Origin of the sequence: Cyclobacterium qasimii M12-11B (assembly GCF_000427295.1) — a bacterium.
Classification (GTDB): domain Bacteria; phylum Bacteroidota; class Bacteroidia; order Cytophagales; family Cyclobacteriaceae; genus Cyclobacterium; species Cyclobacterium qasimii.
On sequence record NZ_ATNM01000202.1, the window covers coordinates 1 to 57,671 of the forward strand.

The 57,671-nt window shown below is 39.2% G+C and carries 55 protein-coding genes, 1 tRNA gene, 3 pseudogenes and 1 riboswitch (1 of these 60 running past the window's edge); of the genes and pseudogenes, 29 read left to right on the forward strand and 30 right to left on the reverse strand.

The genetic code is table 11. The annotated features are described in order from the left end of the window. Positions 1–149: 149 nt before the first annotated feature. From ADICYQ_RS25235 to ADICYQ_RS25295, 12 genes and pseudogenes are all read right to left on the reverse strand, one after another. Complete coding sequence (locus tag ADICYQ_RS25235; protein WP_020892461.1) at positions 150–581, reverse strand: hypothetical protein; 432 nt, start codon at positions 579–581, stop codon at positions 150–152. Between the two features lie 210 nt (positions 582–791). Next, a complete protein-coding gene (locus tag ADICYQ_RS27935; protein ID WP_040418189.1) occupies positions 792–1,088 on the reverse strand; it encodes a hypothetical protein in 297 nt (98 codons plus the stop codon). A 72-nt stretch (positions 1,089–1,160) separates the two neighbouring features. Next, positions 1,161–1,409 carry a hypothetical protein gene (locus ADICYQ_RS25245; RefSeq protein WP_020892463.1) on the reverse strand — a complete coding sequence of 83 codons (249 nt, stop codon included), beginning with the start codon at positions 1,407–1,409 and terminating at the stop codon, positions 1,161–1,163. Beyond that, the gene (locus ADICYQ_RS29195; protein WP_235114922.1) at positions 1,406–1,852 is read right to left on the reverse strand and encodes a hypothetical protein; all 447 of its coding nucleotides are present in this window, start codon (positions 1,850–1,852) and stop codon (positions 1,406–1,408) included. Before ADICYQ_RS29195 ends, ADICYQ_RS25245 begins: the two co-directional genes overlap by 4 nt. A 207-nt stretch (positions 1,853–2,059) precedes the next feature. Further along, a tRNA-Ser gene (locus ADICYQ_RS25260) sits at positions 2,060–2,146 on the reverse strand. A 160-nt stretch (positions 2,147–2,306) separates the two neighbouring features. Next, a pseudogene (locus tag ADICYQ_RS25265) lies at positions 2,307–3,384 on the reverse strand (asparaginase). After that, positions 3,374–4,156 carry a TatD family hydrolase gene (locus ADICYQ_RS25270; RefSeq protein ID WP_020892468.1) on the reverse strand — a complete coding sequence of 261 codons (783 nt, stop codon included), beginning with the start codon at positions 4,154–4,156 and terminating at the stop codon, positions 3,374–3,376. The pseudogene ADICYQ_RS25265 and the gene ADICYQ_RS25270 overlap by 11 nt, the downstream one beginning before the upstream one ends. Beyond that, complete coding sequence (locus ADICYQ_RS25275; RefSeq protein ID WP_020892469.1) at positions 4,153–5,253, reverse strand: glycosyltransferase; 1,101 nt, start codon at positions 5,251–5,253, stop codon at positions 4,153–4,155. Before ADICYQ_RS25275 ends, ADICYQ_RS25270 begins: the two co-directional genes overlap by 4 nt. Positions 5,254–5,256: 3 nt before the next feature. Beyond that, positions 5,257–5,883, reverse strand: a complete 627-nt coding sequence (locus ADICYQ_RS25280; protein WP_020892470.1) for a polysaccharide deacetylase family protein — start codon at positions 5,881–5,883, stop codon at positions 5,257–5,259. A 1-nt stretch (position 5,884) separates the two neighbouring features. Continuing rightward, positions 5,885–7,102, reverse strand: coding sequence for a PP2C family protein-serine/threonine phosphatase (locus ADICYQ_RS25285; protein ID WP_020892471.1), 1,218 nt, complete (start codon positions 7,100–7,102; stop codon positions 5,885–5,887). A 1-nt stretch (position 7,103) separates the two neighbouring features. Beyond that, positions 7,104–7,355, reverse strand: a complete 252-nt coding sequence (locus tag ADICYQ_RS25290; RefSeq protein WP_020892472.1) for a hypothetical protein — start codon at positions 7,353–7,355, stop codon at positions 7,104–7,106. Positions 7,356–7,398: 43 nt separating this feature from the next. Beyond that, a complete protein-coding gene (locus ADICYQ_RS25295; protein WP_020892473.1) occupies positions 7,399–8,529 on the reverse strand; it encodes a glycosyltransferase in 1,131 nt (376 codons plus the stop codon). Positions 8,530–8,566: 37 nt separating this feature from the next. Between ADICYQ_RS25295 and ruvC the strand changes: the two genes are divergently transcribed. The 4 genes from ruvC to ADICYQ_RS26465 all read left to right on the forward strand — a co-directional run bounded on the left by ruvC (position 8,567) and on the right by ADICYQ_RS26465 (position 11,642). After that, on the forward strand, positions 8,567–9,142 hold the full coding sequence (gene ruvC / locus ADICYQ_RS25300) for a crossover junction endodeoxyribonuclease RuvC (protein WP_020892474.1): 576 nt from the start codon (positions 8,567–8,569) through the stop codon (positions 9,140–9,142). A gap of 69 nt (positions 9,143–9,211) precedes the next feature. Next, positions 9,212–9,628 carry a nucleotidyltransferase substrate binding protein gene (locus ADICYQ_RS25305; protein WP_020892475.1) on the forward strand — a complete coding sequence of 139 codons (417 nt, stop codon included), beginning with the start codon at positions 9,212–9,214 and terminating at the stop codon, positions 9,626–9,628. Positions 9,629–9,767: 139 nt separating this feature from the next. After that, positions 9,768–11,045: an LVIVD repeat-containing protein gene (locus ADICYQ_RS25310; RefSeq protein WP_040418193.1), complete on the forward strand. Its 1,278-nt coding sequence runs from the start codon at positions 9,768–9,770 to the stop codon at positions 11,043–11,045. 60 nt (positions 11,046–11,105) lie between these two features. Continuing rightward, positions 11,106–11,642 carry a hypothetical protein gene (locus tag ADICYQ_RS26465; RefSeq protein ID WP_020892477.1) on the forward strand — a complete coding sequence of 179 codons (537 nt, stop codon included), beginning with the start codon at positions 11,106–11,108 and terminating at the stop codon, positions 11,640–11,642. A 495-nt stretch (positions 11,643–12,137) separates the two neighbouring features. Here the strand turns inward: ADICYQ_RS26465 and ADICYQ_RS25320 are convergent, their stop codons facing one another. Beyond that, positions 12,138–13,181: a YncE family protein gene (locus ADICYQ_RS25320; protein WP_020892479.1), complete on the reverse strand. Its 1,044-nt coding sequence runs from the start codon at positions 13,179–13,181 to the stop codon at positions 12,138–12,140. Next, on the reverse strand, positions 13,178–15,064 hold the full coding sequence (locus ADICYQ_RS25325; RefSeq protein WP_020892480.1) for a TonB-dependent receptor: 1,887 nt from the start codon (positions 15,062–15,064) through the stop codon (positions 13,178–13,180). Before ADICYQ_RS25325 ends, ADICYQ_RS25320 begins: the two co-directional genes overlap by 4 nt. A gap of 188 nt (positions 15,065–15,252) precedes the next feature. After that, positions 15,253–15,465, reverse strand: a riboswitch (cobalamin riboswitch). Between the two features lie 115 nt (positions 15,466–15,580). On the opposite strand from ADICYQ_RS25325, the gene ADICYQ_RS25335 reads away from it, so the two are divergent. The 4 genes from ADICYQ_RS25335 (at position 15,581) to ADICYQ_RS25350 (ending at position 19,884) form a co-directional block, all read left to right on the forward strand. Further along, positions 15,581–16,714 (forward strand): ABC transporter substrate-binding protein, encoded by a 1,134-nt coding sequence (locus ADICYQ_RS25335; protein ID WP_020892482.1) that lies wholly within the window; start codon positions 15,581–15,583, stop codon positions 16,712–16,714. 4 nt (positions 16,715–16,718) lie between these two features. After that, a complete protein-coding gene (locus ADICYQ_RS25340) occupies positions 16,719–17,741 on the forward strand; it encodes an iron chelate uptake ABC transporter family permease subunit (RefSeq protein ID WP_040418195.1) in 1,023 nt (340 codons plus the stop codon). 11 nt (positions 17,742–17,752) lie between these two features. After that, positions 17,753–18,769, forward strand: coding sequence for an ABC transporter ATP-binding protein (locus tag ADICYQ_RS25345; RefSeq protein WP_020892484.1), 1,017 nt, complete (start codon positions 17,753–17,755; stop codon positions 18,767–18,769). A gap of 203 nt (positions 18,770–18,972) precedes the next feature. Then, positions 18,973–19,884 (forward strand): c-type cytochrome, encoded by a 912-nt coding sequence (locus tag ADICYQ_RS25350; RefSeq protein ID WP_316929345.1) that lies wholly within the window; start codon positions 18,973–18,975, stop codon positions 19,882–19,884. Here the strand turns inward: ADICYQ_RS25350 and ADICYQ_RS25355 are convergent. Then, a complete protein-coding gene (locus ADICYQ_RS25355; protein ID WP_020892486.1) occupies positions 19,879–20,664 on the reverse strand; it encodes an SDR family oxidoreductase in 786 nt (261 codons plus the stop codon). The genes ADICYQ_RS25350 and ADICYQ_RS25355 overlap by 6 nt on opposite strands. A gap of 176 nt (positions 20,665–20,840) precedes the next feature. Here ADICYQ_RS25355 and ADICYQ_RS25360 point away from each other — a divergent pair, with 176 nt between their 5' ends. The 3 genes from ADICYQ_RS25360 (at position 20,841) to ADICYQ_RS25370 (ending at position 22,710) form a co-directional block, all read left to right on the forward strand. Further along, positions 20,841–21,275: a MarR family winged helix-turn-helix transcriptional regulator gene (locus ADICYQ_RS25360; protein ID WP_040418199.1), complete on the forward strand. Its 435-nt coding sequence runs from the start codon at positions 20,841–20,843 to the stop codon at positions 21,273–21,275. Between the two features lie 94 nt (positions 21,276–21,369). Continuing rightward, positions 21,370–22,374, forward strand: a complete 1,005-nt coding sequence (locus ADICYQ_RS25365; RefSeq protein ID WP_020892488.1) for an NAD(P)/FAD-dependent oxidoreductase — start codon at positions 21,370–21,372, stop codon at positions 22,372–22,374. A 15-nt stretch (positions 22,375–22,389) separates the two neighbouring features. Further along, the gene (locus ADICYQ_RS25370) at positions 22,390–22,710 is read left to right on the forward strand and encodes a 2Fe-2S iron-sulfur cluster-binding protein (protein WP_040418201.1); all 321 of its coding nucleotides are present in this window, start codon (positions 22,390–22,392) and stop codon (positions 22,708–22,710) included. A gap of 59 nt (positions 22,711–22,769) precedes the next feature. Here the strand turns inward: ADICYQ_RS25370 and ADICYQ_RS26470 are convergent, their stop codons facing one another. The 4 genes from ADICYQ_RS26470 to ADICYQ_RS25390 all read right to left on the reverse strand — a co-directional run bounded on the left by ADICYQ_RS26470 (position 22,770) and on the right by ADICYQ_RS25390 (position 30,574). Continuing rightward, complete coding sequence (locus tag ADICYQ_RS26470; RefSeq protein ID WP_161625631.1) at positions 22,770–25,403, reverse strand: histidine kinase N-terminal 7TM domain-containing protein; 2,634 nt, start codon at positions 25,401–25,403, stop codon at positions 22,770–22,772. 490 nt (positions 25,404–25,893) lie between these two features. Continuing rightward, positions 25,894–27,927, reverse strand: coding sequence for an LruC domain-containing protein (locus tag ADICYQ_RS25380; RefSeq protein WP_020892491.1), 2,034 nt, complete (start codon positions 27,925–27,927; stop codon positions 25,894–25,896). A gap of 185 nt (positions 27,928–28,112) precedes the next feature. Next, positions 28,113–29,219 carry a glycerate kinase gene (locus ADICYQ_RS25385; protein ID WP_020892492.1) on the reverse strand — a complete coding sequence of 369 codons (1,107 nt, stop codon included), beginning with the start codon at positions 29,217–29,219 and terminating at the stop codon, positions 28,113–28,115. Continuing rightward, positions 29,216–30,574, reverse strand: coding sequence for an alanine/glycine:cation symporter family protein (locus ADICYQ_RS25390; RefSeq protein ID WP_040418202.1), 1,359 nt, complete (start codon positions 30,572–30,574; stop codon positions 29,216–29,218). Before ADICYQ_RS25390 ends, ADICYQ_RS25385 begins: the two co-directional genes overlap by 4 nt. 339 nt (positions 30,575–30,913) lie before the next feature. On the opposite strand from ADICYQ_RS25390, the gene proB reads away from it, so the two are divergent. The 9 genes from proB to ADICYQ_RS25425 all read left to right on the forward strand — a co-directional run bounded on the left by proB (position 30,914) and on the right by ADICYQ_RS25425 (position 42,637). Then, entirely contained in the window at positions 30,914–31,999 is a 1,086-nt protein-coding gene (gene proB / locus ADICYQ_RS25395) for a glutamate 5-kinase (protein WP_020892494.1), read from the forward strand. A gap of 27 nt (positions 32,000–32,026) precedes the next feature. Then, a complete protein-coding gene (locus ADICYQ_RS25400) occupies positions 32,027–33,277 on the forward strand; it encodes a glutamate-5-semialdehyde dehydrogenase (protein ID WP_020892495.1) in 1,251 nt (416 codons plus the stop codon). Between the two features lie 552 nt (positions 33,278–33,829). Further along, a complete protein-coding gene (locus ADICYQ_RS25405) occupies positions 33,830–34,312 on the forward strand; it encodes a methyltransferase domain-containing protein (RefSeq protein ID WP_235114924.1) in 483 nt (160 codons plus the stop codon). Between the two features lie 2 nt (positions 34,313–34,314). Beyond that, positions 34,315–34,494: a hypothetical protein gene (locus tag ADICYQ_RS29200; RefSeq protein ID WP_235114926.1), complete on the forward strand. Its 180-nt coding sequence runs from the start codon at positions 34,315–34,317 to the stop codon at positions 34,492–34,494. A gap of 295 nt (positions 34,495–34,789) precedes the next feature. Then, the gene (locus ADICYQ_RS25410) at positions 34,790–35,458 is read left to right on the forward strand and encodes a response regulator transcription factor (protein ID WP_020892499.1); all 669 of its coding nucleotides are present in this window, start codon (positions 34,790–34,792) and stop codon (positions 35,456–35,458) included. Next, complete coding sequence (locus tag ADICYQ_RS26475; RefSeq protein ID WP_020892500.1) at positions 35,455–35,988, forward strand: hypothetical protein; 534 nt, start codon at positions 35,455–35,457, stop codon at positions 35,986–35,988. The genes ADICYQ_RS25410 and ADICYQ_RS26475 overlap by 4 nt, the downstream gene beginning before the upstream one ends. Positions 35,989–35,990: 2 nt before the next feature. Beyond that, a complete protein-coding gene (locus tag ADICYQ_RS26480) occupies positions 35,991–36,845 on the forward strand; it encodes a sensor histidine kinase (RefSeq protein WP_161625632.1) in 855 nt (284 codons plus the stop codon). Positions 36,846–37,136: 291 nt separating this feature from the next. After that, complete coding sequence (locus ADICYQ_RS25420; RefSeq protein WP_020892502.1) at positions 37,137–41,471, forward strand: CusA/CzcA family heavy metal efflux RND transporter; 4,335 nt, start codon at positions 37,137–37,139, stop codon at positions 41,469–41,471. 14 nt (positions 41,472–41,485) lie between these two features. Then, positions 41,486–42,637: an efflux RND transporter periplasmic adaptor subunit gene (locus ADICYQ_RS25425; RefSeq protein ID WP_040418204.1), complete on the forward strand. Its 1,152-nt coding sequence runs from the start codon at positions 41,486–41,488 to the stop codon at positions 42,635–42,637. Between the two features lie 272 nt (positions 42,638–42,909). Here the strand turns inward: ADICYQ_RS25425 and ADICYQ_RS25430 are convergent, their stop codons facing one another. Then, entirely contained in the window at positions 42,910–43,482 is a 573-nt protein-coding gene (locus tag ADICYQ_RS25430) for a TlpA family protein disulfide reductase (RefSeq protein ID WP_020892504.1), read from the reverse strand. A gap of 122 nt (positions 43,483–43,604) precedes the next feature. Between ADICYQ_RS25430 and ADICYQ_RS25435 the strand changes: the two genes are divergently transcribed. Continuing rightward, the gene (locus tag ADICYQ_RS25435) at positions 43,605–44,150 is read left to right on the forward strand and encodes a hypothetical protein (RefSeq protein WP_040418206.1); all 546 of its coding nucleotides are present in this window, start codon (positions 43,605–43,607) and stop codon (positions 44,148–44,150) included. Here the strand turns inward: ADICYQ_RS25435 and ADICYQ_RS25440 are convergent. From ADICYQ_RS25440 to lpdA, 7 genes and pseudogenes are all read right to left on the reverse strand, one after another. Continuing rightward, positions 44,053–45,316, reverse strand: a pseudogene (locus ADICYQ_RS25440) (replication-associated recombination protein A). The gene ADICYQ_RS25435 and the pseudogene ADICYQ_RS25440 overlap by 98 nt on opposite strands. Positions 45,317–45,360: 44 nt before the next feature. Further along, the gene (locus ADICYQ_RS25445; protein WP_020892507.1) at positions 45,361–46,392 is read right to left on the reverse strand and encodes a threonine aldolase family protein; all 1,032 of its coding nucleotides are present in this window, start codon (positions 46,390–46,392) and stop codon (positions 45,361–45,363) included. Continuing rightward, positions 46,385–46,840: a DUF2721 domain-containing protein gene (locus tag ADICYQ_RS25450; protein ID WP_020892508.1), complete on the reverse strand. Its 456-nt coding sequence runs from the start codon at positions 46,838–46,840 to the stop codon at positions 46,385–46,387. Before ADICYQ_RS25450 ends, ADICYQ_RS25445 begins: the two co-directional genes overlap by 8 nt. Before the next feature lie 243 nt (positions 46,841–47,083). Beyond that, positions 47,084–47,659 (reverse strand): anti-sigma factor, encoded by a 576-nt coding sequence (locus ADICYQ_RS25455; RefSeq protein ID WP_020892509.1) that lies wholly within the window; start codon positions 47,657–47,659, stop codon positions 47,084–47,086. Further along, positions 47,644–47,922 (reverse strand): hypothetical protein, encoded by a 279-nt coding sequence (locus tag ADICYQ_RS29910; protein WP_316929344.1) that lies wholly within the window; start codon positions 47,920–47,922, stop codon positions 47,644–47,646. Before ADICYQ_RS29910 ends, ADICYQ_RS25455 begins: the two co-directional genes overlap by 16 nt. Next, positions 47,922–48,455: an RNA polymerase sigma factor gene (locus tag ADICYQ_RS25460; RefSeq protein WP_020892511.1), complete on the reverse strand. Its 534-nt coding sequence runs from the start codon at positions 48,453–48,455 to the stop codon at positions 47,922–47,924. The genes ADICYQ_RS29910 and ADICYQ_RS25460 overlap by 1 nt, the downstream gene beginning before the upstream one ends. A 56-nt stretch (positions 48,456–48,511) precedes the next feature. After that, positions 48,512–49,908: pseudogene (gene lpdA / locus ADICYQ_RS25465) on the reverse strand (dihydrolipoyl dehydrogenase). Between the two features lie 218 nt (positions 49,909–50,126). Here lpdA and fabG point away from each other — a divergent pair. The 4 genes from fabG (at position 50,127) to ADICYQ_RS30535 (ending at position 52,479) form a co-directional block, all read left to right on the forward strand. Then, complete coding sequence (gene fabG, locus ADICYQ_RS25470; RefSeq protein WP_020892514.1) at positions 50,127–50,873, forward strand: 3-oxoacyl-[acyl-carrier-protein] reductase; 747 nt, start codon at positions 50,127–50,129, stop codon at positions 50,871–50,873. Between the two features lie 308 nt (positions 50,874–51,181). Next, entirely contained in the window at positions 51,182–51,541 is a 360-nt protein-coding gene (locus ADICYQ_RS25475; RefSeq protein ID WP_040418208.1) for an iron chaperone, read from the forward strand. A 105-nt stretch (positions 51,542–51,646) separates the two neighbouring features. After that, complete coding sequence (locus tag ADICYQ_RS25480) at positions 51,647–52,291, forward strand: sulfurtransferase (RefSeq protein WP_020892516.1); 645 nt, start codon at positions 51,647–51,649, stop codon at positions 52,289–52,291. 47 nt (positions 52,292–52,338) lie between these two features. Then, positions 52,339–52,479: a hypothetical protein gene (locus ADICYQ_RS30535; protein WP_369073261.1), complete on the forward strand. Its 141-nt coding sequence runs from the start codon at positions 52,339–52,341 to the stop codon at positions 52,477–52,479. 2 nt (positions 52,480–52,481) lie between these two features. Here the strand turns inward: ADICYQ_RS30535 and ADICYQ_RS25485 are convergent, their stop codons facing one another. After that, on the reverse strand, positions 52,482–53,834 hold the full coding sequence (locus ADICYQ_RS25485; RefSeq protein WP_020892517.1) for an outer membrane beta-barrel protein: 1,353 nt from the start codon (positions 53,832–53,834) through the stop codon (positions 52,482–52,484). After that, positions 53,824–54,396, reverse strand: a complete 573-nt coding sequence (locus ADICYQ_RS25490) for an RNA polymerase sigma factor (protein WP_040418210.1) — start codon at positions 54,394–54,396, stop codon at positions 53,824–53,826. The genes ADICYQ_RS25485 and ADICYQ_RS25490 overlap by 11 nt, the downstream gene beginning before the upstream one ends. A 429-nt stretch (positions 54,397–54,825) precedes the next feature. Between ADICYQ_RS25490 and ADICYQ_RS25495 the strand changes: the two genes are divergently transcribed. From ADICYQ_RS25495 to ADICYQ_RS31400, 4 genes are all read left to right on the forward strand, one after another. Continuing rightward, positions 54,826–55,035: a hypothetical protein gene (locus ADICYQ_RS25495; protein WP_020892519.1), complete on the forward strand. Its 210-nt coding sequence runs from the start codon at positions 54,826–54,828 to the stop codon at positions 55,033–55,035. Continuing rightward, positions 54,989–55,450 (forward strand): hypothetical protein, encoded by a 462-nt coding sequence (locus ADICYQ_RS25500; protein WP_020892520.1) that lies wholly within the window; start codon positions 54,989–54,991, stop codon positions 55,448–55,450. Before ADICYQ_RS25495 ends, ADICYQ_RS25500 begins: the two co-directional genes overlap by 47 nt. Positions 55,451–55,746: 296 nt before the next feature. Next, positions 55,747–56,598, forward strand: coding sequence for a serine hydrolase (locus ADICYQ_RS25505; protein ID WP_020892521.1), 852 nt, complete (start codon positions 55,747–55,749; stop codon positions 56,596–56,598). A 72-nt stretch (positions 56,599–56,670) separates the two neighbouring features. Continuing rightward, positions 56,671–56,994, forward strand: coding sequence for a four-helix bundle copper-binding protein (locus ADICYQ_RS31400; RefSeq protein WP_081652443.1), 324 nt, complete (start codon positions 56,671–56,673; stop codon positions 56,992–56,994). Positions 56,995–57,251: 257 nt separating this feature from the next. On the opposite strand, the gene ADICYQ_RS25510 is transcribed toward ADICYQ_RS31400, so the two are convergent. After that, positions 57,252–57,671, reverse strand: partial view of a GRP family sugar transporter gene (locus tag ADICYQ_RS25510; RefSeq protein ID WP_020892522.1) — the 3' end only. The gene runs 579 nt beyond the window's last position; 420 of the gene's 999 nt are visible here — the last part of the coding sequence; the start codon falls outside the window, past its right edge; it ends in the stop codon at positions 57,252–57,254.

The following is a 57,671-nucleotide window of genomic DNA, read 5'->3' on the forward strand; positions in this document are numbered from 1 at the left end:
TTAATCCAAATAAATCTGCAAGGTATCATTTTTACTTTCTTCAAACATTGATTTGACTTCAATATAGACGAATTTAGATTGTAATGAAATTTCTTTATTTTAGCATTTAAAAGATTGCTTCCCCAAAAAATTAGTTTTTGCAATTTCCCTTAGTTTTTTTTAATTTCAATATTCGCTTCAGATGCAATCAAGTTCATTAACCTATCTTTATGATTAAATTTTGAAAGATTAGGTAACCATTCCTGATGTTCTTCCTCTAATTCCTTAATTTCTACAATTTTCCTTCCGCTTTCGATTTCTCCTTTAAAATCAAAAGATGGATTACTTCCATTTAGATTTCCAGCATATATTAGATAATTATTCTTGAAATAAGGTTGTTTACAACAATCAAAGGATTTATGGTCTAATTTATCTGTCGGATTGACTCCTTGTAATAATTGAGTAAGCATAAAAACATATTCAGACTCAGCAGAAGTAAGGTTATCTTTTTTAGTAGCTTTAGATAGTAAATCTTCAATTACTAACTTTTCTTCTTCACTATTAGACTCTAAATTATCGAGGTATTTTTTTGTGTACTTCATTATTTTTACGATATGCGATAATTGAATAAAGTTATTACTCTTTTTTAATTTAACCAAATCAATTATTGTATCCTTTAAATATAATTAATTTAGCCACATATCCTAAATCACCCCCCTCTAAGTTTCGTCAAATCATTACTTTGAACTGGGTGTTGTTTACAACTACACCCAAATATTCATAACTGATCGTAATTGTAAAATAGATCAAAATCACCAATAAACTACTTCGAGAAAACCTTCTATTCCAGCATAACTCCTTGCACTGGAACACAGATAATCCTCAGAATTTACCACTACTCCCACCCAATCCGAAAGTTTGCACTCTTTCATGCGCACCGCTCCATTAGATAGGAAGGTGTAGAAGCAATCTACACCTAGTCGGCGACCTTCTTTTCTAACGTAATCTACCTGAGATGGAATTACAAATTCCAAAAATAAAAAGGTGTAGATGCAATCTACACCTAGTGGGGGGTAGTTTGAAACTACGCTTAATGGAACGGTTTCCACTTTAGTTTAAAATAGGTTATCCTTTCATATTTTCTGGTGCCTGTCTTGTATCAAAAAAATCCATTATGTATATCATATACCTTCTACAAGGTATATGATTTTAAAATAACCTTCTACCAACCTTCTATGTCCTTTCCCCAGATGCTCCAAGTATTCCTCATATTGGCCTGTATGCGGATCTGTAATCAGACTGTCTACCCTATTCAGTAAATGTTTTCTAATCGCAACTACTTTTTCTAAAGGAACTGTTTGGACTATTAACAAAAAGTTTATGGATTCCTCTAGGCTTTCTAAAGATTGCTCAGTATAAACTATCCTCATTGATCTAACCTGCTATCCAGCTTCTTCTCGAACTCTTCCCTAGTATAAACTTTACCTGCTTTAATATCTTCTTCAGCTTTTAAAGCTCTTGACGTTAGTTTTTCCCTGAGGATAGGATTTAAACTGGACTTAACAAGCAAGGTCTTTATCTCCTCTAAAACATGAAGGTCATTTTCTTGCTCAATCAGCGCCCTTAATTCCTTTTTTATGTCTATTTTTCCCATGGTATCCATAAAGTTAACGATTTTTGAATTAAATTTAGTTTGCTTAATACTAACATTTTCAATGAATAAATGCTCGATTGAGACGGATGCATCCCAGTTACAGTATAATAAAATCATTACTTTGAACAGGCTGTTGTTTGAAAGTACAACCAAATATCCTAACCTGATCGTATTTGGGAAACAGAGCAAAATTACAAAAATCCACTTTGAAAAGTTCATTTAATTTAGCGTAATCTTTTGCCATGAAATACAGGTAATTTTCAGACTTTTCAACTATTCCCATCCGAAAGTTTGCCCACCGCTCCATTAGATAGGAAGGTGTAGATGCAATCTACACCTAGTGGGGCCAATCCTGCATTAAAAAACAAACCTATTGGGCACCCCTAAAAAAGAAAAGCCAACTTTATTGCTAAAGTTGGCTTTTTGAAGAGAGGAAGGGATTCGAACCCTCGATACTCTCGCAAGTATACGCGCTTTCCAAGCGCGCTCCTTAAACCGCTCGGACACCTCTCTATGGAATTATTTCATTTCATTGAGGCGACAAAGAAAATTATAAAAATCAGTTCTTGCAAGTTATTTGACGCTTTATTCTAGAAAAAGAACAGGCTTTTTTTACAATAATTCTTCCATCACCGCTATTAGATTGATGGTCAACCTATTGCTAATTTCTTCATTATTGGTTCAAAACGGACATTTCTCCAGCCAAAGGCATCATTAACTTTCGCTTGATTTCAGTTTCGTCAGATTCGTTCGCTAAAAGGAACATCATTTTTGTAACAGCAGCCTCCGTAGTGATGTCTGCACCACTTAACACCCCCACTCTTTTGAGGTCCATACTGGTTTGGTACCTTCCTTGTATTACCCTACCTCCATTGCATTGGGAAACATTTAAAATCAGAATTCCTCTATCAACTGCCGCTTCCATGGCTTTGATAAACCAACTTTCGCTAGGACTGTTTCCAGAACCATAGGTTTCCAGCACCACCCCTTTTTAAGCCTTTCATATTAAGGCAATGCTCGATTACCTGGGCTGTAATGCCTGGGAATAATTTTAGAACCATCACGCTATTGTCTAACTTGTTAAGGCAGCGAAGTTTCTTACCTTCCTCGTAGGGCCTGATGCTTGCATAGTTATAATCTATGACAATGCCTGATTCTGCAAGCGGAGGATAATTTTCTGATTCAAAGGCATCGAAGTGGACACTTTGCACTTTTTTGGCTCGGTTGCCCCGAAGGAGTAGGTGGTTAAAGAAGATACAAACCTCAGGAACGATAGGTTTTCCATTCGCTTTAGAAATGGCTATTTCCAATGAAGTCATTAAATTTTCCCGTGCATCAGAACGCATCGCACTAATCGGAAGTTGAGCACCGGTGAAAATCACAGGCTTATTTAGGCCTTTAAGCATATAGCTAAGCATGGAGGCGCTGTAGGCCATGGTGTCCGTCCCGTGCAACACCACAAAGCCATCGTAAGTATCATAATTTTCGTAAATGATATAAGACATATCCACCCAATGGTTCAGGTTGATATTGGAGGAATCGATGGGCTCCGGAAAAGAGATCACCGTAATACTAATGTTCAGGTTATTCAGATTGGGAATCTTTTCAAGGATTTTACCAAAATTAAATGGCACCAATGCACCATCATCGTCATAAGCCATACCCAAAGTACCTCCTGTATAAATAATCAATACAGAATGTTCGATCTCCTTTTTCGCTGCTGTGTTAAGCCTTACAATCTTATAATTCATTAGGCAGCAATTTGAACACTTTTAATGCATTCCTGTTTGTTATTTTTGACACTTCTGAAATACTGATTCCAGTGAATTCCGCCATTTTTTCTGCAATATAAGGGATGTACTCAGGCGAATTTCTTTTGCCCCTGAATGGCACAGGTGCCAGGAATGGACTATCGGTCTCCAACACAAGATGCTCAGGCCCCAACTCCTCTAAAACAGCTCCTACGCCACTATTTTTATAAGTAAGTGTCCCTCCTATACCCAAATAAAATCCCAAATCTATAATTTCCTTAGCTTGTTCCACTGTTCCAGAAAAACAATGAAAAATACCGGTCAGGTTTTTATCATTTAATGGCGCCAGGAATTCAAGGGTTTCATTCAACGACTCCCTGCAATGTAAAATCAAAGGCAGCTGCTTCTCCTTTGCCCATTTAACATGGACTTTTAAGGAAGCCTTTTGCTCTTCCAGGTGCGTTTTGTCCCAGTGCAAATCTATGCCCGTCTCTCCTACTCCATAAAAGGTATGCTTATCCCACCACTTTTCCATCTCGAAAAGTGTCTTTTCAAAATCTTTGTCCACATCACAAGGATGCAAACCCAACATTGGATAGCAAACTCCTGGGAATTTTTGCTCAAGTGCCAGCATCCCCTCAATGGATTCCAGGTCTATATTGGGCATAAATATTTTATCAATTCCTGCCTCAAAAGACCGTTTAACTACCTCCTCAGCATCTTCACTAAATTTCTTACTGTATATATGTGCGTGTGTTTCAATAAATTTCATGAGTAATTTCGGTTTTTCCAGGTAAGCTTAACAGGGTAAAAGTAAAAAATTACTGTTGCCCAACTTACCCACCAATTGTATATTTCAAAGTAAATTAAATCAAAAAAACTGATTTTGGTCATTGTTTTACTGGCAAATGTGCTAATAAATACGGACTGAAAGATAGTTTTAATCAGCCAAAAAACCATGGTCCACAAGGGTATAAAATACAATCCAAGTATTAACCCGGCATAAAAAGCAACCTGAAGCCCTAGCAACAACTGCCATATCAAGGGCAATAGAAATGCTCCACGCATCCAACGCTTTCTTTGCTGCAGTAAATTCCAGACTGTTTTTTCAGGCTTGGTTTTCACCAAGGACTCCTCGCTTACAATATGGATAGGCCGATAGCCTTTTTCATAAAGAGCTATAGACATGGCAAGGTCCTCTGTTACGTTCTTTGCTACTTTGCCAAATCCTCCTGAATCTAGATAAGCTGTACTTCCCATTGCCATGTTATTGCCCATGGCTGTAAGTGAGTAACCTGCATCTGATACGACCTTAACTTTCCCCAAGGTCAACCACCAATCCAAAGCCTGCATTCTGGCAAAAAAACCATCCCCAGTGACAGTGGTAATGCCCGTCACAAGTCCATAATCTTCTCTATATGCCTTCGAAAAGGACTTACACCACGTGGGGGGAACAATACAATCAGCATCTGTAAAAACCAATAGCCCCGATTTTACCTGGGTAGCCATTTCTGCAAGCGCCAGGGCCTTTCCATTTTGTCCTTTTTCAGGTCTTTTTGAAAGTGGCACCAAAGTTCGGTTGTCAGCTTTGGTAGCCCATTGCTTTAAAATGGCAGCGGTTTCATCTTCGCTATCATCATCAGTGACCAAAAACCTGATTTTTCCTGATGGATAATCTATATTTTCAAGAGCTTTGAGGCAATCAGGTAGGTTATTGGCTTCATTGCGGCATGGTAGCAAAACTGTAACGAAAGGCAATTCGTGTTTATCGCTGTTATAATTTTTAAACCTAAACCGAATTAGAAAGGACAAGGTAGCATACAGCAGGGAAACCAGAATCACGATAAAAAGTGCTGCTTGACCTACCATAACCTACAACAATGCTGTTTGAAACCCTTGGCTAGACAAATAATCCAGGTACTTAGGTAAAATTTCCTGAAGATTTTTTTTCGATTTTTGCTGGTCATGAAACAGCACAATCGACCCATTTTTCGTGTACTTCTTGACTTTTTCCAACGCTACACCAGAATTCAGTCCCTTTTTAAAATCCCAGGAGATCACATCCCAAAGGACAATCTCATACTCCTGCAACAAATGTCGGGCATATCGCTTGTTAATGCTTCCATAAGGAGGGCGGAAAGTTTTGGTTTCAATACCCGTCTTCTCCAATATCGTTTTCCGGCATTGTTCCACATCTTCCAGGTATAGGGAGAGTGGCGTTTTACCTGCCTTTAGGTGATGGTAAGTGTGGTTTCCTATGCCATGCCCTTTTTGAGCAATCTCATTCGCCAAATCGGGATTTTTGGACACATTGTCCCCCACCATAAAAAATGTAGCCTTCATATTGTAATCCTCCAGAAGTCTCAATACATAGTCAGAAACTGAAGGCACCGGACCATCGTCAAAGGTCAGGTAAACTGTTTTTTGCTTGCGGTCTTTGTGCCAGGTATAGGAACCAAAAAGATTTTGAATTATACCTGGGACTTTATAGAATAACATATCAATTGAATTGAAGGCTGAGTAGCGTAATGTCATCCCTAACAGGAATTCCATCCGAAAACTTTGCCAAATCACTTAGAAAGCCTTTGTGAAAACGCTCAGGATCAAAGGAAGGATGTGCGGCGATGTAGGCTAGAAATCTTTCTTCACCAAATTCCTCTTCATTTGGATTCAGTGCTTCCGTCAACCCATCGGTATATAGATGAAGCGTAAAATGAGCTAAATTTTCTCTTTCACCCTGCTCCATAAATGGCAACGTTTCAAAAGCACCCAATATGGTGGTACCTGCCTCCAGTAACTCAGGAGAATTGCTTGCGCTGGTGCACAATACTGGGGGATTATGCCCTGCATTGACATATGTTAGCTTCTTTTTACTGTAGGAATAATGTCCTAGAAAAAAGGTGATAAACCTTTCTCCTTTTGTGGTATCAAAAGTGGAAAAATTCAGTTGCTCAACAATCGTTTTTAAATCGGTACCGCTACGAAGAAGGGTTCGAAGGGCCGCTTGAAAATTGGACATCAGCAATGATGCCGGCATCCCTTTCCCAGAAACATCTCCTACACAGAAATAAACATCATCTTCAGACCTTTCAATCAAGTCGTAGTAATCCCCGCCTACAGAACTATGTGGGATATAAGTCACTTGGGCCCTAAGCTTTTCATGATCGGGAAGTGTCGCTGGAAATAACATGCGCTGCACATTACTGGCAATCTCCATTTCCTTTCGAAAGCTTTCTTGCTCCAGTTGCTTCCTGGCAAAACGCTTGTTCTCCAGTGCCACCACCAAAATATTGGTCAATGCTTGGGTAAAGTCCAAATCCAATCCAGCATCCCCATCCTTTGTGCTCATAAAGAGAATGGCAAGCATTTTATCTTTATGGTAAACGGGCACATAAATATTTACCTCTGTGAAGGAATATTCTTCAGAAAGAGAAAGGCTAAGTTTTCCCAACTCCTTGTTTTCCTGGACATCGGCTTTTTGAATTTTCTCAGGTAGTTTTTCCTTAACCTGATGAGAAATCCTTCTTAGGAAAAACTGCTCTTGCTGGTTATAAACATAGAGTACCAGTGATTTAATATTCAAATGAATCAGGCAGGTAAATTTAAAAATATTTAAAAGTACATTTTCATCTTTGTTCTCGTTGATGGCTTGTGTTATTTCCAGCAATGCCTTTAATTCCAGTTCTTTTCTCTGGTATTTAATTGTCTCTGCAGTCATTTTATAGGGTATTGTGGGTGAGCAGACCCTCTTTGGTCGCCAGGTAATAATAAGTCTTTCCTTTTTCCGTCAAAGGTAGCGCATCAAAAATTTCATTTTCCGGTGCCGCATAACATCTTATCCACCCTTTCTCCAATAGTTGCGATAAATTCATCAGCAACTTGTCGTCTTCCCATTCCAAACTGGATTTCAGGTATTGATAGGATTGAAGAAAATACAATTCATCCAAAAGATCAAATTCATCATTAGTCATTGTTGCCTCTCCGTTAAGTCTAATTACAAAATTAAGGGATTCATTAGCTTTTCCTTCCTTTCCAGGTATAATTTCCAAAAATCGCAAAAGGAAGGGTGCATAAGACGAGTAAGGGATAGATCCATCCTGATAAAAACCAGCTAAGATTAGAAAATCCTAATCCAAAATGGCTCAGAACTTTTCCCAAGACTACTTTTTCAAATTTCATCCTCAAAGCCCAAAAGAGCAACATGCCCAGGGTAAATTCCCAGGAAAGAAAAGCCAAAGGAAGACTTGCCAATAATAGGGTGCAGAAAACAGCAAGCAATACTGCTGAAAGCCAATGTCCACGCTCTTTATGAGCATTCCATTTACTGGCCCACCTTGAACGCTGACGAATCCAATCAAGCGGACTTTTCCATGCATGCGTATTTACCAGAGAAAGGGGTGACACAAGGTAATCTATGGCAGATGCTCCAAATCTAGCACGCATCTTTTTAAGCAAGAATTCATCATCCCCTGAAGGAATATGGGTATTCCCATCATACCCACCTACCTCTATAAAGGCTTCTTTTCGAAAAGCTAAATTGGCTCCACTACACATTAACGGGTTGGCTTCTGCGAATGAAACCTGTGTCATTAATATAAGACTGGCCCATTCTATTTGCTGAAAATCACTAAAAATGTCATCGCCAGAGGTAGTCATCACCGGGCCTGCCACCAATTGGATGGTAGGGTCCTGAAATGGAGCGATTATTTGGGACAACCAAGCTTTATTGACCTTAACATCAGCGTCAGTTGTCACAATAATAGCTGATTTGCTGGCTTGAATTCCTGTACTTAGCGCTGCTTTCTTACCAATACCCTTGTTCTTGATTAATTGCCAGTTGTCTAGTTTGTGATTTTCTATAAACTGCCCCACCATCTCCTCGCCATTGTCCTCACTGTGGTCATCGATAAAGCATACATTTGCCAATGAAGGCAGGATTTCGATAAAGTGGGGAAGCAATAGTCTTAGGTTTTCTTCCTCATTTCGGAATGGTATCATTAAAGTACAGGAACTTAGGAGACTTTGGCTAAGTCCCAACTTAGGTAATGGTTCTTTGGTCTTATTGTCCCAAATGCTTGTCAAATACCTTAAGCTCCAAAAATAAGTTAAGGCAAATAAAAAATAGAGCATTCCTAGGACAAGCATTTAATGGGCATTTGAGGATTTGTGGTAAATTGCACCGATGAGTAAAATTGTAAAAAATCCAGTCAAAGAAAAAATAATTTTGGGTATTGACCCTGGAACCTCAGTAATGGGTTATGGCCTTATATTAGTCAAAGGAAGTAAATACAGTATAATCGAGTTTGGCGTTATTCACCTGAAAAAGTACAGTGACCATGCCATGAAACTCAAGAAAATATTTGAAAAAATAACTTATATTATTGAAACACATCAGCCGGATTCCATGGCTTTAGAAGCCCCATTTTTTGGGCAGAACGTCCAGTCCATGCTCAAACTAGGAAGGGCTCAGGGAGTAGCCATGGCGGCAGCCTTGGCAAAGGAAGTGTCTATAACAGAATATTCTCCGAAGAAAATAAAACAGTCGGTAACAGGAAATGGTAATGCTTCTAAAGAGCAAGTAGCTGAAATGCTTAAATCTTTATTGAATTTTGACGAGATTCCAAAATTATTAGATGCAACAGATGCATTGGCTGTGGCCTTGTGCCATCATTTTCACGATGGCAGGATTCAGACCAAAGGGAGAAGTGGTGGCTGGAAATCTTTTTTAACTGAAAACCCTGACCGGATAAAAAAATAATTTTTCGCCATTAAATTAGAATTCTAGTCCATAATTGATAAATTAGTAAAGAACTAAACCCTAATAGCCATGAAAAAAACGGTATTGGAATGCGAACACTGTTTTACCGATTTCATCAACCAATTGAATGAATTGCGGGATTTGATTCAAGAAGGAAAAAGTCACGGGATGAATGATGCCATACGCGCCAAATTGATCGTTAGTTTTGAAAAGTCACATGATGCTGCTTTAGAAACCATCGCCTCGTATTTCAAAACGCAGGGCAAAGCACCTTTTTCTGGTTCTAGAGACATTACCGTAGAGGCTTTTCATGCTGATCTGATAGATGATGGACAAGGCTGGCTAGACATGATCATTCACAGAATAAAACACAACCCCCTTTATCCCGGTGATTATTTGGGATCACTTGCTGAAAACATTGTTAAAAAATACTTAGGCTTTTTGGAAGGTTTTGAAAGAAATATGGAGGAAAAACTAGAGGGCTAAGAGGTATAAGCAACTGCCTTAACCTTTTTTTAATTTATTTTCAGAAAGTTGTAGCATTACAACAATTAATTGCGTCTTGGCTGAGAAAAGTAATACAAACGATTCCTTTTTTATCTATTTACCCTTTTCCCAATAAGCCATGAAAAAACAATTACACCCTCACTTTACCATCGGGATGCAGCTAATGCTCTCCTTTATGCTGGTATTGGTACTTCCTTCCTGTGAAGACCAAATAGAAACGACTTATACCTATCAAACACAGGTACCTGTGTTTATAGAAGTAAATGCTTTCAGAGAAGCTGATATTGTAATTGAACCAGGCATACCACTGGATCAACCTGGTAAAATTTACATCTATGGTGATTACCTTTTTATCTCGGAACCCGGGAAAGGCATTCATTTATTGAACAATGCGGACCCTTCGAACCCTCAAAACCTAAATTTCATCAATATCCCAGGAACTGGTGACATGGCCATCAATGAAAGCATCTTGTATGCCGACAATTATATTGACCTATTGGCCTTTGACATTTCGAATCCTGAAAATATCCAACTTGTAAAAAGAGAAAAGGACGTTTTCCCAAATATCTATTCCAATGAGGAAACAGGCACCATAATGACCTATAAAGATACCGTCATTACCTCCACTGAGTCCAATATGCGCTGGAACAGCTGGGGAAGACCTACTTTTAGAACCGACATGATGACACTTGAATCCGCCGCTTACTCCAAATCTGATGGAGGGCAGAGCTATGGCCAAGGTGGATCCATGGCAAGGTTTACCCTTTTAGGTGGGCACCTCTATACGGTGGACAACTATAACATGAGAATTTTCAATGTAGAAAACCCCATGGATCCGAAATACCTTAGCGATATAAGTTTGGGTTGGGGGATAGAAACAATCTTTCCTTTTAAAGGAAATCTTTTTATTGGTTCTATGTCGGGTATGCACATTTATGATGCCAGCAACCCCGCGGCACCGAGGGAAATGGCTGTCTATTCACACATAACTTCTTGCGATCCTGTGGTGGTCAATGATGATTATGCTTTCGTGACCTTGAGAAGTGCTGCTCTTTGCCGTAATGGAGCCAATGAGTTGCATGTGCTGGACATTAAGGACCTTAATTCTCCTACGCTTTTGAAAGCTTACCCAATGGACAATCCCCATGGACTGGGACTTTCTGGAGATTATTTGTATTTGGCAGAAGGAGAACAAGGGTTAAAGAGTTTCAATGTTTCAAATGTCATGGAGATCAGTAACAATCAAATTGAGCACCTAAAAAACCATGTGTTTCTCGACATTATTCCTGGACCCAAATCATTAATAGTCATCGGTCCTGATGGGGTTTGCCAATTTGACTACTCCGATCCGGAGAAACTTAAAGAACTTAGCTGTATCAATGTATCCAATGGATAAATGAAAAATCTGTATTTATTTTTCCTAACAACATTCATTTTTTCCTGCCCCCTGATCAACATGGGGCAGGATTTACCCTTTGTAAACCATACCGAATTAGGACTGTTGACAGGCTCCGATAACTTTGGTCCCCGTAACAATTTCACCTTTCAAACTTTCAATGGGGTTCAACTCACACGCCGACATGCAGTCGGTTTTGTTACAGGTCTGGACCAATATGCAAACTATTCTGTCCTTCCTTTGGCTTTAGGTTGGAGAGGAGTTCTAAATCCTCAAAACAAATGGCAGTTGTATGGTGGTGGGGAATTAGGATATGGTTCTGCCGTTTTTGAAAGCGTAGAAGTAAATGAGTGGGAACAACACAATTGGCGCAAAGGGGGCATGATGGGACAAGGAACTATTGGCTTCAGATACAAAACCAAAAAGACCAATTTCTGGACGGCAAGTGTCTCATTGAAGCGGCAGATCAGTTATTTTTACAATGGCAATCCCTCCAGGTTGTCCCCAAACCGAAGCCGACCCGAAGACTGGAACTATTTTGAAGAAGACAAAGTCACCTTCAATAACCTTGTCTACAGGATTGGGTATTCGTTTTAAAAAGTTATTTCTTTAGTATTCAATATTTGTTTTATAAGGGTTGATTTATCGTTTACTTATTTTTAACATGGTCAATCTTGGGACCGGATCCTAAGCGGGAAGGTATTACGAGTACGGTAACCTATGGCTTCGGCTCCGCTCAACCGCCGGGCTTCGACCTTTTAGTCGCTGAGCTTCGACAACTTTCAGCCACCGGGCTTCAGATTCGTTGAATCACCGGTAAATTCGCAATGCCAATCTAACTCAAATAGATTAACAGCTATTCGAGAAAATCCCAGACCTGAAGGGTCTGAATAATAATAACCGTGGGTGCCAAACCCACGGCTAGGAGAAACCCTCCTATTCGCAACCCCAGATGGGGTTGAACAGCTTCTCCCTATCAACCGACATAAAAAAATAGCGAAACCACTATTCAATCTAATGATTAAGTGATTTCGCTATACATTATAGTAGATGGTTTAACTTAGCTTATACAGCTAAACCAATCAAAAACAATCAAGGGAAATAAAAGCCACTTGGTCCTCTGCCTACTGCTACATCGTCGATTAGTTCTCCTTGAGCATTGATACGCATCACTGTACCATTTCCCTGCCAGCCATTGTGCTCTCCTATATACAAGGTTTGCGTGTCGTCATCAAAACCCAAACCATAGAAATTACTACCAGAATAAAAATGCTCATCTACCACTGAACCTGAAGTTAGGGACAGTTTCACTACCACATCTTCTGTAGCCTGATTGCTAATGACAAACAATTCACCACTGTTATTGATGGTGAAATTACCATTGTAAAGGCTATTGCTCACAGGAAATTCTAGGGTCTCCACAACTTCAAAAGTAGCTGAGTTTAGTTTGTGCAGGTAGATTTTATCATAGTCGTTGGCATAGAGATAATGGCTTCCCTGGTATTCGAAAAAGAAAAACGGTGTTCCTTCCACGTCTACTGTTTTCTCCACTTCATCCGCTCCAACTTCTATCACAGCAATGGTTCCCAGTTGACAGGCTACTAATATTCTGTCCCCAACAAAAGCAAGCCCTTCAGGTCTTGACGGTGTAGGGATTTTATAGGCAATATCTCCTCCTGTTATATCTTCAACTACAGCCACAAAGGATTCGGTATTGCTCCAAAATGCATCATATGGCCCCCAATCGCTAATATACAATTTACCATCAGCCCTGACCATGCTCCGGCTATTTACCAGCTCATTATTGACAGCACCTACGGAAATAAAATCCGCTGATTGAACCACTTCTACTTTTCCGGTATTGGCTACCAGGTAAGTATAGTCATCATAGCTAATCAAATCCTGAAGTAGCCCTGCAAATGGTCTGGAATTAATACTTTCAAAAACATTGGCTTCCGCCTCTGCCGTGTTCTTATCAAAATGGTAAACTTCACCATCATTGGCACCAAATGCCCCTTCATTGATTATCAGCACACCATTTTCATAGGCCCCCTGAGGAATTTCAACCGGATCCGTCCCGCAGGATACCAAAAGGGCAAACAAAAACAACTTACAGGCTAACTGCATTTTTTTCATAACACTACATTTAAATTAAATTGAAAATTTCTTCCGGGCATGGACCTCAGGCGAACCACCTGATAATCCACATTGAAAATATTATTTGTATGGAATCCCAGATTCCCCTTTAGTTTCCCTTTCAACTCAAAGGCATAGGTAAGCCCTGTATCCCACAAGCTGTAGGGAGATAAAAGGGTTTGGTTATCCGTGGTGACATACCTTTCACTGGTCCATTGCTGCTGGATGTAAAGCTTGTAGGGGCCATTTTGCAAGCTTCCTTGTGTACGTATCTTATGCTTTGGAACATAGGGAAGTTGTTTTCCCTGACTAAGCGAATTTCCTTGATCGCCAGATTGATTGACAGCGCTATTTAAGGAGTAGTCCACATTCATTCCCCAGCGATTGCTACCTTGCTTAAATACCCCTTTAAAAAAATACTCCAGCCCCTGATTGACCACTGAACGTACATTCTCAGCCTGCCAATAGCTGCCTCTTGGCAACCATAATATCCAATCATCTACATCCATATGAAAATAGGTAAACCTGTTTTCAATACTAAATGCAGCTATTTTGGTCTTATTGGTAAGTCCAATCTCTTTACTAAGGCTTTTCTCAGGCATCAAATTCAGGTTGCCACCCGGCACCCAGAACCTGTCGTTTAAAGTAGGGATTTTAAAGCTTCTCGACAGGTTACTTATTAATTGCCAATTCCAAAGAGCTGAATTAAAGAAAGCCCATTCCACACCCAATGAAGGTGTAAAAGGAGCTGCTTCTCCTTCATGAATCAGCTGCCTGAGTTGCATGGAAATCCCCAGATTTTGTATTGGTTTAAAATTCGTAGCCTGGTACAATTCTAACCGTTGTTCCTGACTGTCGTAGGTGGCCAGTTGCCCTTTGATATGAGAATAGCGGATACCGGCCAGGGTCTGCCATTTTTGAGAGAAAGAGTAATCCAATGCGGTACCTAGCAAAAACAAGCGCGTTTGGTTTCTGTCTGTATTAAAAACCATCACATCACTGGATATCCCGGTTTTAGCAGTCCAGGTAAATTTTTCACCATTATAAGTGTAATCTATTACAGACCTGACACTCTTGTCTTCCTGTACATCGCTTACAGCTGAGCCCAACAAAGGTTGTATTTGCCTGTCATTGGAATTGATCCATAGGTTGGCTTTTAAGGACTGTTTCGGGCTTATCTTAATGGAAAAATCCTGTACCAAACCAATTTGTGAAACCCTGGCATGTTCCTGGCGTTTTTCGGGGGTACCGGGGCTTGCCCAATCCTTATAGGTGAAATTATTTGCTGTAAAATTTCTATAAACATTGGTTCGAAATGCAAATTTTTCAGCTCCCTGACGGAAGCTTACCTGCTGGTGCCAGCGACCAAAACTCCCCAAAAGTGTACCAATTTTCAATTCATTGCCAGCATTGAACTCCAGATCAGAAGACAAATGAACAGATCCACCTATGGCATCAGTACCATATAAAGCACCTGAACTCCCATAATGAATATTCACGGCATCAAATCCTCCCAAAGGGAATATCGAATAATCAGCCTGCCCCAATGAAGGGCTATTCACAGGCAATCCATTCCAAAATAAGGCATTGTGTCCGGCTGAGGTGCCACGCATGCTCAGGGAAGCTAACATTCCGGCGCCGTACTGTCTTAAAAACAAGCCTGTCTCTTGTTGTAAAACCTCCCCCAATGAATATCCAGACAATTGGTCTAGCCTGTCCGCATCCAGGGTTCTTACGTATTGGCCAAAAGAATATTTTCTTAAAGCAGCGGCGTGAACTTCCACTTGGGAAAGCACCAAAGTGTCTTGTCGAAAGGCCCTTGAGGAATCAAGTTCGCTCTGCCAACCCGCTATAAAGAAAACCAAACAAGCAAATAATGACATCCTCTTTCTGTTGATTAGGTATCCACGTTTTCACACAATTCGGAAAAAGAAGAGAATGGAACATTAACTGGCGAGTATGCCTTAAAGACAACCTTTGACAGGCATCTGTATTGCGTACCAAAATTCAATAAATGAAAATATTGAAAACAGCTAACACTTTTTTCTCAGCCTTTCTCCCGAAAGCCATGAACGATAAGATTTTAATGGCAGGTCTCCTGACTTCCCAAGGTAAATCCGCCTTCTCACCCCAAAAGGGACAATGGCAAAGGATGGATTTCCATTTTCTTTATTGTTATAAAGATTGGGTTACAGTTGCGGGGACAGTTCCGGTTTCACACCGAATTCCCTATTATTCCCGAGAGCCTGGTTAAGGATCGGGAACCATAAATCGAAACAAACTTACGGTAAAAACTCTATTCAAAAAACTTTTGAAAAAATTAAGCTGTTGGAAATGGAAGCTGCAATGGTTTACTTTGGGTCGAAAATCAAATCCTGTTTATTCTTTTTTATTAAAAAATGGCTGTTATTCGTCTGTTTATTTTTGTTTTGCTATTTCTTCCAGCCTGCCAGCAAGCCAGTCAGGAAGGCAATTTGGATGCTCTGGAAGAAGTCCCGTTAATGTACGCAAAAGGCTTTGCACTCTTCCGCGGCAATAATTTTTATGTTCTTGAAATTATTCAATCTCCAGATACAAAACAGCGGTTTTTGATTTATGACCCAGAGGAGGAAGTGTCAATGCCTGATTTATCATTCGACGGTAAGGTCCCAATGGGAAGCCATAAAGTAATTTTGTCTGCCACTCCTCAAGTTGCTCACTTGGATTACCTACAGGCCGAAGACCACCTCATGGCCTTTCCTGACCTGGACTTGATAACCAGCGAATCAGTAAGGCGAAGAATAGATGAAAATAGGATCATTGACCTGGGAAAAGGCCCGATGACAAACATGGAAAAAATAATTGACCTCCAACCGGACTGGGTCATGATATCGGGATTTGGAGAACCTTTTAAATTGGCGGATAGATTAGGTGCAGCAAGTATTCCAGTGATCATCAATCAGGAATTTCTGGAAAAACATCCTCTTGGCAGGGCCGAATGGATTAAGGTAACGGGAGTTTTGTTGGGAAAGGAAAAAGAAGCGATGGAAGTTTATTCGGAAATTGTCACCAACTACAATGCCTCTAGTGAGCTAATGGCTAAAGTCGCTGAAGATAAAAAGCCAAGTGTACTCTCTGGCTCCTTGTACAAAGACATCTGGTATGCTCCCGGGAAAGACAGTTGGGCAGCAAAAATTATTGCTGATGCCGGTGGCCATTACCTGTTTGATAAGGAAGGGGATACTGGAAGTCTTACCTTGAATTATGAATTTGTTTTGGATCAGGCCGGTCAAGCAGATTATTGGATAGGCGCTGCCAATTATGTCTCACTAGGAAGCATGGTGGAGCAAAACCCAAAATACGGCGCCTTTAAAGCATATAAAGAAAAACAGATTTACACATATACTTTAGGGATGGGAGCAACTGGTGGATTGAGGTATTTTGAAGAGGGCTACCTGCGACCTGACCTAGTATTACTGGACATGATTAAAATCCTTCACCCAGAAGAAGCCAGAGAGCACAAATTCAGGTATTTCGAGAAATTAGAAGATTAAATCAATGAGTCACCGTCTAAAATTCACATGCGCTCTGATTTTGGTACTGGTCTTATGGCTGCTAAACATCAGCCTTGGATCCATCTCAATTCCTATTGGGGCATTGCTAGAGCGGATAGCAGGGGTACCATTCCCTAGAGAGAGTTGGGAAATAATCGTGGTGGATTACCGTATCCCAAAATCCATTACCGCAATTTTAGCCGGAATAGCGCTTTCCGTCAGCGGTTTACAGATGCAAACATTTTTCAGAAACCCACTTGCGGGACCTTTTGTGCTCGGCATCAGCTCGGGAGCAGGTTTGGGAGTTGCCTTACTTGCCATGGCTGGAACGGCATTTGGCTGGCAACTGTTTGCCGGCACAACCAGTTATTGGTCGGTAATCCTCGCTTCCAGTGCAGGGGCAATTGGCGTATTGGTATTGATGGGTTTGGCGGCCTGGAAAGTCAAGGACAGCATGACTTTATTGATCGTAGGACTTATGTTTGGCAGTGCTGCTTCCGCTATTGTGACCCTATTGTCTTTTTTCAGCGCTGCTGAAGAATTAAAGATGTTTACCCTATGGTCCATGGGGAACCTTGGTAATACGGGATGGAGCGAATTGGGACTACTCTCCGGAGCCATACTTATTGGCGTAACGATGGTAATATTTTCAGTGAAATCGTACAATGCCATGCTTTTGGGAGAAGCTTATGCCAAAAGCATGGGGATAAATTTCCAAAAATTGCGATGGATTATGATTGTCAGCACCGGTATATTGACAGGAGGTATAACCGCTTTCTGTGGACCAATTGCCTTTATTGGTATTGCTGTTCCCCACTTGGCCAGATTACTATTTAAGACCAATGACCACAGGGTCTTGTTTCCTGCAACCGCTATCTTAGGGATATTGGTTTTATTGGCCTGCGACACATTAAGTCAGTTGCCAGGCTATGCTTCCAGCCTACCGATCAACGCAGTTACCACTGCATTTGGGGCACCCTTAATCATCTGGTTGATCATGAAAAGGAATTTTAGTGAGGCATTTTAATTATTTACGCAATGGAAATCCATCAAAATAACCCCAGACATGCAAAGCCCTGCATCCATGCCAAAGACCTGGTGCTTGGATATACAGTTGGGAAACAAATTAGCCCCATCGCTTCAGGGATCTCATTTGAATTATTCCATGGTGAATTGACTTGCCTGATGGGGCCTAATGGTGTGGGGAAATCCACCTTGCTAAAAGCCATCATGAGCCAAAACCTGCCAATCAATGGGGAAATCTGGTTTGGTGATACAAGCGCTAGCCAAATGAGTGATTTGGTCCGTGCTCAGAATATAGCCGTAGTATTGACAGAGAAAATCCGTTCAGGATTAATGACTGTTCGGGAATTGGTAGCCTTGGGCCGAACCCCTCACACAGGACTTTGGGGCCATTTAAGTGTTGCTGACAATGCCTATGTAAATCAAGTATTGGAATTAACGCATCTTAGTGCCATTGCAGAAAAGAAGCTGTCCCAATTAAGTGATGGACAACGACAAACTGCCATGATCGCACGAGCCTTGGCCCAGGACAGCAACATTATGGTATTGGACGAACCTACCGCTCACCTGGACCTCACCAATCGCTTTGAAATAATGTATTTGCTAAAAAAATTAGCGAAGGAGGCGGGGAAAGCCATTCTGGTCGTTACTCATGACCTTGAAGTAGCCATGGAAACTGCCGATCAGCTTTGGATTATGGCCAACAAGGAGCCACTTGTTTCCGGAAGCCCTGAGGATTTAATGCTGGAGGGTCACCTTCAAAAATTATTGCCCGGCGAAAAATGGGAAATCGATTCAAGAAATGGGAAAATAAGGTTGAAAACCCCAAGCAATTTACCTGAGATATCAGGGCCAGAACATTTGATTTACTGGGTTAGAAATGCACTAAGGAAAAATATTGAAATCCCTATGCCAGATAAAATAGAAGTCTCAGAAAATCCGTTTGAGATATCTGTTTATAGCGGGCAAAATCATTTTACTTTTTCAAGGACATCAGAAATGATTAGATTTTTAAAAAATAAAACTGCCTAATAAATAATTAATTTATTTCGAAATTTAATACAAATAAATTTTATTAAATTGATAACCAATTCATTACAAGCTATAATTTTACACTTAAAAATTACGTCAATTTAAAATTCTCCTAACCCTTAATTCCACCAGGTATGAATCGCTATTTAAAGTTTGGCCTCTTTATTTTTTCATTCCTCATAATATTAATAATTGGTTCTTTGGTGTATCTACAGATGATATTGCCGAATGTTGGCAATCCACCTGAGAACATGAAGCTATCCACCACCTCTGAAACACTGAATCGGGGTAAATATCTCGCCAACCATGTGATGGTTTGTATTGACTGTCATTCCCAAAGGGATTTCAGCTTATTTAGTGGCCCTCCAATTCCCGGAACCGAAGGTTCAGGAGGCGAGTTATTTGACCATTCATTAGGCTTCCCAGGAACATTTATTTCCCCTAACATTACCCCTACCTTCTTAAAAAGCTATACCGATGGTGAACTCTTCAGGTTGATTACTACCGGAGTCAAAAAGGATGGAAATCCCATCTTTCCCATTATGCCTTATGCGAATTATGGAAAAATGGACAAAGAAGACCTACTTTCAGTCATCAGCTATATTCGAACTTTGGCCCCCATTGAAAAGAAACAGCCCGCATCTGTGGCTGATTTTCCATTTAGCTTAATCATGAGGACCATGCCACAAAGGGCCGAATTATCTACAAGACCTCCGGCTACGGATGCAATTGCCTACGGTAAATACCTGGTAAATGCTTCCGCATGTAATGATTGTCATACCCAATTTGAAAATGGTGAATATACCGGTGAACACCTTGCAGGTGGCAGGGTTTTTAATATGCCAGATGGCAACATACTCACAAGTTCCAACCTCACGCCGCATAAAACCGGCTTAGGAAATTGGACTAAGGACCAATTTATCGAAAGGTTTAAACAATTTGAAGACAGGAACAAGCTCAATAAAATTCAAGCTGGAGAAATGCAAACCATTATGCCATGGAACATGTATGCCGGGATGACGGTAGAAGACCTGGGCGCTATTTACACCTACCTGCAATCCTTGAAACCTGTAGAAAACCAAGTCAACAAATTCTTAAAAGCAGAAAGCTTATAAGCAGTTTAAAGCCCCACCGTCAATAGGAATACTTGCACCATTGATATAACCAGCAAAAGGAGAGGCCAGAAAAGCCATCAGGTAACCGTATTCTTCCGGCTGACCAAACCTTTTTGCTGGTATGGCCTGTTTTTTCTGATTCAATAAACCCTCAAAATCTTCACCCGTTTCCTGCGATTGGCTTCTAATCAAGGATTCGATTCTTTCGGTTTCGAAGGAACCAGTAAGCACAGTATTCACTGTAATCCCAAAAGGTGCAGCTTCTTTAGACAAGGATTTGGCCCAGCTTACAACGGCGGTACGCATGGTGTTGGACAATATAAGATTGGCTAAAGGCTCCTTAACTGTAACTGAGGAAACATTAAGAATCCTACCGAATCCTCTTTCCTTCATCCCATCCAAAAGCAGATGGCTCAGGTGATGGTAGGTTTTGAAAAGCAGGTCAAAAGCTTGTTGGTAATCCTCAGTGGTTTTTTGAATGACAGAACCTGCTGCTGGCCCATTGGTATTGTTTACCAATATATCTACTTTTTTACCAGCGAAAAATTTGTCAGTGGCGGCTCTAAAAGACTCAAAATTCGCAAAGTCGACTTCCAGGTAGTTGTGCTGTTGGCCATCACTTACGTCCAAGGTGTTTTTAGCAGCTTCCAGCTTTTCTTTATTTCTGGCAAGAAGGGTGACGGAAGCGCCACATGCTGCCAATTGTTGGGCTGTAGCAAGTCCTAATCCTCTTGTTGCTCCTCCTACTACTGCTTGGTATCCTTTTAAGTCGATTTTCATGGTAATGACAATTGGTTGTTAATTTTTGATATTCAATTTAAAATTAAAAAAATCAATGCTCAAATCACCTTCATTTGAAGTAATTTATTCTTAATTCAACAAATCCTATCTTTTTTGTAGGGTTTGTTGGGATTGTATTTAAATTATTAATTATATTTGTCGTACTAATAATTGGCATGACATACGAGCAATTTAGCAAATATTCATTTTTGCTGGACCGAACCGCAAGGAAGGTCAAGCAATACGCACAGCAAAAGTTCAAGTTAAAGGAATTTGACATTACTGTGGACCAATGGCTGGTTTTGAAAAACTTAGATGAAAATGAAAGGCTGAGCCAGACAGAATTGGCCCATTTGGTTTTCAAAGATCACCCAACCTTGACAAGGATTGTTGACATTCTTTGCAAAAAGGGCTATTTAGAAAGGATTCAACATCCCGAAGACAGAAGGAGCTATCAGTTGCACCTTACTCAGGAAGGAAAAGACAAGGTAAAAGACCTCAAACCCCAAATAGCATCCATCAGGCAAAAGGCTTGGGAGAATCTGGATGAAAAAGATTTCGGTGAATTCAAACGAATTCTAAATACGATTTACAATAATCTAGCAGAATAAATCTAACAGTTACTTAATATTAGTTGTTATACTAATTATATTTGCACAAACTATTGACTTTTAAAGAGGTTAACACATAAAAATCGACTAAAAGATGATTACTACTGACATTTGCATTATTGGAGCAGGCCCAGTTGGCTTATTTGCTGTCTTTGAAGCAGGTTTATTAAAAATGCGCTGCCATTTGATAGACGCCTTGCCACAAGTAGGAGGACAACTTTCGGAGATCTATCCACAGAAGCCTATATATGATATACCAGGATACCCTGAGGTAAAAGCCCAGGAATTGGTAGACAATCTAATGGAGCAAATCAAGCCATTTAAGCCTACATTTTCTTTAGGAGAACGTGTTGACCATCTTAGCAAACAAACCGATGGGTCTTATATCCTTACCACAAGTGACAAGACTCAGGTACATGCTCAGGTAGTGATCATAGCTGGTGGATTGGGCTGTTTTGAGCCTCGTAAACCTGTATTGGAAAACCTGGCTGAATTTGAAGGCAAAGGAGTAACCTATATGGTGAAAAACCCAGAACAATTCAGGGACAAAAAAGTAATTTTAGCCGGAGGTGGTGATTCTGCTTTGGACTGGGCTATTTACCTTTCTGATATAGCAGAAAAAGTAACCTTGGTACACAGGAACGAAACTTTCAGAGGAGCGCCTGATTCTGCATCGAAAGTATTTAATTTGGCCAATGAAGGCAAAATAGACCTTATTTTATCTGCTAATCTTAAAAAATTGGGAGGAAATGGTCACTTAGATACTGTTTATTTAGAGGACAAAAGTAAATCTCAGTTTTCAATTGAAACAGATTACCTTATCCCCTTATTTGGCTTGAGTCCAAAATTAGGACCAATAGCGGATTGGGGCTTGACCATAGACAGAAATGCAATAGAGGTTGATACCCGAGATTATTCTACAGGAGTAGATAGAATTTTCGCCATTGGTGACATCAATACTTACCCAGGTAAATTGAAATTGATCCTTTGTGGATTCCATGAAGCTGCCATTATGATGCATTCTGCATTTAAATTTGTGTATCCTGATCAGAAATTAAGCTTTAAATACACTACTGTTAATGGTGTAAATTCATTTTAATCGTATTTTTGCAAAATGGTTACATTCACAGTAGAAGATCACGCTGGCAATCGCCAGAGTATAGAAGCCCCAGATGATATGGGCTTGAGTTTAATGGAAATATTAAAAGCATCCGAATATCCAGTTTTGGCTACATGTGGTGGAATGGCATTGTGTGCAACCTGCCATATTGAAGTCTTGGAAGGCAAAGAAGGGCTAGGCGATGCCTCTGATGTGGAATTGGATCAATTGGAAGCATTACCGGAGTATTACCCCACTAGTAGACTGGCCTGCCAGATAAGAATAAGTGAGGAACTCGAAGGTGCAGTAGTAAAACTAAGAGGAGAAGACAATTAATCAAAACCAAGAGGGCCTGATCCAATCAACGCCCTCTTGGTTTTTTATTTACAAGGAGGCTAATTGCTATTTTTCAGCCATTTCATAACTACTTTTCTGAATTTTTCCTGAACAACTGGTTTTGTAAGAAACCCATTAAATCCCGCATTTTTTATCTCTTCTTCCGCACTTTGGAAGGCATTGGCAGTAAAGCCTATGACAGGAATCTGAATGGTGCTAGGCTTGGACCTAATCGCTTTGAGCAATTCATAGCCATCTAATTTAGGCATATTAATATCCGTAATTACCAAGTCAGGCTTGCTTGAAGACTTAAGAAATTCCAAAGCCTCCTCACCGTTTTCAGCTTCCATAATTATAGCATGGGGATCCAACTTTTCCATGTAAATCTTAACCAACATACGGTTTACTGCATTGTCCTCTGCTATTAATAATTTAAATGGATCCTTGGCTTTTAAAGGCATTGAATAACCATTTTGTTCTTTAGGAAAATCTTGTTTAACAGTACTAATTTTCATAAGTCCTTTAAACAATCGTTCCATTTTTGCCGGCGTAGCAGGTTTGAATAAAAAAGCTTCACAGCCAATAGACCGGTAGGACTTCATAATGGTTTCCTGTTCGATACTCCCTACAGCAGCAACAAATTCCACTTGTTTAGGCCTATCCTCTACGATGACCATCATCTTTTGCATGGTCCAAACACTATTTTTCCCGAGAAGGCTGTTGTTTAGAATCACAAGACCTATATTCAAATTGCTTTCCAACACAAAGAAGGCATCTGTCACAGTACCTACACTGATGACCTTCATCTTGAAATGCTCACAATAAGTTTTAAGAACATTTCCAGAAACTTCGTTTCCATCTATCACCAAAACTTCATCAAGTTCCGAAAGGTCTTCCTCCTGATTTTTGAAATTCACGGTTTTGACTTTTAGGTCAAAATAAAAATCACTCCCCACTCCTATTTCACTCTTCAGTTGAACAGAACTATTCAATAGTTTAAGCAATTTATTTGAGATTGTTAAACCCAAACCTGTTCCCCCAAATTTCTTTGTTGTAGAAGAATCTGCTTGAGAGAAAGCATCAAAAATTAATTGCTGTTTACCTTTTGGGATACCAATTCCACTGTCTGAAACAGAGAACCTAATGTTTAATTGTTCATGATTTTCTTCACTTTCAGAATTTAACAAGCTCAATTTGAGGATTACATGACCTTTTTCGGTAAACTTCAGGGCATTATTAAGTAAGTTTATTAGGACTTGCTTAAGTTTCAATTCGTCCGTCTCTATGACGTCTCCAATCCTTGGGTCCAAATCAAGGATCAATTCCAATCCTTTTTTGTGGGCCTGAAAGCTCAAGACATCTAGAATAGTTTCAAGCAGCTCATAAAGGTGTAACTCCTTAATGTTCGTTTCTGATTTTCCCGATTCAATTTTTGCCAGGTCAAGAATATCATTAATTAAATCCAATAAGGCATTGGCTGAATTCAAAGCAGTATTTGCATACTTACTTTGTTGGTCATTCAATTGTGTATTGGAAAGCAGTTCCGTAAATCCAATAACACCATTTAATGGCGTCCTTATCTCATGGCTCATGTTGGCTAAGAACTCACTTTTAGCACGGTTGGCCTCTTCCGCCTCTTCTCTTGACCGTTGGATTTCAAATTGAAAAAGCTTTTCTTGAGTGATGTCTCTTAACAATATAATACTGCCAACTACTTTTCTATTGTGCCCCTTTATGGATGACTTGGAAACAAGGTACCAGTTTAAATAATCCTCTTTCTCACAAGAAAATTCAATCATTCGGTAGTCCTCTGAGCTTACAATCAACTCGTGAATTTCCGGCCATCCTTTCTCTATGACCTCTAAAGCAACATTTTGGTTAATGGTTTTTAACTCTAGCATATTGGCAGCTGCGAGATTCAGGGTAATTAATGCCCCTGAAGTGTCAGTAACCAAAACGCCTTCCTGCATGTTGTCAAACAAAGTTCTATAGGCAATAGGAGCAATTTTAAAAAGGTTGTATCGGGTCAATCCTAAATAAAAAAACAGACCAGTACCCAGAAAACTGAAAGTAATGTAGTCAATCATTACAGGCCCCACACTTGTCAAGTACAATAAATAAACCAATAATGGAAAGCATAGACCTAAGATCACCATGTATACTTGTCGGGAATCATAAGGAGGAACTTCCTTTGTCCTTTTCAATAAAATATACAAACTGACAAATAATAAAAGCAAGGTATAGGATTGATGAAGCCAATAGCCAAAGCCTTTACCAGTCACCATAAATTCAAAGTCCCCATTCTTTATTAGCTCAAATGAGCTATAAAAAAAGGTATGGTAATCATTTGTCCATACCAATAGGATGTTTATCGCAGGCACTAAAAACAACAAGTACAGTCTGTTTTGAGTGATCCATTTTTCCCTTTCCGTATAAACCAAGGTAAACAAGAGCGCTAATGGTGCAAATGAAACCGCCCCAACATACATTCCCTTATACATTAATAGTTTTAAGGAAGTGGTTGTCATCATCAATTCAAAAACATTTGAAATAGAATAGACAAAACACGCAATCATTAAGGCAGAGAAATAGGTAGATGCCTTGCCTTGCTCATCCTTTTTTATGAATAGAATAAGCAAAACAGGTGCAATGGCCACCACCACCAATAAAAACAACACTAGATTAAAATTCAAAGATGATAGCATAATAAAAAAACATAAGAACAATATTGAAATATAAACTTTTATAGCCAATTTTTACACAATTGAGTCATCTTTTTACTTTGATTTTTTTAGTAGCTTTCATTATAATTGAATCAATATTTATTAGATAATTCTATAAATAAAGGGCTCAAAAATCAAAAAATCTACTAGTCAAAGGTTTATAAGGCAAAAAAATATCAATTCCTTCAATTTTGGTTTACCATTATAAAGGCTCTCCCTATAGCATATAATTCGCTTTACACTATTACTCAAAACAGCTCTTGGAAATCAACTTTCAAAAATTGTACACAGCGTATTAGCAATCGTTTAATGACAATAAATATTCACTTAAGCTCTGGAGATAAAAACAAAAATCATTGTAAGACTCCGGGAAATTTTATCAAAAAATGATCTCTTTTAATGGTTTGACTCATTAAGAAAGCCCTCCCATAACTTGGGAAGGCTTTCTTTTATGATTAAACTATTTTTTATAAATAGCATCTGAATTTATTTGGCCGTCAGTATCCAAATACCAATCTAAATAGGATACTCCTCCGGATTTTGCCCAGTCTGAAAACTTACTGTAGGCTTTAGTGAAGTCCACTTTTTCCTGAGTATAGGGTATACTTTTAGGGATATGAAGCGCCCAGTTAAACCCTTTGGAACTTGTGTAATATTTTCCTTTGCCAATGGAACTGATGTCATCACCAGTCATAAACAATTCCTTATCCATCAAATCTGTAGGTTGCTTGTCCATTAGGTGAACCTCCCTACCTCTTTCTTGATTGATAATCATAAATGGATTATAAGGTGCGGTACCCAAATCAGCTTTTCGAATGGCCTCTTTGAATACGATATTAACCTTCACCGTATCTTCTTCGTGATGAGCATTATCAGAATTAACGTTTGCCAGGAATGGTAACTTTTCATTTACATCGTCCATAATAATCACTGTAGCCAAACTTTGCTCTTGCTCTACACCGCTTGAGGAAGTTTTGATTTTCCCTGTTTTTAATCTGGTTCCCTCTACACTTGCTACTTGATCTGCAGTAACAGGCAATTGTATACCAAATCCATTTCTGTAACCTGCTCCAGTTGCACGTACTACTGTAATTACCTGAATTTCCTTGATACGATTATTACCATCTGATATTTCGTTGACATTATAATCTATAACCAAATCATTCATGTCATAATCTCCGAAACTAGGCCAAAGGTCTTCGAACAATAGTGTTCCAAAAGTATTTGCTCCCAGAGAGTAGTTGTTAAAAGCCCTATCTGGATCATCAGGATATTCGTCTTGGTAGTCTGATACACCATCCTCATCCTGGTCCTTCTCATCAGTATCGATAGGCACATAATCTGTTACCTCCACGCTAGTTATAGGGTTCCAGGAAGCGTAAAATATCACATCATTAAAGTCATGATCGCAGGTTCCAGAATCTCTTCGGATATCTTCCCAACCCATTAACAGAAGTTTTTCTGATGCGTCGTACAAAAACACCATTTGATCCCTTAATGACACTGTTTTGATTTCTGTATTAAGGTCCTTGTCCGCATAAAAGACGCCATTACCATTGGACACTTTGTTGCTTTGCCAGCCATTTGAAATCAAAAACCAACCGATATAAGTACCTTTCTCAAAAGCACCATCCATAGGACCATTAAGCTTTACTTTGTCACCAGAGCTCAAGACACCGTTCTGAGCATTAGGGAAAATAATGGTTTTATTCTTAATCTCTGAAGCAGTTTTTGGTGCCTCTCCTTCTTTGTAGTAATAGTAACCAATAGAATTGCGGTAACTCCCGCCAGTATGGACGTAGGTAACCCATACTTCCGCATCTTCACTTACATACAACTCCCGTTTGTACTTTTCGTCCAAAGCCTCAGGGTTATGCTTTCTTACATCTGACCGCTCCGGCAGACTAGAATTGATATTTTTTAGTAACTCATTGGAAATTTTATCCGCCTCCAACAGGTAAGATGGTTTACCCTGATTATTCCATGTACCCAATGTTAGGAAGTCTTCATTTGCTGCTGCTATTCTAGCATTGGCATTCTCCTCATCGATTTCATAAAACGAATCAGGTAAAACACTCGGATTGGCAGCATTGTAGTTATAGGAAGCCTGGCTTCCTGTCACCTGCACTATTGCCACTGGTTCCACTCCAATATAACTAGAGCTTACCCACAACTCCTCTTGATAGCTGGGAAGTTCGATAAATACGGTAGCACTGCCTTCCTCATTCAGGCGAACAGTTTGCAATAACTCACCCTCTTTCAGAGGATTGTTGTCATAAATTTTATAAACGACAAAGGGAATAGGGCTTTTGTCTCGGCTTATAGCCGAGAGATTAAACGCTACTGTTTTGGTAGTAGAGAAATCAAAACCTGCGGGAAGGGTCATGCCAAGATAACCAACTTCTGCGCCTGGATCAGGCATGTCATCATTTGGATCACAGGAAAATAGTGTTGCCACTATCCATATGATCAGGAATAAGCTGTTGTTTTTCATAATAAAAATAGTTTTAAAAATAACTCTTGCTGAGTGCTCCAAATATACTACTTAAAAAGTATTTGTTTTTATGTTTTTCATCTAGCAAATCACCCAAAAATAAACTCCACCTTTAATAAAATGAAATATGTAGTTCAGACAATAGATAAACCTTTTTATACTATTTTATATCTAAAAAATAAATTTTACAACCCCTTTTCGTTAAGCTTTTCTATAACTGCAATTTTTAAATTATCTATAGCGGTATTTTTTATATTTGGAAGATTGAAATCCATGTTAGCCAACTTTATGACTTCATCAAAACCTGCTTCATCAGCTTCATTTCCTGATGTGATCAGCCATACCTTTTTGTTATGCTTTCTGGCCAATTGAAGTAATTCAAAACTTCCTTTACCATCTGCGGACTGGCTATCATACCTCCCCTCTCCCGTGACAATCACATCAACATTTGCTATCATTTTTTCAATCCCTATTTTCTCAAAGAAAAACTGAGCACCTTGCGCCATCTTTGTTGGAAAGAACGCACTTAAACCCAAAGCAATACCTCCCGCAGCACCAAAACTTGGTTGGTCATGAATGGCATTTTCACTTACTTTTTCAAAAAGGTGGTAAACATCTTTTGCTGACTCCACGAATAATGAATGGTCCTCAGGCTTTAAACCCTTTTGAGGTCCAAAAACAGGGATTGCTCCCTTGTCTCCAAAAAAAGGATTGCTCACATCACAAAGACAAGTAAAAGTTACCGATGGGATGTTCTCATTAATTTGTATGCGTTTAATTTTTTGAAGGAATTGAGCGCTAAAAGGAGACAATTCATTCTCCTCTTCATCCAGAAAAATAATACCCAGGGCCGCCAATATACCTGTACCCATATCTACTGTGGCACTCCCTCCTAAGCCCAATACAATGTTTTTAGCTCCTTTGGTAATTGCTTCTAGTATCAATTCCCCAGTTCCAAAAGAGCTGCTTAGCCAAGGATTTAGCTCACTTGGTGAAAGCCATTTGATACCTGAAACAGTGGAAACATCCAGGTATGCAGTCTCAGTAATTGGATCATAACCAAAGAACCCATCCACGGCTCTTCCGAGTGGATCGCTAACACGGGCATAAAACTTCTCTAGGCCCAACTGTTGATTAAGTAAATAACATGTTCCATCTCCGCCATCAGCGATGGGTGCAGTATTCACAATATCTTCTTTGTTTCTTGCTTGGATTAGCTCTTGAATGATGTCTGCTGCATCATCCGCCTCCAGGCTTCCTTTAAATGCATTAGGTGCTATTAACCAATTCATTCCTTGTCCATACTTTTCATTCTCCGAAAATAATCTTTTGTTGCCGCTACTACTTTTGGTGAAAGGTAGATGGCTGAAATCATCGTTGGGAAAGCCATAATTGCATACATGCCATCCACAAAACTCATGACTACACTTAGGGAAGTGACCGCACCGCCAACAATGGTGATCAGGTAGAAATAATTGTAGTAGTTAGCTTTATCTGCCCCAAAGAGATAATTGAAGCATTTGTGACCATAATAAGAATAAGTGAACATGGTAGAAAGTGCAAAGACAAGCACAGCTACCACCAATATATACTTGCCTAATCCAGGCAATCCCTGTTCAAATGCCGCCAGGGTAAGTAAAACACCATTTTGCTCTCCTGTTTTCCATACGCCCGTCACCATGATTACCAAGGCAGTAAGGGTACACACGACAATTGTATCTATAAATGGCCCCAACATGGCTATCAAACCTTCTCTTACAGGTTCATCCGTTTTAGAAGCCCCATGAACCATAGGGGCGGTACCAATACCGGCCTCATTTGAGAAAGCCGCCCTTCTTGCGCCGGTGATGATCACTTGACCTACAGCACCTCCTAAAACAGCCTTGCCTGTGAATGCATCTTCAAGAATATACCACAACATCTCCGGCACTTCTCCCATGTTTTTATATAAGATAACAAATACACCCAGGAAATACATAATTACCATAAAAGGCACAAGCCTGGAGGCAACTTTTGCTATTCTTTGGATTCCACCCAAAATGACTATTGCGACTAAAAGCATCATCGTGATGCCAATTATCCATCGTGTAGGTTGTCCATAATCCAGTCCAAGCGGTTTCAACATTACTACCCTTAAGACCTCTGTCAATTGATTTGCCTGGAAAATAGCCAATAAGCCCATAATCCCTGCTACACAAAAAATCACAGAAAGAAAGCGCCATTTTTTTCCCATTCCTTCTTCTATGACATACATAGGACCTCCCTGAACATGTCCAGATGAATCTTTCCCTCTGTACATGATGGCAAGTGTACAGGTGAAAAACTTGGTGGCCATGCCCACAAAAGCAGATATCCACATCCAAAATATAGCCCCTGGTCCACCTGTACTAATGGCCAGTGCAACGCCGCTAATATTCCCCAATCCTACTGTAGCTGCTATTGCTGAGGACAAAGCCTGCAAAGAGGTAATGTCTCCTGTAGCATTTGGATCATCGTATTTCCCCCCTACCACTTTCATTGCATGTCTTAGGCCTCTGAAGGGGATAAGACGAGAATAAATCAACATGAAAAAACCGCCGCCCATCAAAAGAAGCAACAATGGAGTACCCCAAATCCAATTACTAAATGCTATAATTCCCTCTCCCAAAAGTGATATGATTTTTCTGTAAACAATTGCCTTAAAGTGTACAAAGTAATCAATAAATACCTAAACCCGAAATATGCAATAGACATTCTATGAGCTGCTGAAATCACTTTAAAATCAATCAATCGCTCTAATTATCAATCCAACTATCGCTTTACCTTTGAAAAAAAATAGAACGAGCTGATTCCCTTGTAATTGCAACCCTTTCAAGGGCATATTGGTCAATCTCTTTATTAAATACAGATTAATTACCAGGGTTTGGCTTCAATAAATGAATTTTGATAGTTAGTCTATTTAATGAATCTTACTAATTTTGCATTTATTCTATAATTCAAACAGACAATGAAGTTTAAAACCAATACCATCGTCATCAAGATAGGTTCCAATGTACTCACCATGGAGGATGGTAGTCCCGACCTAAACAGAATGGCAAGCCTGGTGGATCAAATGGTCTTCCTTTTGGAGAAAGGTGTGAAAGTGGTATTGGTCACCTCAGGTGCTGTTGCATTTGGAAGAAAATCTTTGCCGCTGACGCCAAAAACCGATGCAATATCCAAAAAACAGGTTTGGGCAGCCATCGGGCAAATAGAATTAATCCGACGCTATAAGGAATTGTTCTCCCAATACGGACATCCTATTGCGCAGCTAATGGTTACAAAAGAGGATTTTCGAGACAGGACGCATTATCTCAATATGAAAAATTGCCTCGATGGTTTGTTAAAAAACAACGTGGTCCCTGTAATTAACGAAAATGATGCCGTTGCTGTAACGGAATTAATGTTTACAGATAATGACGAACTTGCAGGACTGGTAGCAGCCATGATAGATGCTGATAGTTTGCTGTTGCTTACCAATGTTGACGGAATTTATAAAGGCCATCCTGCTGACCCATCCTCTGAGCTGATAACCTTTGTAGGGCAAAAAATGCCTGATTTGAGCCAATATATATCCACCCATAAATCCTCTTTCGGACGTGGTGGAATGCTTACAAAAATGACCATGGCAAAAAAATCTGCCAATCTTGGCATTGAAGTGTTGATTGCCAATGGAAAGAAGGACAATGTACTCGTCGCTTATTTCAACAAGGAGCTTAAATGCACCTACTTTGAACCAGGAAAATCTAAAGACAATCATAAAAAATGGATCGCCCATAGTGAAAATTATTCCAAAGGTGAGGTTACCATTAATGAAGGGGCTCAAAAAGCCTTGGAATCGGATAAAATAACCAGCTTATTGCCAGTCGGGATTTTATCCATTAAAGGAGAATTTCTAAAAGGGGATATTATCCGAATAGTAGATCCGGCTGGAAACAGACTGGGTCTCGGAAAAGCCGAATACAATGCCAAAACTGCCAACGAAAAAATTGGACTTACTGGTCAGAAACCATTGATACATTATGATTACCTTTACATTTCTGAATTAAACTGATACCTATCGGTATAAACAATAGTAGTTATGGACAACCAGGAAAACATCTTTTCAAAAACACTGGAAGCAAGCAGGGGGCTCTCCCTCCTATCGGAAGATAAAATAAACAAAATCCTAGATGACTTGGCGATGGCAGCCATAAAATATACTCCAGAAATCCTCGATGCCAATCAAGAGGATCTGGACCGAATGAATCCTAATGACCCCAAATACGACCGTCTTAAATTGACTGAGGAAAGGTTGGAAGGAATCGCTAGTGACCTTATCAATGTGGCCAAGCTGGATACCCCACTAGGAGATCTTATTTCAGAAAGAACCTTGGCCAATGGATTAGAATTAAAAAAAATTAGGGTTCCTATTGGCGTAATAGGCATCATATATGAATCCAGACCCAATGTTACCTTTGATGTTTTTAGCTTGTGTCTTAAAACAGGAAATGCTTTAGTACTTAAAGGAGGTTCAGATGCGTATGCCTCCAATGCCTGTATTTTAGATGTTATTCATAAAGTACTGAAAAAGAACAAAGTTTCTACGGATATCGTATGTCTTTTACCAGCAGGAAGAGAGGCAACCAAAGCCTTGCTACAAGCAGTAGGTTTTGTAGACATGATCATTCCAAGGGGAAGCCAGGGACTTATCGACTATGTTAGAGAAAACTCCAAAGTCCCTGTTATAGAAACCGGAGCTGGTATTGTTCATACTTATTTTGACAAATCTGCGGACCTTAAAAAAGGCACTGAAATAATTCTTAATGCCAAAACCAGACGGGTAAGTGTATGCAATGCACTCGACTGTCTATTGGTTCATCAAAGCCGAATGGATGATTTGGAGGCAATGACCTTGCCACTGGCAAAAAAGGAAGTAACTATCTATGCAGATGAAAAGGCTTATGAAGAATTGGAGGGGAAATATCCTGAAAACTTACTCCACCATGCCAAGGAAGAACACTTTGGGACGGAATTTCTTTCCATGACAATGTCCCTAAAAGTAGTAGATGATATAGAAGAAGCACTAGAACATATATCAAAATACAGTAGCAAGCACAGCGAAGCCATCATTGCTGAAGATGAGAAAACAATTGACCATTTTCTGAGAGCAGTAGATGCGGCAGCAGTATACGCCAATGCTTCCACGGCCTTTACCGATGGTGCTCAGTTTGGCTTAGGTGCCGAAATCGGTATTAGTACGCAAAAACTTCATGCCAGAGGCCCTATGGGATTAGAAGAAATGACATCCTATAAATGGGTAATTAGAGGAAAAGGGCAAACCAGGGCTTAGATAAAGAGGAAGTCTTTAGGTGAAAAGGAAAGTGGATTGTCTGCGAAAGAGTTAAGCTGACTTTCATTTCCTTTTCACAAATTTTCATCCTTCAACCCTACTTTTTTTATTTAAAAACACTCGTTTGAACCCATCAAACAGTTAATCTAATACACATCGGATTTTTACAACCGATTGAATTCCCTTTTTCCATTACCCTATCAATTAAGCAATAACATTTTTAACTGATTCTATATCAGTTAAAAAACTTTTTTTTCCAATGTGGGTTTATGCAATACAAAAAAAGCCATTGCCTTTTATTTGATCGCGCGTTCCTATACAAATTTATAAACGCTATTTTGTATTTATGGCTTCAATTTTGTTATTTCTAACTGTATAAAATCAATTATACACGAACTATATAAAACATTTTTAAAATCATATAGTTAAACACATCCACGAAGGAGTATAAAATAATATTATATATTATATAAAAAACTCAGCTATCCTTTATCGGAAATGAACCGCCATGCAGTAGGGAGTTAATCTATTTTCAAGTTACGAACGATCACCATGAGAAAATTATTTAATTGGGTTTTTGATGAATCTTCAAATAGTAATTCTTTAGGAAACCAATTCCGACAAAAACGCATGATATTTTTCAAAAAGGAGTTGGAGAAATTACCCAAACCAATAAAAATACTGGATGTTGGAGGTTATGAAGATTTCTGGATAAATGCAGGTTTAAATGATGTTGGAAGTATTCATATCACCATACTAAACCTGGACGCAAGAGAAACCCATTTTCAAAATTTCACGTCAGTGGATGGTGATGCAACCAATTTATCAAAGTACGGAGACAATACATTTGATATTGCTTTTTCTAACTCCGTCATAGAACACCTGTACAATGAAAACCAACAGCGCAAAATGGCAAAAGAAGCAATGCGAGTTGGTAAAAATTTTTACGTTCAAACCCCAAATAAATATTTCATAATAGAGCCCCATTATTTATTGCCCTATTTTCAATTTCTACCAAAAAAACCCAATTCTTAATTTTGACTAAAACCAAGTTGAGCAGGCTTCAAAAATGGACAAAGGAGGCTGCACAACAGTACCTGGATGAGATACTACTACTGTCAAAAAAAGACATGCAAAATTTATTTCCTGGATGTAGTTTGTGGGAAGAGAAGTTTTTGGGAATGACCAAGTCTTTTGTGGCGCATAATTTCAAGTAAGCATCCTGAATCAATAAAAAAGAACGCGACTAGGCTAAATTCAATTAAAGATTCGGCTGATCAGAAAAAACTGCTGGCGAAAAGATGAATTAAAGCACTATTTGAAGGACTGTGAAAGCTATATTCGGCTGGATGGGTATTCTAGGGCTAATTTTTATACTACCTTAATGGTATTTTAAGGCAATCTTAAGAAAGATATCGTTTATTTGTTTTGTAATTGCACCAAGCGCCCCTGCCTGGCAAACTTCAAAAAGGCCAATAAATGATATGCAGTGATTTATAAACTTCATTCAGCATGAGGATTTTGATAATAGAGGATGAACCTGGAATCTCAGGCTTTTTAAAGCAAGGCCTGGAAGAAGAAGCCTATGCGGTAGACGTAGCAGATAACGGCAGGATAGGATTAGAAATGGCACTCGAGGGGTATTATGATATCCTTTTGGTAGATTGGATGGTGCCGGGACTAAGTGGTATAGAGGTTACCCGCCAGTTTAGAAAAGAGTTTCCAGCTACCCCTATTTTGTTTATAACAGCCAAAGACACTTCAGATGAAGCCATCTTTGCCCTTCAAGCGGGTGCAAATGACTATATCCGGAAACCATTTAATTTTGAAGAATTGCTGGCTCGTATCAGAGTACAATTGAGATCCCAGTCTGGTGATCAACTGTGTTTTACACTTGGGCCTATCAGTTTATTTACGGAAAATCATCGCGTAGAAACCAATGGGAAGGAAGTGATTTTGACCCAAAAAGAATTTGCCCTTTTGGAATACCTCCTTCGCCACAAAAACAAAGTTTGCCGAAGAAGCAGAATCATAGAAAGTGTATGGGACATACACTTTGATTATGACACCGGCGTGATCGATGTATTTATCAATTCATTGAGAAAAAAGCTCGGCTTAAGTAAAGACAATAATTACATCCAAACCATTAGAGGTGTAGGATATATGGCCAAAGAGGAATGAACAGGACTTACAAAAACAGGATTTCGTTCAAATTGACCATGGCCTCTGCCCTGATGATCCTGGTTTCATTTATCCTTATCTATATGGTAGTAAAATCTACCGTTTTAGATAATGTAGACAATAACCTTGAAAATGAAACGAATAAACATGGCAATCAAATAAAGATTGAAAATGGTCAAATAAAATTTGCGCATAAAGGGGAATGGGAAGAGGAAGAGCACAATGAAATTAATTTCAATCCCATTTTTATCGAAATAGTCGATAAGGAGGGGAAGTCCATGGACAAATCACCCAATCTGGGTACCAATAACCTGAATTTCAAACCCGGTACTACTTCAGAAAACCAAGGTTTTAACCTTACCCTAAATGGACAAGAGATAAGGCAAATGCAAGTGGAGTTGTTCACCAATAATGAGTTTTCAGGCTACCTTTTGCTTGCAACCTCATTTGAAGATTCAAAGCTTTTACTTTCCAATCTAAGCACCATTCTTTTATTCTTTACCCTGTTGTGTTGTTATTCCTTTTCTTAACCTTGAGAAGGCTTGCTTCAAGAAGCATACAGCCCATTATCGACATCACGAAAAAAGCCGAAATAATCACCAAGGACAACCTAAATGAAAGGCTCCCTTCCTCCCGTTACAAGGATGAAATCAACAGTCTCTCCGTATCAATCAACCACCTATTGGAACGGGTAGAAAAAGGAGTCTTGAGGGAAAAACAATTCACCTCTGATGCTTCCCATGAATTAAGAACTCCCTTGGCGATTTTAAAAGGGAATTTTGAAGTATTGATCCGAAAACCAAGACCACAGGAAGAATATGTTGAAAAAATAAAGGATGGTATTGTAATCATAGACAAATTAAATGCAATACTAGATCAATTATTGACCTTAGCAAGGCTTCAAAAAAATGCTTCTGTGGATGAAGAAGTAGATTTGATTTTTTTAGTAAGTGATATTGTAACTTCTATCAGCGAACAATACCCAAATCGATCCATCCAACTAGAAAACAAGATCTATGAAAAGTTGTACATTAATGCCAATGAAAAATCTACTGCCATCATCATTGAGAACCTTGTTCAAAATGCGATAAAATACTCTCCTGTTGAGAAAACAATCAAACTGATTCTTGAGCAAGGAACAGATGGAATCCATTTGTACATCGTAGATCAGGGAATAGGCATTTCCGATGCCGATCTTGCAAAAATTTACCAGCCTTTTTTTAGGGGAGGAAGCCATGAACTAGGCCGCATCAATGGAGCAGGATTAGGTCTTTCTATTGTGAAAAAACTTTGTGATATATATAAGATAAATATTTCTATACATAGCGAAAAAGGAAAAGGAACCACTATTGTGCTTCTTTTCCCTCCTGCAATCCTACATTCTTAGCACACCCTATATTTTGCAATAAGATTAGCATTGCCTAAACCTTTTTCCATGAAAAGAGAGGTAATAAGTAGATCTGATTGTATTCGAACCTAACCTTAGCGCCATCAAAGTAAAATTGAAAAGACAATGACTGAGTATTTTGAAGTGATACCAGCACTTATTTGGGAAACAATAAATTTGGAACCCAAATTAGTAAAACAATTACATTTTAAGCGAATCTTAAGAAAAGCTTGAGAAAAGTCATGACATTGACTTTTTAACTTTAGGCAATAATTAAAATCCACCGTCCCAATGTTAGAGCGAATCATTAAATACAGCATTCAGCATAAATTGATCGTCCTTTTATTTTCAGCAGCTATAATTGCCTTTGGCAGTTATTCCCTATCTGAAATCCCAATTGGTGCTGTACCTGATATCACCAACAATCAGGTACAAATAATTACTACCTCCAGAAACCTTGCTACAGAAGATGTTGAGAAATTTTTGACCTACCCTATAGAACTGGAGATGGCTAATTTACCCAATGTCAATGAAATCCGTTCGGTATCTAAATTTGGACTTTCAGTGGTGACAGTGGTATTTGATGATAAAATAGGCACTTACCTTCCCCGACAACTTATCGCTGAAAAAATCAAAGCCGCAGAAGAAAAAATCCCTGCTGGTTTTGGCCAGCCCTTTATGGGACCTATTTCCACAGGCCTTGGAGAAATTTACCAATATGTGGTAGAAGTTGATTCGGCTTATAAAGACCAATACTCTCTAACAGAGGTAAGGACCATTCAAGATTGGATTATCAAACGCCAGCTTTCAGGAATTCCCGGTGTAATAGAAGTAAATACATGGGGAGGATATTTGAAACAATATGAAGTAGCCATCAACCCTGAAAAACTCCGAAGCCTCAACATTACAGTGGCTCAAACATTTGCTGTTTTAGAGAAAAATAATAGCATTGCCGGAGGTGGATACATAGAAAAAACCAATCAGGCCTATTTTATTAGAGGTGAAGGTTTGGCAAGTTCTTTAGAAGACATAGAAAACATTGTCATTGAAAACCGGAATGGCGTACCAATTTTCATCAGAGATGTGGCTAAGGTCGGCTTTGGTAAAGCTACCCGATTTGGTGCAATTACTGGGAATGGAGAGGGAGAGAAAGTCCTGGGTCAGGTAATGATGCTGAAAGGAGCCAATTCCAAAGAGGTCATCAATGCCGTAAAAAAAAGGGTTGAAGAAATATCACCAGCACTCCCACCAGGTATCAGCATTAATCCATTTCTGGAAAGAAGTGAACTGATAAATAAAACCACTTATACCATTGCAGAAAACCTTATTCTGGGTTGCCTGATTGTCATTTTTGTAGTGGTTCTTTTATTAGGCAACCTGAGGTCTGGACTGGTAGTTGCCTCAGTTATACCTATGTGTTTATTATTTGCGCTATCACTCATGTATATTTTTGGGGTGGATGCCAATTTGATGAGCCTGGGTGCCATAGACTTTGGGATCATTATAGATGGAGCCGTAATCATAGTAGAGTTCATCGCCTTTAAAATCACTTCAGAAAGATCAAACCTATTGCATTTACCCAAAGCGGAAAGGCAAAATAGAATTGATCAAATCACGCATATGGGTGCTTCCAAAATGATGCACTCCGCAATATTTGGACAGCTAATAATTATCATTGTATTTATCCCAATACTTTCACTGGTAGGGGTGGAAGGCAAAATGTTTCGGCCTATGGCATTGGTCTTCTGCTTTGCATTACTTGGGGCCATCATTCTCTGTTTCACCTACGTGCCCGTAATGGCATCCCTGTTCATAAAACCTACAGACCCTAACAAAAAAACCATTTCTTCCGGATTGATTACTTTTTTAGAAAACAGGTACAGGCCTGCCATCGTCTGGGCTTTGAGACAAAAAAGAATAGTAATGGGAGTGGCTGTTGCTTTATTGGTTTCGGCGGTTATCCTCTTCTCTCAAATGGGTGGTGAGTTTATACCTACCCTTGATGAAGGTGATTTTGTTATTCAACCTGTCCTCAAAACAGGTACTTCTTTAACCAATACCATTGAGACCGTAACGAGGATGGAAAATATTCTAAAAAAATTCCCAGAAGTGGATCAGGTGGTTACCAGAATTGGGGCAGCAGAAGTCCCTACTGACCCAATGTCAATGGAGGAAAGTGATGTAATTATCAAATTAATTCCAAGGGATGAATGGGTTACCGCAGACAACAAGGATGATTTGGCCAACAAATTTAAGGAAGCCTTATCCGAGATAGCAGGCGTAGAATACGAATTCACCCAACCCATTGAAATGCGTTTTAATGAACTCATTACGGGTGTTCGTGCTGATTTGGCGATTAAGATTTTTGGTGAGGATTTGGACATTCTCTATGAAAAAGGATTGGAAGTAGGGAAAGCCATTCAAAATGTTGAAGGTGCAGTGGACATTACAGTGGAAAAAGTAGCAGGCCTACCACAAATGTCTGTGAAATATGATCGCCTTAAGATTGCAAAATATGGACTCAATGTAGAAGATCTCAACAATATACTCACCATGGGATTCGCAGGTAAATCCGCCGGAACCATTTTTGAAGGAGAAAAGAGATTTGATTTGGTAATCCGCTACGATGAAAACCACCGCAAAGACATGGATAATATTGAATCAGCTTCTATTCAATTGCCAAATGGCAATCAGTTGCCACTCCGGGAATTTGCCGAGATCACCTACACGAAAGGACCAGCACAAATATCCAGAGACAATACCAAGAGAAGAATTGTAGTTGGGGTGAATGTAAGAAACAGAGATCTTGAGTCGGTAGTGGAAGACGTACAAAGTATTATAAAAAGCGAAATCGACCTCCCTGTAGGATACACCATTGATTATGGAGGCCAATTTGAGAATCTTAGAACAGCAAAGAACAGACTAATGATTGCTGTGCCTATTGCACTGGTTCTCATATTTGTTTTACTTTATTTTGCCTTTAATTCAGTAAAAGAAGCCTTGCTTATTTACAGCGCCATTCCTATGGCTACTGTGGGGGGTGTTGCCCTTCTTTATATTCGGGATATGCCCTTTAGCATTTCTGCTGGGGTGGGCTTTATTGCACTTTTCGGTATTGCCGTTTTAAATGGTATTATACTGATAGAAGAGTTTAAAGAACTCAAAGCAAATGGGGTAAATGATATCAACCGACGGATACTTTTAGGAACAAAGAATAGGTTGAGACCCGTTCTGCTAACAGCAGCCACTGATGCATTGGGCTTTTTACCCATGGCAATTTCAACTGCTGCTGGCGCCGAAGTGCAAAGGCCTCTGGCAACTGTAGTGGTAGGTGGACTCATTACTTCTACCATTCTCACGCTAATTGTACTACCAATTCTCTATTCTTTTTTCGATAAGCAAGGACCTTTACCAACCGTTAAATTGCCTAAAATAGCCGTCACCTTCCTGTTACTGCTTTCAATACCTTTTGTGAGTCAAGCGCAGGATCGCGAAATAAACATTACCCAGGCAGTGGATATTGCTGTACAAAACAACCTTGGCTTAAAAGCATCCAACCAAAGAATAGATCAAAGTGACCAATTGATAGGGAGTGCCATAGACATCAGCAAAACAGAATTATATTACAGCAAAGACCAGAACAATTTAGCACCAAATGACCTGGCCCTTAATGTCTGGGGCATCCAACAGTCTCTTCAATTTCCTACGGTTTATGGTGCACAGAGAAAAGTAATGCAAGGGAAATCACAATTGGTCCGGGATCAATTTGAGATGGATCTTTTTCTTGTGACCAAAGAGGTCTCCAAAACCTATTATGAAATTATCTATTGGCAAGAAATGCTAAAAAATTACATTTATTTGGACAGTTTATACACCCAGTTTCAGCATGCTGCCACCAGAAAGTTTAATCAAGGCGAATCAAACTACTTAGAAAAACTAACCGCTGACACCAAGAAGAAAGAAATTTCGCTAATGCTAAATCGAATAAGGGAAAGCATAAAAAAATCATCTATCGATTTAAATCAATGGCTACAATCCGACACCACGTACATGGTACAAGATGAGCGTTTGGAGAGAATAACATTAATGCCTCTTGATATAGAAGAACATCCAACCATCAACTTCTATGCTGATGCCATGAAGCTTTCTGGCAGTAGTTATAACTTAGAAAAGCAAAAATTACTTCCGGATTTAAATCTTTCCGTCTTTCAGGGTATGAATAATGGTCTGGGAAGACAGACCTATTCAGGTTTTCATGTGGGAGTTGCCGTTCCGCTATGGTTTGGGTACCAAAAGTCAAAAATAGCTGCTGCAAAGACAGCATCTAGAATAATAGAATCCGAGCGTAATAATTACGTAATACAGCTTGAATCAAGGTACCAGGTCTTGCTCTCCGACCTTAGGCAATTTGAAGAAGAATTGAATTATTATGAAGAAACGGGTAAGAAATTGGCTGAGGAGACATTGTTCCATGCCAATGAGGCTTTTAAGAATGGGGAAATTAATTTCCTACAATACACCCAGTTTTTAGAAAATTCCAAAACCATTGAATCCAATTATCTCCATTATCTTTTCCAATACAACAACACTGTTTTGGAGGCGAACTACTTAATGAATTTACAATAAAAAATAATCATACCATGAAAAATCATGCGCTAGTTTATATAACGTTTGCTTCTCTCCTGTTCTTTGCATCCTGCTCCTCTAAGTCAGGTATATCCGAAGAGAATACAACTGCAACAGGAACCCTACTGGAGGGAGATTATGTAATAACAACCAGTCAATTCAAGTCTTCAGCCATGGAGCTGGGGAAATTGGAGATGGCGTCCTTTCATCAGGTGGTGAAAGCCATTGGAAAATTTGATGTGCCACCAGAAAACAATGCTGCAGTAAGTTCCTATTTCGGCGGAACGGTAAAGGACATACGTTTATTACCAGGTGAAAAAGTTAAAAAGGGGCAAAAACTTTTCACTTTGGAAAATCCTGATTTTGTGCAATTGCAGCAAGATTATTTAGAAGCTAAAGGGCAGCTCACATATCTGAAATCAGACTATGAAAGACAGAAAAATCTTGCGCAAGACAATGTAACCTCTCAGAAAAATTATCTAAAGGCAGAGTCAGATTATGTAGTGACAAAAGTCAAGGCAGAAGCACTTGCTAAGAAATTACAGCTGATGAATATAGATCCAAAAACCTTAAGTCTGGAAAATATTAGAACCACCATTCAAATAACTTCACCTATTGAAGGGTATGTTACCAGGGTGGATGCAATGAGGGGTAAATTCCTAAGTCCTTCAGAAACTGCAATTTCTATTGTAGATACAGATCACATGCATCTGGAACTAAATGTTTTCGAGAAGGACCTGTCAAAGATAAGCAAAGGGCAGCCCATCGTATTTAAAATACAGGAAGATGACAGTAAAGAGTATGAAGCTTTCGTCTATTTGGTAAACAAAATAGTTGATCCTGAAAATCGAACCATTGGAATACACGGGCATTTATCAGAAGAAAAACTTGCTGAAAGATTTAATCCTGGAATGTACGTAGAAGCTGAAATTTACGCAACTACTGCGACCAAAGCATCCTTACCACAGGATGCTTTGGTTGATATTGATGGGGAATATTCTGTGTTGGTTCTGAAGCATTTTTCTGAGACTGAGTACACTTTTATGAAAAGAGGAGTAAAAACAGGACTTACAAATGAAGGAAAGGTCGAAATTCTAAATCATCAGGAATTCTCTGAGGACGCTCAATTTCTAGTAAAAGGAGCGTTTAATATCATAAAAGATTAAACCTAGTGAATTCAGCTATGTTTTTCCCAGGCCCTAAGGCATGGAAAAAAGTAACATCTTGCTATTAACTTAGGTAAAAATCTTAGTGGCATTGTTGGAGAAAAAGGAAACATTACCACCAAGATCTTTTAATGGACAATCACAAAACCACGGGCTAAACCCGTGGTTTTTATATTACGCTATTTCTGGGCTCGTGAATTAGAAACAATGAAACTTGCTCCAATTCTTGAAGCGTTAGGTGGAATTCCCCACAACATTAAACCTCAATACCCTTATAAATCCAATAAGAAATCCTGAAATTCCTGGGTGTTGAAATTACTCATACCCTCCTGATAAAAGACAATCTTACCTTCAGGACTTACCACCAATGTGGTAGGGATTGCCTGACTTTGCAGGGATTGATTTAATCCATAGGCAGCGTGGACAATGGGAAAAGAATATTCCTTTTCCTCCACCAGTTTTTTGCTTTTATTAAAGTCATCATCCAGGGCAATCATTAGAAATACCAAATCTTCCTCACCATTAACCTTGTCATACAAATCAGAAATATGAGGCATCTCTGCCCTACAAGGAGGACACCAGGTGGCCCAAAGGTTAATGAAAATGGTTTTTCCCTTGTATTGCGATAAGCTGACCCTGTCACCATTCGTATCTACAAATTGCCCTGCATAATCAAAGTCTTTCTTTTCTTTGTTCTCCAATAAAACCTTAGGCTTTATCAATCCTGTAGATAAAATCATAGATTGAAGTCCTCCCGCTATGGGCGTAATAAGGCCAGTAAAGTATAAAATGCCAAATATCCCCAACATTATCCCCCAACTTTTAATTTCTTTTCTCCAATTCATAGGTATTAATTTTATATAAAGGTAAGACCTGTTTTCTTAGTAATTGGTGACAATTCTCACCTTTAAAATTACCGAAACAATTAGGACTTGCTTACCTTTGTTCTAAACCTAAAACGAACCCAATGAAAACAAAGTTATCAATTACCGCTTTTTTTGCCATTTTATTTATGTTTAGCGCCTTCAAAGGAAATGCGCAAGTGCATGTTGGCCTCTATCATGAGGGCGTTCTTAGCCATATAGGCGTAGGAACGGACCCCGAAAAGAAGATATTCGGAGAAGCCCGTGTGCTGGCTGGAGGTGTTATAAACCCCTTCATGGGTGTGGAAGCTTTGGGACATTATAATTTTCGCCAAACCGATTGGTATAACCTGCATGGAGGATTGATGTTGGGATACTCAGAGATCACAGATGTACAAGCAGGATTACCCTTTGGCTTAAGTTTTAAACCTATTGCCAACCACCGTCAGTTTTCCTTATTACTGGAAGGAACACCCATGTATGGTTCTTATGAATTCACTTTCAGGGCATTGATAGGTTTGAGGTATACTTTGAGTAAAGAAACTGATTGCCTTAATATCCGTATTTCTTACCCCAGAGCTTTTGAAGGTTTTTCCTCAAGTCATTCTCTCTTGCATTGGCTCCAGGATCATAAAGTTTGGTGCCTTTGATCTTGTCTGGCAAGAATTCCTGAAGCGCAAAATTATTTTCATAATCGTGTGAATACTTATACTCTTTCCCATAATTCAAGTCTTTCATCAACTTGGTAGGGGCATTGCGCAAGTGAAGTGGGACAGGCAGGTCACCTTCTTGTTTCACGATTGCCTGGGCTGTATTGATGGCCATGTAACTTGCATTGCTTTTGGCAGAGGAAGCCAAATAAGTAACACATTGGGACAGGATAATTCGGGATTCGGGATAACCGATTACATTTACCGCCTGAAAGCAATTGGTAGCGAGCAAAAGTGCATTTGGATTGGCATTGCCTATGTCCTCTGAAGCCAAAATAAGCAACCTTCTGGCGATGAACTTTACATCCTCTCCCCCTTCTATCATTCTGGCCAACCAATAGACAGCCGCATTGGGATCAGACCCTCTGATGGATTTTATAAATGCCGAAATGATGTCATAATGTTGCTCCCCTGATTTGTCATAAAGGGCCACTTTCTGTTGCGCTACCTGCATGACCATGTCATTTTCGATCACAATCTCCTCTTCTTGAAAACTGTCTATAACAATTTCCAGAAGGTTGAGCAGCTTTCTACCATCCCCTCCTGAAATTCGTAGCAGGGCGTCAGTCTCTTTGAGAACAACCTTTTTTTTCTTTAGTACAATGTCTTTTTCCAATGCCTGATGCATCATGGCTTCTAATTCCTCCTTACCCAATGGGTTGAGTGTAAAAAATCTGACACCTGGAGAGCAAAGCAGCGTTGACCTCAAAGGAAGGATTTTCTGTGGTAGCGCCAATAAGTCTAATCACTCCTTTTTCCACAGCTCCCAAAAGCGCATCTTGTTGAGATTTATTGAATCGGTGTATTTCATCAATGAATAGCACGACTCCAAGTTGGTATTTTGCTTTTTGGATCACTTCCCTTATGTCCTTTACCCCTGAACTGACCGCACTAAGGGTGTAGAATGGAGCTTTTACCTCATTGGCAATGATATTGGCTATGGTCGTTTTGCCCACACCAGGAGGCCCCCACAATATCAATGAAGGAATAGAGCCTGATTTAATGGCCTTGTGAAGGAAAGTATTGGGCCCAGACAAATGTTCCTGCCCGATCAATTGATCCAATGCTGTTGGCCGCATCCTTTCTGCCAAAGGGGTCTGTTCCATATTGTTTGTTTTCTAAATATTAGGTATACTATTTATACACAAATTCATTTTTTCCAAAGTTTTAATCTGCTTTCGAAGGCCTCCAGGTGTTGGTCCGTAAAATCCATATGAGTAACCATCCTGACCTGGTCTTTGCCGAATTTAACCGCCCAGATATTTCTTTCAGTCAGTTCTTCTAAAAATGACTCCGGGCTTATTTGTTCCAATTCGGCAATTACAATATTGGTTGAAACCGGTAAAATCTCTTTGACGAAAGGAGTTTGTTGTAAAATGACTGCAAGGGCCTTCGCTCTTTCATGATCATCCTCCAGCCTGAAAACATTATTATCCAAAGCATATATTCCGGCGGCTGCTAGCATACCCGCCTGTCTCATGCCTCCACCCAAAGCTTTTCTGATCTTTCTAGCCCTCTTCATGTCTGCCTGACTTCCCAATAACACAGAACCAACAGGACAGCCCAATCCTTTACTCAAGCATACAGATATGGTATCAAACATTTTCCCCCATTCAAAGGGTCGTTCACCAGTTGATACGAGCGCATTAAAAATTCTGGCACCATCCAAATGGAGTTTCAATCCTGTCTCTTTACACAACTGCCTGATGGGTCTTACCTCGTCGAGTGTATATACACTTCCTCCTCCTTTGTTCATCGTGTTTTCCAAAGACACCAAAGTAGTTTCTGGCAAATGATCATCATCAGGATTAATGACTTGGCGAATGGCTTCAGCATCAATTTTACCGAAGTTTCCATCCAAAAGCTTTACCGAGGCAAGGCTATTGGACATTATCCCACCACCTTCATACAAATAGATATGTGAAGATTTATGGCAAATGATTTCTGTTTGAGGCCTGGTATGTAACTTAATGGCTATCTGGTTGGTCATGGTTCCAGAAGGGCAAAATAAACCTGCCTCCATACCGAACATTCCAGCCAGTTGTTCTTCTAATATATTTACGGTAGGATCCTCTCCAAACACATCATCACCCAAGCCAGCATTCAGCATGGTCTCTTTCATTGCTTGGGTCGGCAAGGTCAAGGTATCAGACCTAAGATCTATCCTCAATTTATTATCCATCGTTATTTTTTTTATAATTCTGCCCAAATTTGGTGCGGGTCTTTATGTCCAGCAAATCTTCAATATCCGAAAGTTCTATATTCAACGCATTATTTGAAATTTGTATTTCTGCCAAAGAGATGCCTAAAGACACTAACAAGGAAAGCATACTTGCCATAAATACCCAATTGGCTGCAATATCGAAATCCTGGTACAATAAAAACATACAAATCACACACAGAAAAAAACTTATGACACCATAGGTCTGCATGTTTTTTATCATCGTCAGCCTTTTTTTCAGATTTTTGATCTGCCCGATAATGACCTCCTCACCCATGCTATCTTCCTTGTACTCTTTGTGCAAACCCCTTATTAAGTTTGCCATTGCTAAAAACCGATTGGTATAGGCCAACATGAGCAAGGTGATGGCGGAAAAAAGCAAGGCTGGTGTAGAAAGTGTTAGCTCCATAATTTAATTCATTTAAAAGTTTAGCAATGACTGTCTTAATCGTATCGAAACTGACTTCAACTCAGGAAATCAACATCAAATTTAGCCTAACGGCATTTAGTATTTTGCCATGATTTCCTTTGTAGAGATCCAATCATCACTAAGAAATCCAATGTAAAATCGAGAGCTAAACCACAATTTAAACTAAAATAAAAACCCCGTCAAATCAATGACGGGGTCCAGTATATATTTTAGGTAAATATTTTAGGAGACTTCTCCTAAAACTACCAGCTTTTCAAGTGTAGGACTTTCACTTCCTCCTTTAGGTTCTATGGTGATGGCAAAAGCTTGTGCTCCTGAAGCAATGTTCATGGTTTGCAAATCAATTCTTTTGCCTGGATTTACCAAGCCAATACCAATTGGGCCGTCTTCACCTATTGCCCATAATTGATAATCGTTTTCTTCATCAAGTGCAGCCAATTGATTGACTGAAATTAGCACTTCTTTGCTTTCTTTATCCCAAAACACATCTACCAAGGCATCTTCCTGCATAGGAAAACCTTCGCCTTTCATGGGGATTTTATCAAAATTCCCTGTAATGAATTTCTCCATCCCAGTATCTAACGATTTCAATTTTACCTGATTGGCTTGTATCTCTTCAGCCAGCACACCATTTTGTTGTAATGATATTGCCAACCTTTCTTCCGCATCTGAATACTGATTGGCGTAATATATTGCTACAAATACGGAAACAAGGGCTACTACCGAGGCGGCAACAGCGAATGTTTTCCAAGGATTGGCCAATGGCACTTCTTTGCCTAACCTTACCTCTTTCTGCAAAGGTTTATCAGGAATATCTGTAGCGCTGTGCTTTTTGTTCTCAGCTTCCAGTGTTTCAAAAATTTTATTTTAATTCCACTGGATGGACTGATTCCTGAAACTTCATCGATAGCAAGCATGGCTTCTTCAATGGCAGTTATCTCCTGTTCAATTTCAGGGTACTTCTTTGCCATTGCAAGAACCTCTTGTTGTTCTGTCTCATTAAGATCTCCCAATACGAAGAGCTCCAATTTACCGGACGATATGTAGTCTTGGATATCCACTAGATTTTATCAGCTTTCAGTTTCAACACTTTGATGGCAGACCTTATCCTGGATTTCACAGTACCTAAAGGCAAGGAATACTCTTCCGCTACCTCAGTATGGGTATACCCTTTAAAGTAGATACATTCCATCACGAATCTTTGTTCGTCATTCAGGTCATCCATCAATTCTTTGACACCGATTCCGTCTACAGTTGCTGCTGTACCGGCATCGTTCTCCATACCATATACGTAAGCATCTATCGTATTGGTCTTACTCTTCTTTGAAAATTCCTTCGAACGAGTTTTATCTATGGCCGAATTCCTGCAAATGTTGGCCATCCAGGTATAGAGCCGTCCTTTGCTTTCATCATAATTATCAATCTTATTGACAATTTTAATGAAAGCATCATGAAAGACCTCTTCGGCTATGTCCCGATCAAAAATGATCCGAGAAATCACACCAAACAAAGCTTTGGAGTATTTTTCATACAAATACTCCTGAACTTTGTTGTCTCTGGCTCTAAGCCCATGTACTAATGCCTGTTCTTCCAAAAAGCGTGTTGGTCAATAATTGACTACTACAAATTTTTAATTACCCTAGCTGAATTTTATAAATGTATCACTTCACCATAGGCTGCTGCTGCAGCTTCCATCACTGCCTCAGACATGGTAGGATGTGGGTGTACAGTCTTGATAATCTCGTGTCCGGTAGTTTCAAGTTTCCTGATAGCTACAATTTCAGCTATTAATTCTGTTACATTATATCCGATCATGTGTGCTCCAAGGAGTTCACCATATTTCGCATCGAATATAAGTTTCACAAAACCATCTTTGGCTCCAGCTGCAGAAGCTTTTCCAGAGGCAGAGAAAGGGAATTTACCTACTTTAATTTCATATCCTGCTTCCTTGGCTTTGGCTTCGGTGAAACCTACAGAAGAGATTTCAGGAAGACAATAAGTACAACCAGGAATATTGTTATAATCTAGAGGATCAGGATTTTGACCTGCAATATTTTCTACACATATAATTCCTTCTGCAGAAGCTACGTGAGCTAAAGCAGGCCCAGGAACCACATCTCCAATGGCATAGTAACCTGGCATATTGGTTTTGTAAAGCTCATCTACTTTGATTTTGCCTCTATCCACTAATACCCCAACATCTTCAAGACCACAATTCTCTACATTTGACACTACGCCTACTGCTGAAAGTACAATGTCACAATCAATTTTTTCTTCTCCGTCTTTGGTCTTGACAGTAACTTTACAGCCATCACCTTTGGTATCCACATTGGTCACCTCAGCACTGGTCATCACTTTGATGCCTTTCTTTTTATATATTTTTTCTAGTGTTTTGGACACTTCCTCGTCTTCATTTGGAACGATACGATCCAAGAATTCAACGATGGTCACTTCCACACCAATAGAGCTGTATACATAGGCAAATTCTACCCCTATGGCTCCAGACCCTACAACTACCATTTTCTTTGGCAATTTATCCAGTGTCATCGCCTTGCGGTAACCTACTATTTTTTCATTGTCTATTTTTAAAGCAGGCAGCTCTTTGGATCTTCCTCCAGTGGCTATAATGATATGGTCGGCACTGTACTCTGTTTTCTTACCGTCCTTATCTTCTACCTCTACTTTTTTGCCAGGTTTTATTTTTCCCCAACCCGTAAGTTTTTCAATTTTATTTTCTTGAATAAAAATTGAATGCCTTTACTCATGCCATCTGCAACGTTCCGACTGCGCTTGATCATGTCGTCAAAATTCACGCTCGCTTTTTCTACGGAAATACCATAATCCTCTGCGTGATTAATGTATTCAAATACTTGAGCGCTTTTTATCAAAGCTTTGGTAGGAATACAACCCCAATTAAGACAAATCCCACCTAGATCTGCTGCTTCTACTACCGCAGTCTTTAATCCTAATTGAGAAGCTCTAATTGCTGCTACATAACCTCCTGGACCACTGCCCAGAACAATGACATCGAATTTAGTTGAAGACATATTTTTATCTTTTGATTACTATTTTGCTATGCAAATTTATAATAATTAAGTTCAGAAAAAAATTTGGTTTTACATATAAAAGTTAATATAATTCCAATTTTTCCTCAGCCTGAGCTACGTTACTCAAAATGTATGAGGAATGAATAAATTATTGGGTTGCCTATTTTTTATAATTAATAGCTATTTTTGAATTCAATCAAACATTAAAAAAATTGACTATGGGATTACTTTCAGGTAAAAAAGCCTTGGTAACAGGGGCTTCCAAAGGAATAGGCAGGTCCATTGCTATACGTTTTGCTCAGGAAGGTGCTGATGTGGCCTTTACTTATTTGTCAAGTGTAGAAAAAGGAGAGGCACTTGAAAAAGAATTGGCCGCTTTTGGTATAAAAGCAAAAGGTTTTCGTTCTGATGCTTCAAACTTTGCAGCTGCAGACAAATTAATAGGTGATGTGGTAACATTTTTAGGTGGAATAGATATTCTTGTAAATAATGCCGGAATCACCCGTGACAACCTCTTAATGAGAATGTCTGAGGAACACTGGGACGAAGTGATTAATATCAACCTCAAGTCCTGTTTTAATACCGTAAAGGCTGTAACACGAACCATGATGAAAGCCAAAGCTGGATCCATCATCAACATTACTTCCGTAGTGGGTGTTAGAGGAAATGCCGGACAATCCAATTACGCTGCTTCAAAAGCAGGTATTATTGGCTTCACCAAATCTGTAGCTTTAGAACTTGGTTCAAGAAATATCCGAAGCAATGCCATCGCACCAGGATTTATTGAGACTGAAATGACTGCTGTGCTGGATGAAAAAACTGTTCAGGGTTGGAGAGATGCCATTCCTATGAAAAGAGGAGGAAAACCCGAAGAAGTGGCCGATGCCTGTGTGTTTTTAGGATCGGACATGAGTACTTATATTTCAGGCCAAACACTTGAAGTAAATGGTGCCATGAATACCTAAACCAAGCAACCAAAATAATTTAAAGCTTTTATGGCCCGAGGTATTCACCTTGGGCTTTTTGTTTTAAGCTTGCCGATTTGACTTCTTTATTTAGGTGATAATCTTTATATTTATTGTCGCGGTAAAGAAGGAAATGACCTATTCAGAAATAAAACGCCATCATTGGAAAGACATCATCTGACCTGGGTTGATTTTTAACCTCGAATATTTAAGAAACGAGGCACTTTATCGATGTGTTAATGAAATGAAAATTTAATAGGGAGACTAGTTCTATTTGTCAAAAAGTAGTTTTATAACTGTAGCGAAAAATGGGAGGGTCAAAAAACACAGATGACTATATTGCGGAATTCCCGCCTAATGTACAGCAAAAGTTGGAGCAAATACGAGCTATCGTTAAGGAAAACATTCCGGTCGAGGCCGAAGAATGCATCAATTATAAAATGCCAACTTTTAAATTGCATGGAAATCTCGTTCATTATGCTGCCTACCAAAATCAAATTGGCTTCTACCCTTCCCCATCGGCAATTGAATTTTTCAAATCAGAGTTAACAAATTACACCTATTCCAAAGGAGCCATTCAATTTCCGATGGACAAACCTTTACCCCTGGAGCTGATTGCAGCAATCGTACAATTCAGGGTGAAAGAAAACCTAATGAAGAAAAAATAGAGACCTCCATAAACCACTTAGGCTTTAATTTGTCTAGCTCCTCCACTTTCTAAAAGCAATGTGATTTCATTGCTTATTAAAAACCTTACTATTAAAATGAAAAGTATGATCAATCCTATAATCAAAGCGGAAGCATTTCACCAATTGTCCCAGACTCAAAATTTGATCTTAATAGATGCACGTTTTGTTTATTCAAATTATGAGAAGGGGCATCTTGATGGAGCCTTGCATGTCGATCTGAATAAGGATTTGTCCCAAATAGTAGAGAATCCTGCACATGGAGGTCGGCATCCCTTGCCTTCTCCCGCAGCCTTTGGTAGCACGCTTGGAAAATTAGGCATAACCCCAGAAAGTCATGTGATTGTTTATGATGACAAGAACGCCTCTATGTCTGCAGCCCGTTTTTGGTGGATGCTAAAGGCGCTTGGCCATGAGAAAGTCCAGGTTTTAGATGGAGGCTTTCAAGCCGCCGAAAAACAAGGATTCCTTGTTAACAATGAAATTGCTACTCCTCAATCTTCATCCCCTTACCCAGTAACAGATTGGAAATCCCCCTTGGCTGACCTAACTGAAGTAAAATCAGCTTCAGGCAAAAGGAATCAAATGATTATTGATGTAAGAGAATCCGAAAGGTATCAGGGTTTAAAAGAACCCATTGATAAAATCGCTGGACATATTCCAGGTGCGATCAACCTCCCTTTTACGGAAAATTTAGATGAAAACGGCTCCTTTTTATCGCAAGAAAATTAAAAGAAAAATACCTGAAAGCATTTAAAGCTACTCCCTCAAGCGAAATCATTGTCCACTGTGGATCCGGCGTAACGGCCTGCCATACGCTTCTGGCCATCACTTTTGCAGGATTGGATATTCCAAAATTATATGTTGGTTCCTGGAGCGAATGGTCAAGAAATAATTTGCCTATGGTCACTGAAAGTTAGACTCACAGGTCTATTTTTCTTCGCCAGAGCAGGTAATTAATCCCTAGATTAAAATTCACGCCATGAAATTTAGTATTATTGGCTCCTGTGGTATTTAAAGGTAGCCAGTAGGTAGAATTAACCTCCAGCTTTAATCGCTCAGAGATTGAATAAGAACTTCCTATGCCTAGCATCAAGTGTGATAATTTCCATTCATTTACCGTAATGGATTCCGAATAGTCAGGACTTCCTGGTAGCTCTTCAAATAGGTAACTAAACAACTGATTGCGGGTAAAATTAAACATCCCACCACCATGAATATTTAGGTCAAACTTACCATAATTGACTGGCCTATATGAGCCCATTAAAGGAATGAATAATTGTTCGGTCCTTATTTCTATATCATCCGGTAAAATTCCATTATCCTTCATTCCCGGATAGGCCAAAAGATCAACCCTATTCAGGTCTTCCGGATCATCTATTTCTCCTTGCAAATTACCCCAAAGCAAACCAGTACTTAAACCAACCTTATTGTTCCAAAGTAATTCTACAGAAGCTCCTGGAATAAAAGAAGGTTCATATTCGAACTCCTTTTGAAATGGGAAAAGAACATTAATATTAGCATTGGCATGTACTGACAGTGCTTTCTTGTTTTTACCATTCAAAATTGGATTGGATAAATTGCTAGTGTCGCCCACCACTTGTTTTAAATCAGATTGAAACATTTCCTTTCTGATTTTTTCCAAAGAGTCTCTGGACAAATCACTGTATCCATTGGCTGGTATTTGTTGGTTTTTCTGTTTCCCTAAATCCCTTTGATGCTCAGTTGCACCAGATGATATGACTCGTTCGTTATCTGATGCATCACCAATAACTGGCAATGGTTTTTCTACCTCGTTTGAACCAGCATCAGTATCAAAAGAAGGATTAGATTTTATTCTATTGGTATTATTACTTGCAATTGGAATGTTATGAATTGAATAATCATTGCTTTGTACTAAAGAAGCTTGGTCATCTACAGTCTTTTGCTCACTTACAGACAAAGGGAGCGACTGTGAATTAATCACTTGCTTCTGATAGACATATAGGGTATCATAGATGTACAGGGTGTCTCTAACAGTGATCGTAACGGGATCATGTTTTTTAAAATCCTGAATCCCTGATGTACTTTCATTATTTTGAAAATAAAAGAGCATCATGGCCAAACCAAATAAACTTGTAGCATAGATATAAGGTGCATACCACTGTTTCCAAAAAGGAATTCTCAAGGCCTCTAGGGCAGGTGCAAAATCTTGCCAGGCACTTTCTTCATACTTTGGAGTATAGCCTTCCAGGGTTGCTTTTATTTTCTTTTCAAAAGAATCTTTAGGCTCCATATTGCTCGTCTAGTGAAGGGTTGACAGATAGTAACAGTTGCTTTAACTTTAATCGTGCTTTTGAATAGTTGGACTTCGAAGTGCCTTCTGATATACCTAATTTCTCAGCTATTTCTCTGTGGTTATATTCTTCCACAGCATATAAAGTAAATACCATTCTATAGGCTGGAGGCAATTGTTGAATGAGTTCTAGAAGTTCTTCAGCACCGATTTTATCAAGCACTTCCTCGATTTGGGGTTCTTCTTTTACATGGGAAAGATCTGGGTGACGGTCATAGAATCGTTTGTTCTTTCGGTAATGATCAATTGCAGTATTGATCATTAATTTTCTAACCCAACCAGCAAAAGACAACTGTGGGTTGTACTTATCCAATTGAGTGAAAACCTTAAGAAATCCGTCATTGACTACCTCCCTAGCCTCAGCGCTGTTAGCTGTATAGCGAAGGCATATACTCAAAGCATACGGGAAGGTCAATTGGAAAAGTTTTTCCTGAGCTTTCCGTTCTCCTTTTCTGCATTTGAGAACAAGGGCCTTGAGCTCTTTTGATTCATGTAAATTCATAATACAAGTACATCACGTTTACTACACATAAAATGGTTGCCTCGTTTTGTGATGTTTAATAAAAAAATTTCTTTGCCTACCCATCAATTTATGGAATCGCCTCTTACGAACCTTCAGCGCATTCTAATTCTTCGTACAGAAGTAAAACTGGCTTTAGTAAAGGTTAATTAGAGAGGCATCTGTTTTATGAAAGAAAATTTAAAGGCCAGGGTTTAAAGCTTTGAACTTTAAATATACCGACTTTAAAATGCTTGACGTCCTACAAAAAGCTATTCATTTTTTGATTAAAGAAAACCCCTTAAAATAAAAATACAAACAACTGAATTCCAGTTCACAAAAATAAATTTAGAAAAACCCAATCTTTTCAGGCAACCAATTCCACATGTTTTGGCGTGATCCTTTTGAAAACGCACAAAACTAAACTAAAACATGAAAAACATCATTCTAATTATTTTTGCAGTTTGCTTCTCTACTACCATTTATGCTCAGGAAGCCAAAAATCAAGAAACCCTTTTCAATAAAAAAGTGGATCTCACCAAAATTGGTTTCATGGTATCACCGGGATTTAACTTTACTGAAATCGCTGGAGAAAGTGCAACTTTTTTACCAATTGAAGGCAGGAGTGGTTTTTTGGGATAAATTGACAATAGGTGGGTACTATTCAGAAGCGATCAACGATGTAAGACCTGCCAATTTATTAGTAGATTATCCTAGGGCAAATATTGAGATGAGTGCTGCTGGTGGTTTTATAGAATACAGTTTATATACCAACAAACTATTGCACCTCACCATTCCTGTAGCCATCGGAAGCATGGAAATGGAAGGGGATGATTATAACCCTCAGGACATCAATGAAGGGGAAAGCAGGACCATGTACGTAGAACCTGCCGTCCAGGCAGAAGTAAATCTTCACAAGTATGTCAGGTTACATGCAGGCCTTGGATATCGAATCATGGGTGATCCTAATTACTCAGAAGGGATAATACCTAGAGCAGATGATGCGCTCAGCTTTCAGGTAGGTTTGAAGTTCGGATTGTTCCAAATCAAAAAATAGGTTAAATTTTTCTTGTTAAAAGGGGCATCTCCGAAGGGTTGATGCCCCTTTTTTTATCAAATAATTGCTTTTGGGATTTCCTATGACCATTTTATTACTTCATGATTTCATTTCAAAATCGCACTTTATAATTTGCCATATTATTTTGAAATTGAACCTTCAATAAACTGGTTGGAATCACTAAAAAAGAGTTCCAGTCAGCTTATTTATACTTGGAATTGAATACATGGAAAAATACAACCTTGAGTGAATAACTAGAAACAAGTTATAAACTCGGGGAATTTAAATAAAAACACATGGTCCGATCCTTCCGGTTTCTGCTTCTCTTTCTGCTATCAAATGTATGGGTAGGGATTTTTAGCCCCGTTGCATTTGGGCAGCAATTGTTACAAGAATATACAGCAACATTAGACTCTACTGTGGTATTGTCTTATATCATTCAAGATAAGGATGGAAAAGTCCTTTCCAAATTGAATGCCGATAAGCAAATCCCCTCTGCCAGTATCATTAAAATACCCTTGTTGTTATACCTTATGGAAAAGGTAGAACAAGGGGAATTGGCCCTTCACGAAACCTACAAACTTAAAAATTCCGATAAGGTGGGTGGTTCAGGGGAATTGCAATTCAAACCTGACGGGCACCTAATAACTTATGAACTCCTGGCATCTGAAATGATCCGAATAAGCGACAATACCGCCACCAATGTACTAATTAGAAAAGTTGGCCTGAGATCCTTTCAGGAATGGCTGCATACCAACGGTTATAAAACTACTCAGCTCAATAGGTACATGATGGATTTTGATGCCATCGCAAAAGGGCAGCAGAATTATACAAGTTCAGCAGAAATGAACAGGCTTCTCCTCTCCCTATTAAATGAAAAATCCCTAAATAAAGCATCCACCTTACAAGTCATTGAATGGTTGAAGAATTGCGAAGATAATAGTGCCTTACCCTATTTGCTACCTGAAGTAGTAGCCATCGCGCATAAAACAGGTACACTGGAATATGTCCGTGGAGATGCTGGGATTATTTTTGGTAAGCGGCCAATAGTGTTGACCGTATTTGTAGCGCACTATTCCAATTTAGAGAATGCTAATAAAATCATTGCCGAAATTGCACGGCTTGCCTTTCTTGACTTCGATGAATGAAAAGTGCATAAGTTCTTTAAGGCACATTTTTTGTAAAACCATGGCTAGGATAATAAACCAAACTATACAACCATGAAAAACGAATCATTAATAAAAATTTTGAATGATTGCGCAAATGCATGTAATCATTGTGCTGATGCTTGCCTTGATGAAGAAAATGTTGATCATATGATCTCTTGCATTAGAAATGATCGGGTCTGTGCTGAGGTTTGTACCTCCACTGCTAAAATTTTGTCCATGTCCTATGGCCCAATAGATGAACTATTGAGGTTTTGCGTCAGTGTTTGTACGAGATGTGCGGAAGAATGTAGTCAGCATGACCATGAGCACTGTAAGGCATGTGCGGAAGCATGCACAGCGTGCAAAGAAGCTTGTCAAAATATTTTAACAGGTTGAGTCCGGCAAAGGTCAAAAACCTAAATACCCTAACCAAGGTGACTATTTCCTTGATTAGGGTATTACGTTCAATCCGCAAACCTTCCAGGTTTTGTTGATAATCAGCCTGATGGTAAAATTAGGGGAGTGAAACCTAGAAGGTTTCATCTCTATAAGACCTAAATGATTAAAGAAATAGGCTGTGGATTTCAAGTATTAACTGATCTATAGGTTTTTACTTATGTCAGGAATTATCTTCCTAACCTTAATACCAAGACTTATATTCCGGCATAAATAATAATAATGATACCTACTATAAAGCAGGCAAACATACTTTTAAGCATGGTTTGGGTACTTGTTGAAGCGCCTTTAAATTCTTTCCAAACAAATACACCCCAAAATGCCGCTACCATGGTAGCACCTTGACCGAGGCCATAAGAGATTGCAGGCCCAGCTTGTTCTGAAGCGATAATACTAAAAGCCATTCCAACACACCAAATTGCTCCTCCGAGAATCCCTACCAGGTGAACCTTAAAGTTTCCAGCAAAATAATCCTTATAAGAAACGGGAGCGCCATCAACAGGCTTTTTCATAAGGATGGTATTGAAAAGGAAATTGCTTAGCAATATTCCCAAAGCAAAAACAAAAACAGCACTGTAAGGGGTAAACCTCCCTACTTCTGGGGATAAAAAGTTCAA

Coding starts and splice junctions, on each gene's coding strand:
- ADICYQ_RS25325 (WP_020892480.1), bottom strand. CDS start 15,064: ATGTCATTATTTGCTTGTTTGGTTTTCTTTATAGCGGGTTGGCAGAGC.
- ADICYQ_RS25430 (WP_020892504.1), bottom strand. CDS start 43,482: ATGAATTGGAGAAAAGAAATTAAAAGTTGGGGGATAATGTTGGGGATA.
- ADICYQ_RS25370 (WP_040418201.1), top strand. CDS start 22,390: ATGGTTACATTCACAGTAGAAGATCACGCTGGCAATCGCCAGAGTATA.
- ADICYQ_RS25365 (WP_020892488.1), top strand. CDS start 21,370: ATGATTACTACTGACATTTGCATTATTGGAGCAGGCCCAGTTGGCTTA.
- ADICYQ_RS25490 (WP_040418210.1), bottom strand. CDS start 54,396: ATGAATTTACATGAATCAAAAGAGCTCAAGGCCCTTGTTCTCAAATGC.
- ADICYQ_RS25320 (WP_020892479.1), bottom strand. CDS start 13,181: ATGAAAAAAATGCAGTTAGCCTGTAAGTTGTTTTTGTTTGCCCTTTTG.
- ADICYQ_RS25245 (WP_020892463.1), bottom strand. CDS start 1,409: ATGAGGATAGTTTATACTGAGCAATCTTTAGAAAGCCTAGAGGAATCC.
- ADICYQ_RS26465 (WP_020892477.1), top strand. CDS start 11,106: ATGGGGCAGGATTTACCCTTTGTAAACCATACCGAATTAGGACTGTTG.
- ADICYQ_RS31400 (WP_081652443.1), top strand. CDS start 56,671: ATGAAAAACGAATCATTAATAAAAATTTTGAATGATTGCGCAAATGCA.
- ADICYQ_RS25295 (WP_020892473.1), bottom strand. CDS start 8,529: ATGCTTGTCCTAGGAATGCTCTATTTTTTATTTGCCTTAACTTATTTT.
- ADICYQ_RS25480 (WP_020892516.1), top strand. CDS start 51,647: ATGATCAATCCTATAATCAAAGCGGAAGCATTTCACCAATTGTCCCAG.
- ADICYQ_RS25235 (WP_020892461.1), bottom strand. CDS start 581: ATGAAGTACACAAAAAAATACCTCGATAATTTAGAGTCTAATAGTGAA.
- ADICYQ_RS25475 (WP_040418208.1), top strand. CDS start 51,182: ATGGGAGGGTCAAAAAACACAGATGACTATATTGCGGAATTCCCGCCT.
- ADICYQ_RS25310 (WP_040418193.1), top strand. CDS start 9,768: ATGAAAAAACAATTACACCCTCACTTTACCATCGGGATGCAGCTAATG.
- ADICYQ_RS25400 (WP_020892495.1), top strand. CDS start 32,027: ATGGACAACCAGGAAAACATCTTTTCAAAAACACTGGAAGCAAGCAGG.
- ADICYQ_RS25345 (WP_020892484.1), top strand. CDS start 17,753: ATGGAAATCCATCAAAATAACCCCAGACATGCAAAGCCCTGCATCCAT.
- ADICYQ_RS25340 (WP_040418195.1), top strand. CDS start 16,719: ATGAGTCACCGTCTAAAATTCACATGCGCTCTGATTTTGGTACTGGTC.
- ruvC (WP_020892474.1), top strand. CDS start 8,567: ATGAGTAAAATTGTAAAAAATCCAGTCAAAGAAAAAATAATTTTGGGT.
- ADICYQ_RS25485 (WP_020892517.1), bottom strand. CDS start 53,834: ATGGAGCCTAAAGATTCTTTTGAAAAGAAAATAAAAGCAACCCTGGAA.
- ADICYQ_RS25435 (WP_040418206.1), top strand. CDS start 43,605: ATGAAAACAAAGTTATCAATTACCGCTTTTTTTGCCATTTTATTTATG.
- ADICYQ_RS25450 (WP_020892508.1), bottom strand. CDS start 46,840: ATGGAGCTAACACTTTCTACACCAGCCTTGCTTTTTTCCGCCATCACC.
- ADICYQ_RS25420 (WP_020892502.1), top strand. CDS start 37,137: ATGTTAGAGCGAATCATTAAATACAGCATTCAGCATAAATTGATCGTC.
- ADICYQ_RS25495 (WP_020892519.1), top strand. CDS start 54,826: ATGAAAAACATCATTCTAATTATTTTTGCAGTTTGCTTCTCTACTACC.
- ADICYQ_RS25285 (WP_020892471.1), bottom strand. CDS start 7,102: ATGACTGCAGAGACAATTAAATACCAGAGAAAAGAACTGGAATTAAAG.
- ADICYQ_RS25385 (WP_020892492.1), bottom strand. CDS start 29,219: ATGAATTGGTTAATAGCACCTAATGCATTTAAAGGAAGCCTGGAGGCG.
- ADICYQ_RS25505 (WP_020892521.1), top strand. CDS start 55,747: ATGGTCCGATCCTTCCGGTTTCTGCTTCTCTTTCTGCTATCAAATGTA.
- ADICYQ_RS25290 (WP_020892472.1), bottom strand. CDS start 7,355: ATGACTAATGATGAATTTGATCTTTTGGATGAATTGTATTTTCTTCAA.
- ADICYQ_RS25410 (WP_020892499.1), top strand. CDS start 34,790: ATGAGGATTTTGATAATAGAGGATGAACCTGGAATCTCAGGCTTTTTA.
- ADICYQ_RS25425 (WP_040418204.1), top strand. CDS start 41,486: ATGAAAAATCATGCGCTAGTTTATATAACGTTTGCTTCTCTCCTGTTC.
- ADICYQ_RS25335 (WP_020892482.1), top strand. CDS start 15,581: ATGGCTGTTATTCGTCTGTTTATTTTTGTTTTGCTATTTCTTCCAGCC.
- proB (WP_020892494.1), top strand. CDS start 30,914: ATGAAGTTTAAAACCAATACCATCGTCATCAAGATAGGTTCCAATGTA.
- ADICYQ_RS26475 (WP_020892500.1), top strand. CDS start 35,455: ATGAACAGGACTTACAAAAACAGGATTTCGTTCAAATTGACCATGGCC.
- ADICYQ_RS25360 (WP_040418199.1), top strand. CDS start 20,841: ATGACATACGAGCAATTTAGCAAATATTCATTTTTGCTGGACCGAACC.
- ADICYQ_RS25305 (WP_020892475.1), top strand. CDS start 9,212: ATGAAAAAAACGGTATTGGAATGCGAACACTGTTTTACCGATTTCATC.
- ADICYQ_RS25380 (WP_020892491.1), bottom strand. CDS start 27,927: ATGAAAAACAACAGCTTATTCCTGATCATATGGATAGTGGCAACACTA.
- ADICYQ_RS29195 (WP_235114922.1), bottom strand. CDS start 1,852: ATGAACTTTTCAAAGTGGATTTTTGTAATTTTGCTCTGTTTCCCAAAT.
- ADICYQ_RS25270 (WP_020892468.1), bottom strand. CDS start 4,156: ATGAAATTTATTGAAACACACGCACATATATACAGTAAGAAATTTAGT.
- ADICYQ_RS25275 (WP_020892469.1), bottom strand. CDS start 5,253: ATGGTAGGTCAAGCAGCACTTTTTATCGTGATTCTGGTTTCCCTGCTG.
- ADICYQ_RS25280 (WP_020892470.1), bottom strand. CDS start 5,883: ATGTTATTCTATAAAGTCCCAGGTATAATTCAAAATCTTTTTGGTTCC.
- ADICYQ_RS25445 (WP_020892507.1), bottom strand. CDS start 46,392: ATGGATAATAAATTGAGGATAGATCTTAGGTCTGATACCTTGACCTTG.
- ADICYQ_RS25405 (WP_235114924.1), top strand. CDS start 33,830: ATGAGAAAATTATTTAATTGGGTTTTTGATGAATCTTCAAATAGTAAT.
- fabG (WP_020892514.1), top strand. CDS start 50,127: ATGGGATTACTTTCAGGTAAAAAAGCCTTGGTAACAGGGGCTTCCAAA.
- ADICYQ_RS25355 (WP_020892486.1), bottom strand. CDS start 20,664: ATGAAAATCGACTTAAAAGGATACCAAGCAGTAGTAGGAGGAGCAACA.